The organism is Flavobacterium defluvii, from assembly GCF_900129555.1.
GTDB lineage: Bacteria > Bacteroidota > Bacteroidia > Flavobacteriales > Flavobacteriaceae > Flavobacterium > Flavobacterium defluvii.
Genome location: NZ_FQWC01000011.1, coordinates 1 through 57,671, shown reverse-complemented (window position 1 = coordinate 57,671; position 57,671 = coordinate 1). Strand labels below are relative to the sequence as shown.

The 57,671-nt window shown below is 33.4% G+C and carries 50 protein-coding genes and 1 other RNA gene; 16 read left to right on the top strand and 35 right to left on the bottom strand.

Translation table 11 applies throughout. From position 1 onward, the window contains the following. Window positions 1-130 precede the first annotated feature (130 nt). The 3 genes from BUC29_RS19210 to BUC29_RS19200 form a co-directional block, all read right to left on the bottom strand. Window positions 131-943 (bottom strand): class I SAM-dependent methyltransferase, encoded by an 813-nt coding sequence (locus tag BUC29_RS19210; protein WP_073417903.1) that lies wholly within the window; start codon window positions 941-943, stop codon window positions 131-133. A gap of 288 nt (window positions 944-1,231) precedes the next feature. Beyond that, complete coding sequence (gene ygiD / locus BUC29_RS19205) at window positions 1,232-2,062, bottom strand: 4,5-DOPA-extradiol-dioxygenase (RefSeq protein ID WP_073417901.1); 831 nt, start codon at window positions 2,060-2,062, stop codon at window positions 1,232-1,234. A gap of 112 nt (window positions 2,063-2,174) precedes the next feature. After that, window positions 2,175-3,584: an ATP-dependent DNA helicase gene (locus BUC29_RS19200; RefSeq protein WP_073417899.1), complete on the bottom strand. Its 1,410-nt coding sequence runs from the start codon at window positions 3,582-3,584 to the stop codon at window positions 2,175-2,177. A 289-nt stretch (window positions 3,585-3,873) separates the two neighbouring features. Between BUC29_RS19200 and BUC29_RS19195 the strand changes: the two genes are divergently transcribed. The 3 genes from BUC29_RS19195 (at window position 3,874) to BUC29_RS19185 (ending at window position 5,604) form a co-directional block, all read left to right on the top strand. Then, on the top strand, window positions 3,874-4,695 hold the full coding sequence (locus BUC29_RS19195) for a DUF3822 family protein (RefSeq protein ID WP_073417897.1): 822 nt from the start codon (window positions 3,874-3,876) through the stop codon (window positions 4,693-4,695). Further along, entirely contained in the window at window positions 4,692-5,300 is a 609-nt protein-coding gene (locus tag BUC29_RS19190; RefSeq protein ID WP_073417895.1) for an RsmD family RNA methyltransferase, read from the top strand. The genes BUC29_RS19195 and BUC29_RS19190 overlap by 4 nt, the downstream gene beginning before the upstream one ends. A gap of 109 nt (window positions 5,301-5,409) precedes the next feature. After that, window positions 5,410-5,604: a hypothetical protein gene (locus BUC29_RS19185; RefSeq protein ID WP_008467912.1), complete on the top strand. Its 195-nt coding sequence runs from the start codon at window positions 5,410-5,412 to the stop codon at window positions 5,602-5,604. 4 nt (window positions 5,605-5,608) lie between these two features. On the opposite strand, the gene BUC29_RS19180 is transcribed toward BUC29_RS19185, so the two are convergent. From BUC29_RS19180 to BUC29_RS19170, 3 genes are all read right to left on the bottom strand, one after another. Next, complete coding sequence (locus tag BUC29_RS19180; RefSeq protein ID WP_073417893.1) at window positions 5,609-6,529, bottom strand: ketopantoate reductase family protein; 921 nt, start codon at window positions 6,527-6,529, stop codon at window positions 5,609-5,611. Between the two features lie 36 nt (window positions 6,530-6,565). Then, window positions 6,566-7,468, bottom strand: a complete 903-nt coding sequence (locus tag BUC29_RS19175) for a carbohydrate kinase family protein (protein ID WP_073417891.1) — start codon at window positions 7,466-7,468, stop codon at window positions 6,566-6,568. A 209-nt stretch (window positions 7,469-7,677) separates the two neighbouring features. Next, on the bottom strand, window positions 7,678-8,859 hold the full coding sequence (locus tag BUC29_RS19170; protein WP_073417889.1) for a serine hydrolase domain-containing protein: 1,182 nt from the start codon (window positions 8,857-8,859) through the stop codon (window positions 7,678-7,680). Window positions 8,860-9,068: 209 nt separating this feature from the next. Here BUC29_RS19170 and BUC29_RS19165 point away from each other — a divergent pair, with 209 nt between their 5' ends. Next, window positions 9,069-9,824: a response regulator transcription factor gene (locus BUC29_RS19165; RefSeq protein WP_073417877.1), complete on the top strand. Its 756-nt coding sequence runs from the start codon at window positions 9,069-9,071 to the stop codon at window positions 9,822-9,824. 121 nt (window positions 9,825-9,945) lie between these two features. On the opposite strand, the gene BUC29_RS19160 is transcribed toward BUC29_RS19165, so the two are convergent. From BUC29_RS19160 to BUC29_RS19120, 9 genes are all read right to left on the bottom strand, one after another. Further along, the gene (locus BUC29_RS19160; RefSeq protein WP_012026201.1) at window positions 9,946-10,122 is read right to left on the bottom strand and encodes a histone H1; all 177 of its coding nucleotides are present in this window, start codon (window positions 10,120-10,122) and stop codon (window positions 9,946-9,948) included. A gap of 532 nt (window positions 10,123-10,654) precedes the next feature. Then, entirely contained in the window at window positions 10,655-11,605 is a 951-nt protein-coding gene (locus BUC29_RS19155; protein WP_073417875.1) for a hypothetical protein, read from the bottom strand. 408 nt (window positions 11,606-12,013) lie between these two features. Beyond that, window positions 12,014-12,757 carry a rhamnogalacturonan acetylesterase gene (locus tag BUC29_RS19150; RefSeq protein ID WP_073417873.1) on the bottom strand — a complete coding sequence of 248 codons (744 nt, stop codon included), beginning with the start codon at window positions 12,755-12,757 and terminating at the stop codon, window positions 12,014-12,016. A 22-nt stretch (window positions 12,758-12,779) separates the two neighbouring features. Beyond that, window positions 12,780-14,795, bottom strand: coding sequence for a pectate lyase (gene pelA / locus BUC29_RS19145; protein WP_073417871.1), 2,016 nt, complete (start codon window positions 14,793-14,795; stop codon window positions 12,780-12,782). A 258-nt stretch (window positions 14,796-15,053) separates the two neighbouring features. Continuing rightward, a complete protein-coding gene (locus BUC29_RS19140) occupies window positions 15,054-16,652 on the bottom strand; it encodes a glycoside hydrolase family 43 protein (RefSeq protein WP_073417869.1) in 1,599 nt (532 codons plus the stop codon). Window positions 16,653-16,817: 165 nt separating this feature from the next. Continuing rightward, window positions 16,818-18,038 carry a glycoside hydrolase family 88/105 protein gene (locus BUC29_RS19135; RefSeq protein WP_073417867.1) on the bottom strand — a complete coding sequence of 407 codons (1,221 nt, stop codon included), beginning with the start codon at window positions 18,036-18,038 and terminating at the stop codon, window positions 16,818-16,820. Between the two features lie 169 nt (window positions 18,039-18,207). Then, window positions 18,208-19,173: a DUF4861 family protein gene (locus BUC29_RS19130; protein ID WP_073417864.1), complete on the bottom strand. Its 966-nt coding sequence runs from the start codon at window positions 19,171-19,173 to the stop codon at window positions 18,208-18,210. Between the two features lie 10 nt (window positions 19,174-19,183). Continuing rightward, window positions 19,184-20,119, bottom strand: coding sequence for an alpha/beta hydrolase (locus BUC29_RS19125; protein ID WP_073417862.1), 936 nt, complete (start codon window positions 20,117-20,119; stop codon window positions 19,184-19,186). A gap of 120 nt (window positions 20,120-20,239) precedes the next feature. Beyond that, window positions 20,240-21,679, bottom strand: coding sequence for a glycoside hydrolase family 28 protein (locus tag BUC29_RS19120; RefSeq protein WP_073417860.1), 1,440 nt, complete (start codon window positions 21,677-21,679; stop codon window positions 20,240-20,242). A gap of 290 nt (window positions 21,680-21,969) precedes the next feature. Between BUC29_RS19120 and BUC29_RS19115 the strand changes: the two genes are divergently transcribed. Further along, window positions 21,970-22,998 carry a LacI family DNA-binding transcriptional regulator gene (locus tag BUC29_RS19115; RefSeq protein WP_073417858.1) on the top strand — a complete coding sequence of 343 codons (1,029 nt, stop codon included), beginning with the start codon at window positions 21,970-21,972 and terminating at the stop codon, window positions 22,996-22,998. A 221-nt stretch (window positions 22,999-23,219) separates the two neighbouring features. Here BUC29_RS19115 and BUC29_RS19110 read toward each other — a convergent pair whose 3' ends face one another. From BUC29_RS19110 to BUC29_RS19075, 8 genes are all read right to left on the bottom strand, one after another. After that, the gene (locus tag BUC29_RS19110) at window positions 23,220-24,842 is read right to left on the bottom strand and encodes a UxaA family hydrolase (protein ID WP_208610056.1); all 1,623 of its coding nucleotides are present in this window, start codon (window positions 24,840-24,842) and stop codon (window positions 23,220-23,222) included. Window positions 24,843-24,876: 34 nt separating this feature from the next. Next, the gene (locus tag BUC29_RS19105) at window positions 24,877-26,325 is read right to left on the bottom strand and encodes a tagaturonate reductase (RefSeq protein ID WP_073417856.1); all 1,449 of its coding nucleotides are present in this window, start codon (window positions 26,323-26,325) and stop codon (window positions 24,877-24,879) included. A gap of 211 nt (window positions 26,326-26,536) precedes the next feature. After that, the gene (locus BUC29_RS19100) at window positions 26,537-27,205 is read right to left on the bottom strand and encodes a bifunctional 4-hydroxy-2-oxoglutarate aldolase/2-dehydro-3-deoxy-phosphogluconate aldolase (RefSeq protein WP_073417854.1); all 669 of its coding nucleotides are present in this window, start codon (window positions 27,203-27,205) and stop codon (window positions 26,537-26,539) included. 12 nt (window positions 27,206-27,217) lie between these two features. After that, window positions 27,218-28,240 carry a sugar kinase gene (locus BUC29_RS19095; protein ID WP_073417852.1) on the bottom strand — a complete coding sequence of 341 codons (1,023 nt, stop codon included), beginning with the start codon at window positions 28,238-28,240 and terminating at the stop codon, window positions 27,218-27,220. Between the two features lie 170 nt (window positions 28,241-28,410). Next, window positions 28,411-29,817, bottom strand: coding sequence for a glucuronate isomerase (gene uxaC, locus BUC29_RS19090; protein WP_073417850.1), 1,407 nt, complete (start codon window positions 29,815-29,817; stop codon window positions 28,411-28,413). A 24-nt stretch (window positions 29,818-29,841) separates the two neighbouring features. After that, window positions 29,842-30,633, bottom strand: a complete 792-nt coding sequence (locus BUC29_RS19085; protein WP_073417848.1) for a gluconate 5-dehydrogenase — start codon at window positions 30,631-30,633, stop codon at window positions 29,842-29,844. Window positions 30,634-30,637: 4 nt separating this feature from the next. Beyond that, entirely contained in the window at window positions 30,638-31,477 is an 840-nt protein-coding gene (gene kduI, locus BUC29_RS19080; RefSeq protein ID WP_084538685.1) for a 5-dehydro-4-deoxy-D-glucuronate isomerase, read from the bottom strand. Window positions 31,478-31,567: 90 nt separating this feature from the next. Continuing rightward, window positions 31,568-33,154 carry an MFS transporter gene (locus BUC29_RS19075; RefSeq protein WP_073417844.1) on the bottom strand — a complete coding sequence of 529 codons (1,587 nt, stop codon included), beginning with the start codon at window positions 33,152-33,154 and terminating at the stop codon, window positions 31,568-31,570. A gap of 395 nt (window positions 33,155-33,549) precedes the next feature. Between BUC29_RS19075 and BUC29_RS19070 the strand changes: the two genes are divergently transcribed. The 6 genes from BUC29_RS19070 (at window position 33,550) to BUC29_RS19045 (ending at window position 40,413) form a co-directional block, all read left to right on the top strand. Beyond that, complete coding sequence (locus BUC29_RS19070) at window positions 33,550-34,491, top strand: alpha/beta hydrolase (RefSeq protein ID WP_073417842.1); 942 nt, start codon at window positions 33,550-33,552, stop codon at window positions 34,489-34,491. A 775-nt stretch (window positions 34,492-35,266) separates the two neighbouring features. Next, window positions 35,267-35,581: a hypothetical protein gene (locus BUC29_RS19065; protein ID WP_073417840.1), complete on the top strand. Its 315-nt coding sequence runs from the start codon at window positions 35,267-35,269 to the stop codon at window positions 35,579-35,581. A 228-nt stretch (window positions 35,582-35,809) separates the two neighbouring features. Continuing rightward, window positions 35,810-36,499 (top strand): hydrolase, encoded by a 690-nt coding sequence (locus BUC29_RS19060; protein ID WP_073417837.1) that lies wholly within the window; start codon window positions 35,810-35,812, stop codon window positions 36,497-36,499. A gap of 174 nt (window positions 36,500-36,673) precedes the next feature. Continuing rightward, entirely contained in the window at window positions 36,674-38,458 is a 1,785-nt protein-coding gene (locus BUC29_RS19055; protein WP_073417835.1) for an amidohydrolase, read from the top strand. Between the two features lies 1 nt (window position 38,459). Further along, the gene (locus tag BUC29_RS19050; RefSeq protein ID WP_073417833.1) at window positions 38,460-39,827 is read left to right on the top strand and encodes an alginate export family protein; all 1,368 of its coding nucleotides are present in this window, start codon (window positions 38,460-38,462) and stop codon (window positions 39,825-39,827) included. Window positions 39,828-39,852: 25 nt separating this feature from the next. Next, window positions 39,853-40,413, top strand: coding sequence for a 2'-5' RNA ligase family protein (locus BUC29_RS19045; protein ID WP_073417831.1), 561 nt, complete (start codon window positions 39,853-39,855; stop codon window positions 40,411-40,413). Between the two features lie 58 nt (window positions 40,414-40,471). Here BUC29_RS19045 and BUC29_RS19040 read toward each other — a convergent pair whose 3' ends face one another. Beyond that, a complete protein-coding gene (locus BUC29_RS19040; protein WP_073417829.1) occupies window positions 40,472-41,722 on the bottom strand; it encodes a cation:dicarboxylate symporter family transporter in 1,251 nt (416 codons plus the stop codon). 31 nt (window positions 41,723-41,753) lie between these two features. After that, an RNA gene (gene rnpB / locus BUC29_RS19035) (RNase P RNA component class A) lies at window positions 41,754-42,080 on the bottom strand. 125 nt (window positions 42,081-42,205) lie between these two features. Here rnpB and BUC29_RS19030 point away from each other — a divergent pair. Beyond that, complete coding sequence (locus tag BUC29_RS19030; protein ID WP_057120656.1) at window positions 42,206-42,499, top strand: SH3 domain-containing protein; 294 nt, start codon at window positions 42,206-42,208, stop codon at window positions 42,497-42,499. Between the two features lie 173 nt (window positions 42,500-42,672). Here BUC29_RS19030 and BUC29_RS19025 read toward each other — a convergent pair whose 3' ends face one another. The 7 genes from BUC29_RS19025 to BUC29_RS18995 all read right to left on the bottom strand — a co-directional run bounded on the left by BUC29_RS19025 (window position 42,673) and on the right by BUC29_RS18995 (window position 46,012). After that, on the bottom strand, window positions 42,673-42,966 hold the full coding sequence (locus BUC29_RS19025; protein ID WP_073417827.1) for a type II toxin-antitoxin system RelE/ParE family toxin: 294 nt from the start codon (window positions 42,964-42,966) through the stop codon (window positions 42,673-42,675). Further along, window positions 42,959-43,207 (bottom strand): type II toxin-antitoxin system ParD family antitoxin, encoded by a 249-nt coding sequence (locus BUC29_RS19020; RefSeq protein WP_073417825.1) that lies wholly within the window; start codon window positions 43,205-43,207, stop codon window positions 42,959-42,961. The genes BUC29_RS19025 and BUC29_RS19020 overlap by 8 nt, the downstream gene beginning before the upstream one ends. A gap of 189 nt (window positions 43,208-43,396) precedes the next feature. Then, a complete protein-coding gene (locus BUC29_RS19015) occupies window positions 43,397-43,768 on the bottom strand; it encodes a LysM peptidoglycan-binding domain-containing protein (RefSeq protein WP_073417823.1) in 372 nt (123 codons plus the stop codon). Window positions 43,769-43,774: 6 nt separating this feature from the next. Further along, window positions 43,775-44,254: a BON domain-containing protein gene (locus tag BUC29_RS19010; RefSeq protein WP_073417821.1), complete on the bottom strand. Its 480-nt coding sequence runs from the start codon at window positions 44,252-44,254 to the stop codon at window positions 43,775-43,777. Window positions 44,255-44,366: 112 nt separating this feature from the next. After that, window positions 44,367-44,783, bottom strand: coding sequence for a hypothetical protein (locus tag BUC29_RS19005; RefSeq protein ID WP_139260558.1), 417 nt, complete (start codon window positions 44,781-44,783; stop codon window positions 44,367-44,369). 92 nt (window positions 44,784-44,875) lie between these two features. Beyond that, window positions 44,876-45,385, bottom strand: coding sequence for a hypothetical protein (locus BUC29_RS19000; RefSeq protein WP_073417817.1), 510 nt, complete (start codon window positions 45,383-45,385; stop codon window positions 44,876-44,878). 51 nt (window positions 45,386-45,436) lie between these two features. Next, a complete protein-coding gene (locus BUC29_RS18995; protein ID WP_073417815.1) occupies window positions 45,437-46,012 on the bottom strand; it encodes a hypothetical protein in 576 nt (191 codons plus the stop codon). A gap of 206 nt (window positions 46,013-46,218) precedes the next feature. Between BUC29_RS18995 and dnaX the strand changes: the two genes are divergently transcribed. Together dnaX and BUC29_RS18985 are read left to right on the top strand one after the other, a co-directional pair. Next, entirely contained in the window at window positions 46,219-47,304 is a 1,086-nt protein-coding gene (gene dnaX / locus BUC29_RS18990) for a DNA polymerase III subunit gamma/tau (RefSeq protein WP_073417813.1), read from the top strand. A gap of 263 nt (window positions 47,305-47,567) precedes the next feature. Then, on the top strand, window positions 47,568-47,984 hold the full coding sequence (locus BUC29_RS18985) for a DNA polymerase III subunit gamma/tau (RefSeq protein WP_073417811.1): 417 nt from the start codon (window positions 47,568-47,570) through the stop codon (window positions 47,982-47,984). A 141-nt stretch (window positions 47,985-48,125) separates the two neighbouring features. Here BUC29_RS18985 and BUC29_RS18980 read toward each other — a convergent pair whose 3' ends face one another. From BUC29_RS18980 to BUC29_RS18970, 3 genes are read right to left on the bottom strand one after another with little or no spacing between them, the layout of a single operon-like run. Next, window positions 48,126-49,016 carry a Ppx/GppA phosphatase family protein gene (locus BUC29_RS18980; protein ID WP_073417809.1) on the bottom strand — a complete coding sequence of 297 codons (891 nt, stop codon included), beginning with the start codon at window positions 49,014-49,016 and terminating at the stop codon, window positions 48,126-48,128. A 34-nt stretch (window positions 49,017-49,050) separates the two neighbouring features. Then, entirely contained in the window at window positions 49,051-51,129 is a 2,079-nt protein-coding gene (ppk1, locus tag BUC29_RS18975) for a polyphosphate kinase 1 (RefSeq protein ID WP_073417807.1), read from the bottom strand. 5 nt (window positions 51,130-51,134) lie between these two features. After that, window positions 51,135-51,620 (bottom strand): SixA phosphatase family protein, encoded by a 486-nt coding sequence (locus BUC29_RS18970; protein ID WP_073418027.1) that lies wholly within the window; start codon window positions 51,618-51,620, stop codon window positions 51,135-51,137. Between the two features lie 498 nt (window positions 51,621-52,118). Here BUC29_RS18970 and BUC29_RS18965 point away from each other — a divergent pair, with 498 nt between their 5' ends. After that, window positions 52,119-52,670, top strand: a complete 552-nt coding sequence (locus BUC29_RS18965; RefSeq protein ID WP_073417805.1) for a hypothetical protein — start codon at window positions 52,119-52,121, stop codon at window positions 52,668-52,670. Between the two features lie 46 nt (window positions 52,671-52,716). Continuing rightward, window positions 52,717-57,671: VWA domain-containing protein (locus tag BUC29_RS18960; RefSeq protein WP_139260556.1), on the top strand; the 4,955-nt coding region annotated here is incomplete at its 3' end.

The window sequence follows — 57,671 nt, the reverse complement described above, 5'->3', positions numbered from 1 at the left end:
TTTGCAAATATGCAAAAATTACTTTTAAATTTTCTGTTTTTCTATTTCTGTAAAGGACGGAAATCGTATTCAGGAATTTTCTATTTACCATCAATTACCAACTTTCTTATTTTATTATTAAGACAAAAAATTAAACCAAAACTGTAACACGAAGGTAAGTTGCGGGAATTAATGTAGAATTTGCGTCATTACTTTTGTTTTGACTATTAACTAACTCTTCAAGTTTAGCATACAAATCCGAAGTTTTCCCATTTTGTTCAGCAGCTTCAAAAGCATTCATAGTTGGGCCATAGTATGTTTTTAATCGATGTAGCCACTCAGAAGGAGGGAATGCTGCTTTAAATGTAAAGGTATCTCTCTCAAAAGAAATCTTTTCTTTAGGAACACCCGCATTTGTGAATCTTTCGATTACGTTAACCTCAATACCCCAAAGCATCGGGCTTACAAAACCCTCAGGAGGCGGTGGTGTAAATTCAGCACTAATCTTCAAGATTTGTGCAATCAATGTTGGATCTCCCGGTATCCAATTACCCATAATAATTTTACCTCCAGGCTTAGTGACACGAACCATTTCTTTAGCTACATCAAAAGGTTTTGGAGCAAACATTGCTCCAAAAATGCTCATCGTAACATCGTAAGATTGATCTTTTAACTCATTTAAATCGGTTGCGTCACCTTCTTGAAATACAATATTATCCAATCCTTCCTTTTTTGCCCGAAGATTACCCGCTTCAACTAAATTTCTTGCTATATCAACACCTAGAACATTGGCTCCTAATTTTGCCGAAGGTATTGCGGTAGTACCATCGCCACAGCCTAGATCTAAAACGTTATTATTTTGTTTAATTCCAATTTTAGCAACCAATTCCGCACCACTTTCTCTCATAGATTCTGCAACGCGCGTAAAATCGCCTTTTTCCCATAATGCTTTGTTTGGATTCATCTTAGTTTTATCAGTGATTATAGTGCTGATGCCGCACTCTTACTTAATTTGTAAACACCTTCTATCGTTTTTAAATTATCACCAGTTAATCACAAAAGGCATTTAAAAACTACTTAAAAGAAGACACAAACAAAATAATCAACTGACAAACAATTACTTATGTAAAAATAAACAAATTTACATGAAACATTTTACTATCTCAATAATTTATTTTTTTAACAAATTGTGCAGATTATAAACTTTTAGACCATTATCACAAAAATGGAAAACGATTGGAAACAAATACTATTATACTATTTTTACAGAAGTCATACTCAATGAACCAGCCAAAAGCTTATCATTAAATAAACTCAATTCTTCTGATTTTTCTTTTAAACCTAAAGTGTACAATAAGGGCAGATAATGATCTGGAGTTGGAATTGCAATTTGAACTGCTTTATTCATTTTTTCGAAATCAATTAAAGGCTGAAAATTTCCATCCAGTAAATAATTATTTACGGTTTCCCGGGCTTCAATTGCCCAATCGTAACCGTAATTATCTTTATCAAAATTTCTAAAATCTACCAAACGAAGATTATGCACAATATTCCCGCTTCCGATGATTAAAACGCCTTTATGACGCAATGATTGTAACTTTTGCGCAAGCTCAAAATGATATTGTCCGGATTTTGTATAATCAATACTTAACTGAATTACGGGAACATTTGCATCGGGATATAAATGTTTAATTACGCTCCACGCACCGTGATCTAAACCCCAGTGTTCATCTAACTCAACCTCAACAGGGTTTAATATTTTTTTGGTTTCAACAGCTAATTCAGGACTTCCTTTTGCAGGATACTGAACATCAAAAAGTGCTTGCGGAAAGCCTCCAAAATCATGAATCGTTCTAGGCATTTCCATAGAAGTTACTTTTGTGCCTTTTGTATACCAATGCGCCGAAACACACAAAATTGCATTGGGCTGAGGCAGTGTTTTTGCCAGGTTACGAAAACCTTCTACAAATTGATTTTCTTCAATGGCATTCATTGGGCTGCCATGTCCTAAAAACAGAACCGGCATTTTATCTGTATTCGAAAACGTTGATGAAATCGAATGTAAATCGTTTAGTGTTGTCATTTTTTCGTATTTAAAACAGCAAAATTTTCCGCCACGAATCCACGAATTTTATTTTTTAAAATCTATACGCAAAGTATTTAAATTAATTTGTGGATTCGTGGCTATCAAAAAACTAATCCTCAAAACTTTCGTCTTTAAATCCTATCAAATATAGCTTATTTTTAGCACGCGTCATAGCCGTATAAAGCCAGCGGATATAATCATGATCGATTCCGTTTGGCAGATAAGGCTGTTCGATAAAAACCGTATTCCACTGCCCTCCCTGCGATTTATGACACGTAATAGCGTATGAAAATTTTACCTGCAGTCCGTTAAAATATTCGTTTTCTTTTACTTTCTGGAATCTCTTATACTTTGTTGGTTCATCTTCATAATCTTTCATTACTTCTTCATACAAACGATTTGATTCTTCATACGTTAACGACGGTGATTCGCTTTTTATAGTATCCAAAATCAAAACCGTTTCAAAAGGTTTTTGATTAGGATAATCGACCATTCTTATTTTTACTTTCGCAAATTTAAAACCGTATAATTCTTTGATACCGAAAAGTTCCAAAACTTCAATAATATCACCATTGGCAATGAATCCAGCTTCGTCACTTTCTTTCAGCCAGAAATAATTATTCTTTACGACCATCAAAAAATCACCTACAGAAAGTTCACTTTCTTTAAATAAAATCCGGGTTCTGATTTGTTCGTTATATTGATTTGCTCGTTTATTCGAACGAACGATAAAAGCAGTATCTTCAATACTATAATTACTATAAGCTGTATTTATGGCATCCTGAATATCATAACCGTCGACCAGACGAACAATATCTTTGAATTTTTTGACATTGAATTTAAAATCTGTAATAAAACTTTCTTTTAAAAGTTCGCGTAATTCGGTTGCGTTGTATAAAATCCCCGAACTCTCTTCCTGACGCATTACTTCATCAAGTTCAATATGTTCAATTTCTTTATCATAATGAACACCCAAAGTATGTATATCTAAAGCCGGGCTGATATCTAAATTTACCGGAGGAAGCTGTGCCGTATCCCCTAAAAGAATCATTTTGCAGTTTGTTCCCGAATATACATAATTAATCAAATCGTCGAGAAGCGAACCACTGTCAAGAGTACTATCTGAAATCATCGAAGCCTCGTCGACGATAAAAATGGTGTTTTTATGTTTATTGACCTGCTTGGTAAAAGCCACACCTCCACCCGATGATTTTTTCGGAAAATAGATTTTTTTATGAATTGTAAATGCCGCTGTATTTGAATAGTTTGCTATTACTTTTGCGGCGCGTCCTGTTGGTGCCAGCAAAACAAACTTTTTATTAATATCTCCAAGATTATTTACGATAGTCGAAATCACAGTGGTTTTACCCGTTCCGGCGTATCCTTTCAAAACAAAAATTGTGTCGTTTACCGGTTCGGTTAAAAAAATGGCAATTTTTTGAAAAAATATATCCTGTTTGTAAGTTGGTGCAAATGGAAATCTTTTCTGTAAAATGCCGTAAAACAATGCTGAATTCATAAAGTAAATTTGAAATACAAAGTTCGTTCTTTTTAATGGCAATAACAATGACAAAAATCAACAGCATATTTCCTGTTATTTATAAAATCAAATCTAAAATCGATAATTTCAAATTATTTTCTTAACTTATATCTTTAGAAAAAAATAATAAAATTATAACGTAGTGCTAACCTTCTTGTAATATTGTTTTTTAAAATTGCAATTATATTAGTTGCTTTTTAATTTGTAAGTTTGCGCTCACCTTAAATTCTTTATTGAAACAAAACAGGTAACGAATTGTAAATCAATTATGTCAATACACAATACTAATATTACATCAAAAAATTATAAAAAACTTTCGATTCAGGTTTCGCTGAACGGATTTTCATTTTGCTGCTTTGATACTTTAAACAATACGATTACAGCTTTTAACGAAGTACAGTTTGATTCCTCCCAAAAACAAAATAAAATTGAGGAATCGTATGCGGCTGCTTTTAAAAATCATCCCGAACTAAAGGAAACGTATGATGATATTTTGGTCATTCACAATAACAATCTTTCGACTTTTGTGCCAACACCATTATTTGATGAAGATTATTTAGGAAGTTATCTGCAGTATACAACAAAAGTATTTGAGACAGATTTTTTTACTTTTGATCAAATTTCAAATTACGATATGCATTCAGTTTATATTCCCTATATAAACATCAATAATTTTTTAATTGATAATGTGGGTTCATTTGATTACAAACATGTAAACAGTATTTTGGTAGAAAAAATCCTGGAAGCTTCAAAAAACAACGACGAAAAGAAAATGGTTGTAAATTTTAACCCTGATCATTTTGAAATTATCGTTGTACAAAATCAAAAACTATTGTTATTCAACTCTTTTGAATATCAAACTCCAGAAGATTTTATTTATTACATTCTTTTTACAGCCGAGCAATTAAATTTAAATCCCGAAATTTTTCAGTTGGAATTACTTGGAACCATCAATCCAAACGATCCATTTTACGACATAGCTTACAAATACATTCGCAATATTTCTTTTCTTGACGTAAGCGCTTTAAAAGAAAGAAACAATTACACAACTGCTCAGAATCAAAAACATTATATCTTATTTCAATCATGAGAATCATTTCAGGAAAATACAAAGGACGTCGGATATTTCCACCAAAAAACCTTCCTGTAAGACCTACGACTGATATGAGTAAAGAAGCATTATTTAATGTTTTGAATAATCATTTTAGTTTTGACGGCTTAAAGGTTTTAGATTTGTTTTCGGGAACCGGCAATATAAGTTATGAATTTGCTTCGCGCGGAAGTGCACCCATTACTTCAATCGATGGTGATTTTGGATGCGTAAAATTTATCAAGCAAGTATCGTCAGAATATGATTTTGATATTGCTGCTACTAAAAGTGATGTTTATAAATTTTTAGATAATTGTAAAACTTCTTACGATATAATTTTTGCCGATCCGCCTTACGGATTTGATCAGGCAGCATTTGAAAAAATCGTTCTTACGGTTTTTGAAAAAGAATTACTTTCTGAAGACGGAATGATGATTATTGAACATTCTAAGTACACAAAAATGGAGCATTTAAGTAATTTTTCTTTTCAAAAAAGTTATGGCGGTTCTTATTTTAGTTTCTTCGAATTAAACTCAACAGATGATGATGAAGAACTTGAAGGTGATTTACCCATAAAAACTGCTGAAGAAGAAGATGAGGGGTAATCATTTTTTTACTAGTTTCTGCAAATCATATAAGTTTAGTAAACAATTGTATAACAACTATTAGCGATTGAGATTTTAAATTTGATTAGAAATTTTAAATCTAATAATCATGAACCTAAAAAGATTTTTCGGAGGCTTATTGACAATCCTCGGAATTGTAGGACTTATTTATACTGCGGTTATTTTTGCCGGTACATCGGGAGAAACCAGAGATATTAAATCATTAATTATTTACGGAATTTTAGGAATTGTGTTTTTTATGTCAGGAATCAGTTTGGTTCGAACTACAAAAGACGAATCTTAGAAAACTATTTTATCAAAACGGCGGCAATCTTTTCGTAAAGAGGAGTTTTAACGCCGTATTTTTTTCCTTCATTAACCACAAACTGAGTTAATGAAACAGCTTCGGTATTTTTTCCGGCCAATAAATCTCTATGCATTGATGATGTTGCTTCTTTTGGAGACTTTTCTAGTTTTTGAATACTCTGATTTACAATATCATGTGGCAGTTTTAAACCTTTTGCCTGTGCAACATCTTCAATTTCATGAAGCAGTTCGATATACGTTACTTTAGATTCTGTATTGCTTAAAATCTCTCCAATATTTTGATTCAAATAGGAAGTTGCAGAAGCCAACGCTGAAATAAAAATAAATTTTTCCCAAACGGTTTCTTCAATATTCTCGACTAAGTAACTTTCGATTTTTGCTTTTTGAAGAATGTTTTGTAATTCTTCTAATTTTAAAAATGAAGCAGTTTTAGACCCGAAAAACAGCTTTTCATAGAATCCAATTTTTCGGATCGTTCCAGGTGAAAAGATCATCGAAACAATATAAACACAACCTTGAAGAACTTCATTTTCAGGAAATAGCTTTTGAATTCTTTCCTGTGCATCAACACCATTATATAATGGAAGAATTACCGTTTCTTTCTTAATAGATTTTTGCAAAGACGTTAAACTCTCTTCAATATCATATGTTTTGGTTGCACAAATTAAATAATCCAACTGACCAATTTCTAAAGCGTCATTCGAAACCAGATTCGGATAAACTATAGTTTCATAATCATCAGTTACAATTTTTAATCCATTTTCGGCAATGGCTTTTTGAGTTTCACCACGTGCTATAAAAATAATTTCAAAGTCATCTGATTTTTGATAGGCTTTCGCCAAAAGTCCGCCAAAATAACCGCCTACTCCTCCTAATCCTAAAATTCCAATTTTTGTTTTCATGCTAATAATTTTGCTTCAGGTTTCACAAATTCTAAATTAAACATTTTTAATTATAAATTCTTCAATTTCAGATGCAGAAATTTTCGGGTTTGCGCCTGGTGAAGCTGCAACTAAAGCTCCCATTGCACAAGCAAAATTTAAAGCTTCCTGAGGCTTTGTACTCGTAAGTAAATAAGTAATTAAAGCTGCCAAAAAGGAATCTCCTGCACCAACCGTATCAGCAACGACAATTGGATAACCGTTATTTTCATAAAAAACACCTTCCCACAACAATAAAGCACCATGTTTTCCTCTTGTAACACATATTCCTTTTACATCTGTAAAGGCAGAAATAAAATTCATATTTTCTTTTAAATCGGTATGCGGAAAATTTAAAGCTGATGCTATTTCTAATATTTCTTCATCATTAAATTTTACAAAATCAGCAGATTTCATTAATTTTTCGAGAATTTCATAGGTGTAATGAGGTTTTCTTAAATTGACATCAAACACTTTGTAAATATTCTTTTTTAAAAGTTCTTCCAGTGATTTCCTTGAAACCTCGTCCCGGCAAACCAAACTTCCAAAAATTAAAACATCGGCTTCATCTGCTAATTTTATCGCTTCATTGTTTAAAACGATTTTATCCCATGCTGATGGATATTTAATTTCATAAGTAGCAGATCCTGAATTATCTAAAATTACGTTTACTAATCCCGTTGGGAAATTTTCTGAGGTAATTATGGATGCCGTTTTGAGTCCTAAATCTTTTACCGTATTTATTATAGTTTTTCCATCTTCGTCATTTCCTACGCAGCTTATCATTGCTACATCGCTGCCTAATGATTTCATTCTTAAAGCTACATTTAACGGTGCGCCGCCTATCTTTTTTTCATTATCAAAAACATCCCATAATACTTCGCCATAAGCGATCGCTTTAAGTTTTTTTTCGTTATTCATTCCTAAATTTGTTTTTAATCTTAAAACATAAAGTTAGACTTTTAATTATTGCTGACCTAAAAATTCAGATTTGTATAATAAAAAAAGAGGATTAAAATCCTCTTTTTTTGTTATTGTCGATCACATACATGTGCGCGTGAAGTTTACGATGAATATAATTCTTAAAAAACTTAAGACAAATACTATTGGGGTAAACCTTTTTAATCAAATTATTTCATATCATAAGGAATATATTGATCCCATTCCCATGGTGTATAGGTATCTTTAATACCTGTTTCGAGGAGATATTTTATTATTTTTCCCGTGCTGTAACTATTAGACATTATAAGCATACCAATTCCTTTATCCGGAAAAACAATACTATAATTTTGAAAACCTGAACCCTGTCCTTCTTTAAAAGCTCCAATTCCGTAAGGCGATTTTACCAATCCCCATCCTAAACCATATGAAAGTTCGGTTTTGTCATTCCAGTTTCCGTCTTCTAATGCGCCTGGGCCAAATTGATTTTTAGAACGAATACGAATCTGCGGACTAAACAATTCTTTATATGATTTTGTACTTAGAATTTTTTTATTCAAAACTGCCGAAAGAAACTTGCTGTAATCTTCTATAGTAGTTTCAAGTGTTCCTGCCCCTCTTGGCGCATTGTCCTTATCTTTTTCTTGTTTTTTTCCTTCTTCGTCATATCCGTATGCATAATCTTTTTCGAATTTTTCCTGCCATTTGTAACTTGAAGCCGTCATTGCGAGCGGTTTGAAGATTTTTTCCTGAGCCAGTTCTTCCAAAGGTTTTCCTGTGAGTTTTTCTAAAACTACCTGAAGATATGTTAATCCTTCGCCAGAATAACTATATCTGGTTCCAGGTTCAAATTTAACTTTCAACTTTTCATCAGATTCAAACCAGCGCCAGTTTGGCAAACCAGAAGTATGATCGAGACACATTCTGGCGGTTATTTTTTTATATTCAGGATAATCTTTTAATTCTTTAAAATCCTCATGCCAAACTTTAGGTTCGTATTCATAAATAGGTTTCGGCAGATAATCCTGAAGCGGTTTGTCTAAAGTAATTACACCTTCGTCAACAATTTTCATAACCAAAACTGCAAATACTGCTTTACTTAAAGAAGCCGCGTAAAGATTAGTCTGCAATTCTAATTTCTTTTGGGTTTCTGCGTCGCTAAATCCAAAAGTTTTTGTATAAATAGGTTTTTTAGAATTAAAAACCGATATAGCGAGACCTTTCACATCTGCCTTACGCATAAGGTTCTCAATAGATTTTGTTAAACTATCGGCAGAAATAGTACTTCCGTCAAGGCGTTTAATTGAAGAAGAATTTTGTGCTTTAACAGAAAAAATACCTGCAAAAAAAATAATCAAAAGAAAATGTTTCATGTTTCTGGTTTATTACATTATTATTTGTTCTTCCTTATTTCTATCAAGCAGTAATTTAAGTAAAATAGCTTGATAATAAGTCAAATAAAAAAATCAAGAATTTTATAATTAATTTAAATCTCATTTTTTATTATATTTCAATCCTGAATCCATGCAAATATATCCCCCGTAAAAGCATAAGACAATACTTATAAATAACCATTTTTTTTATGAAAAACATAAAAGATGATTTGAATAAACAGCTATTGCAGCAAAAAAAACCGGGAAAACTGAATAACACAAAAGAATTAAAAGCGTTTCAGGAAACTGCTCAAAAATTTGCCGACTTAGAAAACGGTATTGCCGTTTTAAGCGACTTATACAACAATAAGAGCTATATATACTCAGGTAAAATTGCCGATGAACTCGGTATTTTTAAGAAAAATCAATTGCATGAAATTGAAAGTATCTGGGAAGATGAACTTTTTGGTAAACTCAATGCCGAAGATGTATTACAAAAATACCTTCTTGAACTTCATTTTTTTCAGTTTATAAAAACAATTCCTGTCGTGGAGCGTAAAGATTTTTGTGTTATTAGTAAATTAAGAATGAAGGATAAAACTGCTGGTAAATCGTTATTACACAAAATGTTTTATTTTTCAAATCAATATGAAGATGTAGAACTTGCACTTTGTCTTTATAATTTTGATTTTACTCAGGCTTTTCAATATGAAGGTGCAATAATAAATACAGCAACAGGAAATATCATTAAACAAAACGAAACAGAAAACGCTTCTTTTCTTTCAACAAGAGAGAAAGAAATTCTTAAAATGCTTCAAAAAGGAAAACAGAGTAAAGAAATTGCTTCACTTCTTTTTATAAGTATTAATACCGTTAGTCGTCACCGACAAAATATTCTGGAGAAAATGAAAGTAAATAATACTGCTGAAGCCTGTACACTTGCAATGAAACTAAAGTGGATATGATTCTTTTAAGGTTCTGAGGTACTAAGTTTCTGAGATGCTAAGTTGTTTCATTTAATTTTTAATTTTCATTTCCCACTCAGCCATAAAAAAACCTCGTCGATTGACGAGGTTTTTAATTGTATTATTTTTTTGATTCTTCGATAGAAACTTTTCTGAACTCTTTTAAAAGTTTTTCAATTTCTAAAGTAGCTTTACGTGCTCTCGGACCTGCAGCTTTGATACCTTTTTCAGTTAAAGATTCAGCTTCTGCTTTGAATGTTTCAATTTCGGCGTTGATTTTTACTAATAGATCTTTCATGCTTATAATTATTAAATTAAGGCGCAAAAATAGAAGTTTGATTGGTAGTTACAACATATTTGCTGTTAAAATTATCATTGTTTTTTGTAGTTTAAATTAACCTAAAATTTACTTATGACATTTTTTAAAATCAGCTTTTCACAACAAACTATTAATCAGACAATTATTATCAAAATAAAAAATTACAGCTTCTGTACAAGCTTTGAAAAAAAGATGTTTAAAAAATTGAAACGAAATTAAAATGCATAAGATTTTGGCTTAAAATTATATTTAGGCATTGAGGATTTGAGTAAAATTTCCCCAAATAACTATCTTTTTAATTATCGATATTCAAAATAAAAGTCGTGAATTGAGATTTTATCAATATCGTTTTAAATAATACCCCTTGATTTCGATCTTCATTTTAGTCGAAAATTGCTTTTATATAGTTTTCCCTTTAGCTGTTAATTTATCGTGCTTTATAAAACAAAAAAATCCCAGTGCTTACACAGCCGGGAATATTTTTTATTTTATGATAATTAGATTTTCTTAGTTACATCATAAAGAATAAAGCCTTTTGAAAATTTTCAAACTGATTTTGGTAAACGCCGGATGTTGAAAATTTAGTATCAGGTATTTTCGTGATAAAATCTGATGTGTTTTTAAAATATGAATTTAAATCGTTTAATAATTCAGTTCTTGATTTTGAAGCATCTATCAGTTTTAAGTTTTTAATTTCATCAAAATAAATCAGGCTGTTATGCAATTGCTGGTTAAAAAAACACACCATTACATTTTTTCCTTTTTTATCCAGTTTTAAAAATTCGATCAGCTCATTTTTATCATATATAACATATATTGAGCGATCAAAATCCGTAGATTTACTTTCATTTTTTAATAAAAATGAATCTTCAGAAAATTCAAATTCATCTTTAAACTTTCTTTTAAACATTTTTAAAAAGAATTTTTTATTGTCTCGAACCAACACTGTACCAGGAGCACCAGTACCACCCACCATACCATCTTTTCCATCTTTCCCATTAATTGGAGTCCAAGTTCCATCTGATTTTTGAACATACACAATTCCAGATGCAGTATTCGTATAAATATTAATATCATCTCCCGGGTATGTAGATGTTCCTTTTGCTCCCGGAGGCACAACACCTTCAGCAACACCTACTTTTCCATCTTTTCCTGTTCCTGAACCTGCTTCTCCGGAAATTGCTAATCTGTTCCATTTATGATCAAACCAATAGTAGTAACCTGGCTTAATATCGCCGATTTCATCGGTAGCAAATACTAATAAGCTATTAGTCTCAGCTCCTACAATGGGTGAATAAACAGTAGTACTTGTTAATTTGACATTGGGTATTAATATACCTTTATCGGCAGCTACTACATGTAGTTCGGTTGATGGATTAGGATTTTTTATTCCAATACCAACCTGCGAACGAGCCGAAAAAGAAGCCAAAACAACAAATAAAGGGAGTAATCTATTTTTCATAACCTTTAATCTTATGCATTAATTATTTTCTTAAGTCTTTAAAATTCAAATACCTAGATTTGAAGTTGCAAAGTTCCTCTGAAAATAGATTTATTTCTGCCCGTAAAAGTTTTTAAACTTATAGATTAAGGTATATATGAAAAATCTTATAATAAAAGAAAAAATAAAAACTGTCCTGTAATTTTTTAAATAAAAAAAATGGCTTTGAATAGTAGAAAAAAAAAGCTAAAAAACTAAAAGGCAATGAATTAGTAGTTAAAATTACAGAAAAAAATAAAGTAAACGTTTTCTTTTTCTTACAATTTAAAAATATACACTATGAGATGTTACAAAATTGGCAAATAACCAAAATATAATTATTTTATATGGACTTTTATTCTTACCTGTAATAATAAATTATTTTATCCGTTACTTGATTTCATATTTTAATTTATTAAGTGAAGGATTTTCTACAAGTTTTAATTGTCTGATAAAAATTTCCGCTATTTCCGTTGCTCCTTTTAATGATAAATGGGTATCATCTGCTTTGTCTTTATCATAATAAAGGTTTTCGCCTGCTTTAAAGTGCAAATGCAGCTGCTTTGACTTTTCAGGGCCATAAGATTGTTCCAGTAATTCTGTATAATATTCTAAATCGATAAAAGGTACTTTGTATTCTTGTGCCACTAAGCGGGTTTCTAAAGTATAATCGCCATGCGTTGAAACTAAAACACCTTTATTATTAAAATTACGTCTGGCAATTGAAGTCAATAAAACCGGTACTGCTCCTTTTTCCCTGCTTTCTTTTACAAACCTAATTAAGTTATACCTATAAGTAGTATGCGGATTTGTATAACGTATAGAATCTTCTATTTTTTCGTCGTTGTGACCAAACTGAATAAAAACATAATCACCTTTTTTTAATTTGCTGTAAATAGAATCCCAGCGTTTTTCGTTTATGAAGCTTTTTGTACTTCTCCCATTTACTGCTTTATTAACTACGATAATATTATCAGTAAAAAAAGGCTGTAAAACCTGTGCCCAGCCATGCTCCGGATTACGATCCGGATCCTTTTTATCTGCCATTGTAGAGTCACCTATAGTATATAAGGTTGTTTTTTGTGCAAAGCAAACTGAAGAAAATAATAAAAACAGAAAAAGTTTTGTATTCATACCCCTATCTTTGTAACTATTTTTATTTTGAATACCAATTGATTACAGTATCATTTAGAATATTTTCTATAGAATATTTATCAGCTTCCGTTTTTGTTAACTGATGTGACCATACTACTCTTTTTTCAGGCTGAAATCCTTCTCCTTTATTATTATATTCTGCATAAAACGAATTTTTCTCAGCATCGGGTTTTGACCAATTTTCCCATCCTTCGGGTTTAATATGTTTTCCTAATTCGCAATTTATAAAAACAGTTTTGGCATAAATACGCCATGGTCTTCCTAAATATACTGCTGTCGCAGAAGGCTCTGCGGTAAGTTTGCAATTTTTAAAAACAAACCCAAATTCAATACCTTCAGGAGTGGATGCCGCTGTAATATATGAGTTTTTAATACTGTGAATTATACAATTTTCAAATAAAGCTGTTGATCCTCCAAAAATAAAATCGGTTGTTCCTTCAATATAACAGTCTTTAAAATATTGTCTGGCATTATTTCCAGATAAATACAAAGTATCCTGATTTCCTAAAATATTACAGTTTGTAATTTTTGCACGACTTGCGACAACTGACAAAGCAATTGCTTGTCCGTTATCGCCGGATGCATTTTTGATTGTTAAATTTGATGCCGAAAAATCATCTGCTTCGACTAAAAGAGTTGATGTGTAGAAAGTGCTGTTTCGGCCTAAATTGATTTTCGAAAAATTATCATCAAAAGTAATAATCGTCTGCTCTTTACTTTCTCCCAACAAAATCAAATTAGTGTTCCATTCCGGGATTCTAACTTTTTCATTGTAAGTTCCGTTTTTTATATGGATTGTTACTTTTTCATAAGGAAAAGACAGGCTTGCATAAACAGCATCTTGTATTTTGGTATAATCACCAGAACCATCCTGAGCAACAGTTAAAAAATTAATTTTTTTTTTATCTGATGCAGTTTCTGTTTCCGAAACTTTTACTCCGTTTTTTACTGCCCAAGAATTATATTTTTTTAATACTTCCTTTGGTTCATCCGTGTACCATGCATAGCCATTTCTACGTTCTGAACCTATTTCATCCAATGATTTCTTCTTAATTCCGTCACGGTCGCAAAAGAAAGACTCATTTGTATCCAGTTCCATAAATCTTGCCCAAATTGGTGCAGCATTTTGTACCGCAATCATTTTTTTATCAATGATTTTTCCGTTTTCATCTAAGATACGTTTTTCTTCAAGATTAGTAATTTTAGTTTTTTCAAACCATTCAGAAGCACTTTTTACTGCTGTAGTAATCTCTGGCGAAGGATTTTTAATCGACATTAAAAGCAAAACGATTTTTGCCGATTCTTTACCGCTAAGCGAAGGAAGTTCATAAGCTCTCGCTTTTGCCGGAAGCAAAGTTACTTCATCATGCTGTGCACACCAGGCCGTTAAAATTCCGTTTTGTTTGTATTGCGTTTTTAAGATACAATCAATTCCTTTATCAAAAGCTTTTTTACATTTTTCAACAATCCCTTTTGAGGGTTTAATGCTGTAATAATCTGTTTGATCTGCAATAGCTTTTATTACATTCATAATATTAACCATCGAATCATCATTGTAAGTAATATGTGTGTAATATCCTTTTTTTAAAGGATAAAACTGCGGCCATCCGCCATTTCCATATTGTGCTTCCAGCAAATAATTTAAGCCTTTTAAAAAAGATTCTTTATAACGCTCGTCTTTAACCTGAGCATACATTTTAGACATAAAAAGCATTTCCTGAGTAGTTGCTCCGTTGTCTGTAGTGGTTTCTTTAGTTGTTTTTTTTATTTCAAGTAAATCTTTTTTTTGAACAGTAGTCAGTTCATCCTGCATTTGAATGTTTTTTGGCCAGCCGCCAATATCTCTTTGATATAATAATACATTTTCGGCAATCTTTTTAGCTTCTTCTGTACCAAACCATGCTGTATTATTCTTGCGAATAATATCAGACCAGTTTTTATAAGTTTTCTGTGCTTTTGCTGCAAAACCGAAACCAACAACAAAAAGTAATAAGACTATTTTTTTTAATGATATCATTTTAACCCGTTTTTGAAATTCTATTTGTTTTTTAATGATCCTTTTCAGTTTTTACCCGACATCGATCTTTTAAATTTTTTTCCCTGAAAAATTTTTTTTTCAAACCAAAATTGTAAGAAAAATCATTTAAACAATTTCTAAGCAATTAATGTTTGAGTAAATGTATCCTAATATTAATTTTTTAAATTCTTTCGGCTAAAGTGATTTATAAAAGCCGTTTTTTCACATTTTATTTTTTTTTGATTTTTTTGACAATTTTTACTTCGTAATCCTAAACCAATCAACCGCTGCATTTCCTGAATCGTTGGTGATTTTTTCGCTTAAGGCAAAAAGCCCGATTTTGGCTCCAATCCATTTTCCTTCCTTGGAAACAAACTCTGCTCCTATTGGCTGATAATTTTTATCGTCTGTACTATAGAAAAAACTGCATATACCCTCTTTCTTAATTTTAACTCTTAAGTAAATTGTATTATTTAGAATCAAAACTGGTTTTGTTTCTGTTTCTAAAACTGTTTTGTTAAAAGTTCCTGTTTTTTGATTTAGATATAATTTACCATTTTCATTTTTTAAACACAAACAACTATAATCTAATCCCATAACAATTAATCCTGTCGATTCGCCATTTAATCTTGCATTAAAAGTTAATTTGGCTGTCGCCGAAAATTCTTCGGCAGGAAACTTTTGCAGTAAGAGGTTTGGAGCTTCAAAAATGCTTTTACTGTCTTTAATCGTATTTACACAATATAAATTTATATATCCTAAACTTGTTGGAAATCCCCAATTAATCTGGGAATTTGCCTGCCACTGCCATTGCAGACCCAGTTTTGGTTCATTAAATTCATCTGATGTCTGAAGATTTTGAATTGTATATTTTTTGCCAACATTTGGTTTTTTATAAGTTGTAACCGGCTCTCCTATTCCGTTTTTATCAAAATCCTGTCCCATAACCGGCCAGTCATTTTCCCACTTCATAGGCTGCAAATGCACGATTCTACCGTAAGCACCTTTATCCTGAAAATGAATAAACCAATCTTCGCCAGTTTGTGTCTGTATCCAGGCTCCCTGATGCGGGCCATTAATTTTAGTTGATCCCTGTTCTAAAACCTTTTTCTTTTCATAAGGACCAAAAACGTTTTTTGATCTTAAAATAGTCTGCCAGCCTGTTGGAACACCGCCAGCCGGAGCAAAAATGTAATAGTAGCCATTTCGTTTATAAAACTTTGGTCCTTCGATTGTTTCCTCACTTTCGTGTCCGTCAATTACCATCACTTCATCATTATTGACAATTGTGCCCTCAAAATTCATTGTACAAACTACTAAGATACTTTTTATCTGCGCGCGGCTTCCTGCAAACGCATGTACCAAATAGGCTTTTCCGTTGTCATCCCAAAGCGGACTAGGATCTATTAACCCTTTTCCGGCTTTTATTAAAAGTGGTTCAGACCATGGCCCTTCAGCTTTTTTTGATTTTATAACATAAATTCCAAAATCAGGATCTGGATAATAAATATAAAATTCGTTGTTGTGATATGTAATGCATGGTGCCCAAACGCCGTTTCCGTGCTGAACTTTATTGTAAGTTTCAAACGGAGGCTGTTTTGTCAAAGCGTAACTTATAATTTTCCAGTTTACCAAATCCTTAGAATGTAGAATCGGCAGTCCCGGAATACAGTTAAAAGACGATGCTGTCATGTAAAAATCATCTCCAACCCTAACTACATCCGGATCTGAATAATCGGCGTGAATTATTGGGTTTGTATACGTTCCATCTCCATTATCCGGTATCCATAGCTGCGCTGTATTTTTCTCAAAAGAAAAAATAGAAAGAAGAAGAAAGATGATTTTTATATTTTTCATTTTAATGATTAACTTTTAGAGAAATCCTACAGGTTCTATCCCGATTTATATTGTGGATTTAAGATTGGAGTTTCTTTCCGTTTCTTCGACTTCGCTCAGGGTGACAAAACTGACTTCATGTATAACTCACAATTCACAATTCATAACTCATAATTAAAAATCACTTTATCTGTTTAATTCTAAAGCGGCCAAAATAAAAGGTCCGGTAGCTTTTGGGTCGTTGTCTTTTTTTCTTTCGTTTACGTAATATTCATAAGAACCGTCACGATACGGATTTCCACCTAAACCTGCAACCTGGCAGCAATTTGTCAATGTAATTCCGCCATCTTCGTCCACTTTTTTTATCAGGACTTTAGTTAATCCGTCAAAAGCCTTATCTGACAGTTTTTTATATTTTGAAGGCAGATATCCTTTGTTTGCTCCTTTTGCAAATGCATACGCAAACATTGCTGATCCTGAAGCTTCTAAATAATTTCCTTTTTTGCCTCCTTTGTCTGTAACCTGATACCATAATCCCGATTTATCCTGATATTTTACCAAAGCCTGAGAAATATTATTTAAATATTTAATTAATTCGTTTCTTTTCGGATGCTCTTTCGGCATATAATCCAGAACGTCAACCAAAGCCATTACATACCAGCCCAAAGCTCTTGACCAGAAATTTGGTGAATTTCCTGTTTCTTTATTTGCCCAAGGCATTTCTTTGCTTTCGTCCCAGCCGTGGTATAATAATCCAGTTTTTGGATCAACGGCATGGAATTGAATTAACTCAAATTGTTTTGCGATATCATCAAAACTTTTTCCGTTTTCAAATGTTGCTGTATATTGTGCATAAAAGGGTTCTCCCATGTATAAACCATCCAGCCACATTTGATTTGGATAAATTTGTTTGTGCCAAAATCCGCCGCTTGGAGTACGGGGCTGTTCTGCCAGTTGTTTGCGAAGTAACTGCATTGCTTTTAAATATTTATCCTGCTTTGTTTCGGCATAAATATCAAAAAGTAAGCGCCCTGGAACGACTAAATCAATATTGAATTTATCAAATTCATATGTTTTAATATTTCCGTCTTCCTGAACTAATTCATCCACGTAATTTCTTACATAAGCTTTGTAACGCGGATCTGGATTTTTTTTATATAGTTCTTCTATCGAATGCAGAACCAAAGCGTGAACATAATCCCATTTTGGTTTTTTAGAATCATCGAGCATATAGCTTTCTGAATGACGTTTCATTAATGTCAAAGCCATTTTATCAGACCATTTCATGTCTTTAGAAATTACAATGTTTTTTTTTGCGGGTTCCTGAGAAATTACTTTACAGTTTGTAAAAGCCAGTGCGCAAACTAATAAAACCGGCATAAAACTTTGCTTTCTGATTTTCTTCATTTTAAAATGTATTTTTAATTCTATTATTTTGTAATTCAAGCCATTAAAAATGTCCCTAAACCTAATCTTGGATTTTCTTTTATGCTAAATATTTTTCAAGCCGATTTAGCAGATCTTGCAGATTTTTAATCTTAAATTTTTAGTTGACATACGAAGCGGCAAAAACAACTTACATTTTCCCTTTTTTATTCAAAATATCCAATTGCGCATCAAGATATTTCACGAAATCTTCCTGAGATTTTATTCCGTTTTGTTCTTGTTCCCAAGCTCCCAGAAGATAGAAAGAATTTTCTTTTATAGTTGGCTTAAAAACTAATAAATAATCCAAATCTGTATCAGCAATATTTTCAACCGTATTAATTTCATAAAAAATAGCCATTCCTAATTTATCAGGAACCAGAGACTGTACGCCATAAGTTGCCAGATAAGCCCATTTTTTGTTTTTACTTTCTTTTTTAAGTAATTCGGTATTTTTTTGTTTGACAATTCCGGTGCAGATTCCTTTAATTTCTTTTGATGCCTTGATAGTATGTTTGGTATAAAGCTGATTTGGTTTTATGGTCAATACGGAAGTAAAATCGATTTTATCAGAGGCTGTTTTCCATCCATAATAATTGATTTTTACGCCCGATTCGTTTTCTTTATTTACAACTGAAGCAATTGTAGAATCGACTTCGCGGAAATGCAGCTTTTCATTGTTTAAATAGCGGTCGATTGAACCAATTCCGATTCCTTTTCCGGCTTTTAAAATATCGGCTCCCCAATCGCTCATTTCATGATAAGAATCAAAATTATCCTGACCCACAATTGGCAGAATCATTTGAGAAGTTTTCTTCCCGAAAATATCAATCGCGTTTCTCCAGTCTAAATATAAACGATATCCAATCCTATTATTTTCCCAGCCAGGACCTTCGTAACGAATATCAAAAGAATGATCCGTATGTTCAGGAGCCAGTTTTAGCCGATTAACGTTATTAAAAGTTGTTCCGCCAATGTATTTTCGCCCTTCCCAATGTCCATCTGTTTTTACAGATATTTCAGCGTAGGTTTTAGCCGTTTTAATATCATATTTTTGAGCTTTAACCGATGTAAAACCAATTAAAAATAAAGCAGCGACTGTAATTTTTGTTTTCATTTTACGATATTTATTTGAAAATCTTATTTAGAAAATTTGTTGTATAAAATATGGTTTGGTCAAACCAGGGCTGAAAAAACCAAAATGAATGAGGTGAGTTTTCGATTGTATGTACCTCATTATAAATTTTATATTGATTTAGAATTTTTATCATATCATCCCGGCCTGCATGAAACCTGTCGATACTGCTGTTTATAAACAATATGGGCGGTGTATTTTTGTTTGTATGGCTCAAGGCCGAAGCATTTTTCCAGTTTTCTGTTTTTTGTTCATAAGAACCTCCAAGCCAAAAAGAAGCCATTTCTCCTTCTGAAGATTCCGGATGTCTGAAGGCTAAAACACCATCAATATTTATTATTGCATTTACTTTTGATGAAGATTTGCTTTTATTCAAAGGATCGTCAAAAGCCGGATTTTCATTTGTTGTTCCAATTAAAGATGCCATTTGCCCTCCTGATGAACAACCTAAAACTGTTATTTTATCAGTATCTACTTTAAATTTCTTTGCATTATCTTTTATAAATCGGATAGCATTTTTTACATCATAAACCCCATTTGGATATTTTGCTTCAGGAGATAATCTGTATTCTATTGTAAAACAGGAATAACCTTTATCGGCAATTTCTTCTGCAAAAACATTCATTTGATTTTTATTGCCAGATCGCCAGCCGCCGCCATGTATTATGATAACCGCAGGATTTTGTTTTTTTGTGTTGTATACAAAAGCATCGAAATGTAATGCTCTTCCGTTTTCATTAAAATAGACAACATTGGTATTTTCAATTAGGTTTTTACTTTTTTTTTGAGCTGGAATTGTAATTGACGGATATTTTTTTATCAATTTAGTATACGTGCTTTTTATTGTGTACGAGGTATCTACACTAAAAGTCTGCTGAGCATTTATCAAAGAAGAAAGCAGGAATAAAATCAATACAATTTTTCGCATTAGAATCTTTATTTTTAGTTAGAAAGGAGTTTGTGTACTAGTCAGACTCCTTTTTAACTTCTTCAAAAAAACAAATAGTTTAAAAATTATCAAATTACCAATAATCAATATATTGTAGAGCTATTTAATGTTTTGATCTGCTTTTTCTCCGTTAATATAAGTATTAACAAAATGGATATTCTTGATATTTTTTAATAAATACACAGAATCAACTTTTTCGATTTTTACGTTTTTAAGCGTAATATTTTCTACCGGAGATTCTTTATAGCCTTCTGCCCAAACGCTGTATTTTCCACCGTTTTTTACTGTTATATTTTCAAGGCTTATGTTTCTTACTGTTGGTATAAAATTTCCTGTTTGAGCACCATACACATTATAAAACATGGTAACCAGCAAAACGCATTCTTTTACGGTCCCAACCTCAAGATTTCTAACAAAAACATTTTCAATAACGCCTCCCCTTTTTGAATTGGTTTTTATGCGAATGGCACGATCAAGATTTGGACTGTCCATTTTACAATTTTCCACAAAAACATTATTTACTCCGGCAGAAACCTCGCTGCCTATTACAACACCGCCATGACCGTCGATCATTTTGCAATTTTGAACAATAATATTTTTACTTGGTATTGCAACTCTTCTTCCTTCGGCATCGCGGCCGGATTTGATTGCAATGCAATCATCGCCGGTGTTAAAAGTGCAGTTTTTGATTATTACATTTTGCGAATATTCGGGATCACAGCCGTCATTGTTTGGGCCGTGGCTGTTTACCGTTACGCCATCAATAATGATGTTGTTTGTTTTTATGGGATGTAGAATCCAAAAAGGAGAATTAATAACCGTAATATCTTTAACCAAGACGGTATTGCATTCAAAAAATTCAATAAAATTAGGGCGGAGATATCTTCCGTCACCAAAAACTCTTTCCGAAACGGGAATTCCTTTTTCTGCCATTTCCACTAAAACATCACGATTTGCAGGATCATTTTGAGATGGAATACCTTTTTTCCAACCGTAATTTTTTCCTCCAGACCAAATCCACCAGTTTGTGCTGTCTGCCTGCCCGTTTAAAATTCCTTTTCCTGTTACGGCAACATTGGTTTTATTTTTGGCGTAAATAAGTGGAGAATAATTCATTACTTCGGTTCCTTCCCAGGAAGTATGAACAATTGGATAATCTTTTGGATTTAGGCTAAAAAGGATTTCTGCATTATCGTCTAAATGTAAATTTACATTACTTTCCAGATGAATTGCTCCAGTCAGGTATTTTCCATTGGGAACTAAAACTTTACCTCCGCCATTTTCAGCGCAGGCTTTAATTGCTTTTTCGAATGCTGAAGTGTTTAAAGTTTTTCCATCTGCGATAGCTCCAAAATCATTTATATTATATATTTTATCCTGAAATTTGGTTTGAGGAATATTTTTTATGGTTAATTCGATTCTTTTCCACGGATCAGATTCGGACAAAGTATTTATCTTTTTTGAACAAGATAAAGCCGTAATGATTGTTACACTAAATAAAACAATTGATCTAAAAGTTGTACCGCAATTTGTAGTCATTTCTATGGATTCTTTGATTCAACAAAACAAAAACACGAATAATCATGTAATCGATTACACGAAAATAGAAAATATGTTTCAGTCCGCCAAATTTATTTAGAAATAAATTGTGTTTTTAATTTCTATTAATAATTATAATTACATTTAATGCAAAAATTATTATAATTTATTATCATTGTAGAATATAAAACGTTATAGTAATTCGTTATGGTAATCGATAACATTAAATATTAGATTATATAAAAAAAATGTATTTTTGTCATAGAATTTAACTTGTAAACCCCTTTTTAATGAGCGAAAAAGTAACCATTTATGATATTGCCGAAAAACTAAATATCACTGCAGCTACTGTTTCCAGAGCGTTGAATAACAACCCGAAGATAAAAGAAAGTACTCGTGAGTTGGTTATAAAAACTGCTGCCTCAATGAACTACAAGCAAAACAAACTTGCTTTAGCCTTAAAAAGTGGTCGTAGTAATAATATTGGAGTAATTGTTCCGCGTATCGACAGTAACTTTTTCGCCTCTGTCATCAGAGGAATTGAAGAAGAACTGCATCCTCATGGTTATCAAGTAATTATTTGTCAGACACATGAGAGTAAAAAAAGAGAAAATGAAAATCTATATACTTTAATTGATGCTCAGGTTGACGGAATTTTAATGTCTGTAACTGATGTAACCGACGAAAATGACGGCGCTTTTCAATATGTACTGCAAAAGAATGTTCCGCTGATATTTTTTGACAGAAGCAAACATATTGAAGGTGTGAGTTCTGTAACCATAAATGATTTTAGGGGCGGATATATTACTACCAAACATTTAATTAATGAAGGCTGTAGAAAGATTGCACATTTTTCCGGAGACCAGTCTCTTGAAATATTCAAAAACAGGTTTTTAGGCTATAAACAGGCTTTGCTGGATCACGGAATTGATTTTAATGAAGAATATGTTATTTATACTAAAAGTAGTGTCGAAGCCGGAAAAGAAGCTGTAGACAAACTTCTGCAGCTAGAAACGCCGCCTGATGCCCTATTTTCTGCAAGTGATTTTGCTGCATTAGGAGCCATTCAGGAATTAAAAGAAAGAAACATCAGTATTCCCAATGAGTTTTGTGTGGCTGGTTTTAGTAACGAACCATTTACGAAATTTATGGAATTATCGATTACTTCTGTAGATCAGTCTCCGCTTGAAATGGGCAAAATGTCAGCTCGTGTTTTCTTAGAACAAGTAGATAAAACAGATACCATCAAAATAGAAAAAAAGGTTGTTCTTGCTCCAGAATTACATATTCGTAAATCATCATCGAGAACCAATTTCTAGATAAAAAATAAACCATATAAATTATGTAAGTAAATTTAAGTTTGCTTTATCTAACAAAAACACAGCTCAATAAAAGCTGCATTTTTTTGTTGTATGCATATAATCAAAAATGAACTTATATCACTTATATGGTTTAAAAATAAAAAAAAAGACGCACTACTGTGCGTCTCTAAATATAAACCTTTGTCACTTTGTATCTCTGCAACTTTGTACCTAAAAAATTAAAGCGATACTCCTCTTTTCCAAGGAATAAAGTCATTTTGATTCAATAATGCTGCTTTGGTTTTGATTGTTCCGCTGGCTACATCAATAATAAATTCTAACATTTCATCTGCCATTTCATCAATTGTTTTTTCTCCGGTAATGATTCCTCCTGTATCAATATCGATGATATCCGACATTTTGTTTGCTAACTGCGTGTTAGAAGAAATTTTAACAACCGGCGCAATTGGGTTTCCTGTTGGTGTTCCTAAACCTGTTGTAAATAATACCATATTTGCTCCGGAACCTACCATTGCTGTTGTACATTCTACATCATTTCCCGGAGTACAAAGTAAAGTTAAACCTGGTTTTGTGATATATTCTCCATAATCAAAAACTCCTGTAATTGGCGAAGTTCCGCCTTTTTTAGCTGCTCCGGCAGATTTCATTGCATCGGTAATTAAACCGTCTTTAATATTACCCGGAGATGGATTCATATCAAATCCTGAACCAGCATCTACAACTGTTTTTTCGTACCATTGCATTAAGTCTAAGAAACGTTTTCCGCTTTCGTCTTCAACACATCTGTTTACTAATTCCTGCTCAACACCACATAATTCAGGGAATTCAGAAAGAATGGTTGTTCCGCCTAAAGCAGCCAATAAATCTGAAGTTACACCTAAAGTCGGATTTGCAGAAATTCCAGAGAATCCGTCAGAACCACCACATTCTAAGCCAATTTTAAGTTTAGATAATGGTGCAGGCTCTCTTTTTATTTCGTTTGCTTTTTTAATCGCTTCAAAAGTATCTTTTACAACACTATTCAGCATTGTTTCAATTGTTCCTATTGACTGTTGATCGTAAATCAAAACCGGTTTTTTACTATTTGGATTTATAGCATCTAAAGCCTCTTTAAAAATCGAAATTTGAAGATTCTGGCATCCTAAACTTAAAACTGTTGCTCCTGCAACGTTGGGATTGTTTACATAACCCGCCAAAAGTTTAGCCAGACTATGAGAATCCTGACGAATTCCGCCGCAGCCGCCTTGGTGAGTAATAAATTTTACCTGAATATTATTGAATAAATTAGCATTGTTTGAAGCTTCCTGATTTCCTGCTCCGCCAGTTTCTGATTTTACCAAAGAACGTAATAACAATTGATAATCGTTTTCTTTTGGTTTCATCAATTCTTTTTCAAAAATATCTTTTAAGATTTCGATATTTCTGTTTTCACAAAATACTAACGGAAAGAATAACCAAACGTTTTCAGTTCCAACCTGTCCATCTTCTCTGTGATAACCCTGCCATGTTCTGTCTTTCCATTTATCGATATTAGGAGCTGTCCAGCCAATTGTTTCTGTTTTGCCTGTAACTTTATCACTTTCGTGTTTCACATTGGCAGTAGAAAGCAATCCTCCTCTTTCGATTCTTGCACTTGCTTTACCCACCAAAACTCCGTACATCATGATTCGGTCTCCTGCATTAAAAGGAATCATTGCAATCTTATGTTTCATTTTTACATCTGTCTCAATTGTAACTGATTCTCTTTCGAAATCAATCACTTCACCAGCTGTAAGATCCACCAAAGCAACCGCAACATTGTCTGTTGGATGAACTTTTATTAATTTTTTCTGCACTGCCATAATCCGTGTTCTTTTTGCTCTTTTTGTTTTCTTTTTATTTTATTCTTTCCTGAAATTTTGCAAAACCTGCTTCAATGCCATTTGCATCGATTTCTTCCAAAGCAATTGCAATTGCATTTGTTAATGAAGGAATTTCTGTTAAATCTTCATCCCAAAAACTTTTGTTCTGCAGAGTAAGTCTTGCTATTTTTTCAAAATCATCTGATGTCCATAAACCATCAAAAAATGCAACGATATCTTCACTGTCGTTTACCGGAAGATTCTGTCCGTTCCAGGTTCCTTTGTAAAAACGAATTAGTGCCGCAAAAGCAAAAGTTAAATGAACCGGAAGTTTTTGGTGAATTTTTACATATCCTGTTAAACTTGGTAAAACACGAACTTTAAATTTTGAAATAGAGTTTAAAGCAATTGATGACAATAAGTGTTTAATAAAAGGGTTTCTGAAACGGTCTAAAATTTCTTCAGAGAAACTTGCGAGTTCCTCTTTATCCATATTTAAGGTTTCATTGATTTCTTCAAAAATGGCTTTGTTAATAAATTCTCCCGTAAATGGATTGTCAACGGTTTCTTTTACGGTTTCGTTTCCGTATAGTAATGAGAATGGCACCATTGCAGTATGTGCTCCATTTAAAATTCTAACCTTAAGTGTTCTGTAAGGCTGCATATCGTCTACGATTTTTACATCAAGATCCGTTTTTTCAAACGGAAGTTTTGCTTTCAGTTCGTCATCACCTTCAATAACCCATAAAAAGAAAGTTTCGGCACTTACAATCAAATCATCTTTATAATCTAGCTGACTATTATATTCTTCGATTTGATCTTTTGGATATCCTGGTACAATTCTGTCAACTAGTGTATTATGGAATGAACAGCTGTTTAGAACCCATGAAACGAATTCCTGATCTAATTTCCAGTCTGTACAATATTTTAAAATAACTTCTTTTAAAGTATCTGAATTATAATTAATTAACTCACAAGGAATAATCGTTAATCCTTTTTCAGCTGCACCATTAAAATGTTTAAATCTTTCATGTAAAAGTACCGTTAACTTTGCAGGAAAAGATACAGGAGGCTGCATGGTAGGAAGGTCTGAAGCAATGTATTCAATTCCGGCTTCAGTTGTATTTGATATAATAAAAGCCAGTTCATCTTCTTTTGCTAAAGATAAATATTCCTGAAAAGAAGCATAAGGATCAACTGCTTTTACAATATTGGTAATCAATTCTTTTTCCTGAATTTCTTCACCTTTTTTTACACCTTTCATAAACAAAGTGTACAATCCGTCCTGTGCATTGATCATATTCACCAGCCCTTTATCAATAGGCTGAACAACAGCAATTCCGGCATTAAAATCTGCTTTTTGGTTTAATTTCTGAATTGCATATTCTACAAAAGCTCTTAAGAAATTACCTTCTCCAAATTGAATAATTTTAATTGGCAGTCTGTTTGAAAACTCTGAATTTGATCTGTTAATTTTTTCCATTTTAATTTTTAACTTAAAGTGTTTATAAATAACCACTTAACACCTTATTGATCAACTTTATAACATTGTAAAAGAAACATTACACCCATGATTAAACAGATCTTGCTGTGAGGAGTCACAAGATGTATTTTTCCAAGCGTAATGCTCAATTACAATCTCTAAAATCTAAAAAAAACGCATCTAAATAAGGATTGGCATGATTACTCCTTATTTATTTTCTTATATTTTTTATAATATCAAGAACCTGACGAACTTTAGCAGTTAAACCGTCGAAATCTTTCTTTTCTAATATATCTTTTGAAATTAATTGCGATCCTAAACCAACACAAGTTGCTCCGGCGTTAAGCCATGAACTTAAACTTTCTTCAGTTGGATAAACACCGCCTGTAGGCATAATGTTTGTCCACGGACAAGGACCTTTTATGGCTTTTATAAATTCTGGGCCGTAAATGTCTGCTGGAAATAATTTTACGATTTCACAGCCTAATTCTTCTGCTCTTGCAATTTCTGTAAGCGTTCCGCAGCCCGGCGACCAAAGGACTTTTCGACGATTGCAGGCAATTGCTATATCTTCTCTAAAAACCGGAGTTACAATAAAATTTGCTCCTAAACTCATGTATAATGAAGCCGAAGCGGCGTCGGTTACAGAACCAACTCCTAAGATCATTCCCGGAAGTTCTGCTAAAGCATATTTGTTTAAAGCTCCGAAGACTTCATGTGCAAAGTCACCTCTGCTTGTAAATTCCATTAATCTGGAACCGCCATCGTAACAAGCTTTTAAAACTTTTTTACTCAATTCAATATCCGAATGAAAAAATAACGGCACCATCCCGTTATCTTTCATCGTCTCTGCAACTTCTATTCTTGAATATTTTGCCATATTTATATTTAATTATCTTGATACTAATGCAGAACCATCACCATCAATCATATTTTCAACTTCTTTTAATGTAACCAGATTGTAATCGCCAGCAATTGTATGTTTTAAACAGCAGGCTGCCACTGCAAAGTCTAATGCTCTCTGGTAGTTGTATTGATATTCTAATAGTCCGTAAATTAATCCGCCCATAAAGGCATCTCCGCTCCCTACTCTGTCTACAACCGGTGTAACTTCTTTTAGCGCAGCACTGTGAATGGCTTTTCCATCAAATAGAACGCCTCCTATTCTTTGATGTGAAGCACTAACAGAATAGCGAAGTGTTGTTGCAGCAATTTTTAAATTAGGAATTAATTCAAACAACTTTGTATATAAAGCCGGAAGTGATTTCTGATCCTGATAATTAGGATTTTCCTTTGGAATTCCTAACATGAAATAAGCGGTATCAATGTCTCCTAAAATAACATTGCAATATTGCAGCATTTCGGGCATTACCTGGCTTGGCGTTTTTCCGTACTGCCAAAGTTTTGATCTGTAATTTAAATCGCATGAAATTTTAATCCCAAGTTTATGAGCCGTTTTAATAGCTTCTAAACAAGCCTCTGCGGCAGTTTGAGAAATAGCAGGCGTAATTCCGCTCCAGTGAAACCATTCAGCTCCTTCCAGAACTTTTTCCCAATCTATTTGTCCTTTTTCAATAGCTGCCATTGCGCTGTGTGCACGATCGTAAACTACATTACTTCCGCGGGTTCCAGCCCCGGTTTCCAAAAAATAGATTCCTAAACGTTCTCCTCCGTAAATTATATTTTTAGACTCAACATTCATTTTTCGGATTTCTTTTAATGCCGATAAACCAATTTCGTTTTGAGGTAATCTTGTTACAAATTTAGCATTTACGCCATAATTGGCCAACGAAACACATACATTAAATTCTCCGCCTCCGTACGTAGCACCAAATGCCGTAGACTGCGAAAAACGTAAATGTCTTTCTGTTGATAAACGCAACATGATTTCTCCAAATGCAACTACTCTACTCATTTCTTATATTTTTAATTTTAAGGCGTTAAGAAAATTAAGCCTTACTTTATGTTCTCTTTGCTATTAAAGGTTAAGTTTATTAAGCCTACTAGCTTAATTATATTTTTATTATTAAGTAACTATTCAAACCCAAAACTTAATTTTCTTAATACCTTAATGGTTAAAAAAAATTAAAATTTAAAATATTCTTTAGCGTTGTTATATGAAATGTCGGCAACTAACTTTCCTATCCATTCCATATCATTTGGAAGTTCTCCTCGTTTGATTTCGTCTCCCAAAAGATTACATAAAATACGTCTGAAATATTCGTGTCTTGGGAATGAAAGAAAACTTCTTGAATCTGTCAGCATTCCAACAAAACAGCTGATTAATCCCATATTTGAAAGCGCGTTTAACTGCTTTGTCATTCCGTCTTTTTGATCTAAAAACCACCAGCCAGATCCCAATTGCACTTTACCACGAACGCTGCCATCGTTAAAATTTCCAATCATCGTTGCCATAACTTCGTTATCAGCCGGATTTAAATTGTAAATAATGGTTTTTGTCAATTTATCTTTGCTGTCTAAAGCATTTAAAAATCCTGACAATTTTTGGGCCTGAGGATAATCTCCAATAGAATCCCATCCTGTATCTGGCCCTAAGATTCTGTGCATACGGGCATTATTGTTACGTAATGCTCCTAAATGGAATTGCTGCACCCATCCAAATTCATGATAAGTTTCTGACAAGAATAATAAAACGGCACTTTGGAATTTTAAAACCTCATCTGATGTTATAACTCTGTTTTCTCTTTTCTTTTTAAAAATTGCGTTTATTTCAGATTCTGTAAATTCTTCAAAATAAATTTGATCTAACCCGTGATCACTTAGTTTACAACCATTTATATTAAAGAATTCAATCCTGTCTCTTAATGCAGAAAGTAAATCTGCATAGGTATTAATTGCAATTCCGGACACATCCCCTAATGTGTCCAGATATGCATTATAACCATCATTAGAAATCAAGATGGCTTTATCAGGTCTGAAAGCCGTACTCATTTTAAATCCAATTGGATTTTTATTCACTTTGTGGTGAAATTCTAAAGAATCGATCGGATCTTCGGTAGTACAAACCAATTCAGCGTTTACTTTTTTAAGAAGGTTTTGTGTGCTATAAGCCTGGGAATTTATTTTTTCTGAAGTTTCAATGTAAATTTTCTCAGCATTTTTTTCATTCAGCAGATCATAAATATCAAAATAGCGCGCTAACTCTAAATGTGTCCAGTGATACAGAGGATTACGCATTGTATACGGAACTGTTTTTGCCCAGTTTAAAAATTTATCCTTGTCCGAACCATTTCCGGTTACAAACTGTTCGTTGATTCCTAATGTACGCATGGCACGCCATTTATAGTGGTCTCCTTTAATCCATACATTTGTAATGTTATCAAAAATCTTATCTTCGGCAATAAACTGCGGATTTAAGTGATTATGATAATCAATAATGGGCTGATTTTTAGAATAGGTATGATACAATTCTTCAGCATATTTATTTTCCAACAGAAAATTATCGTGTATGAATGTCTGATTCGCGCTCATGTCTTTTTTTATATTTTTTGAGAATTACTCTTCATTTGAAGGTTTTCCAATTGTGGCAAGAATTCCACCGTCGACATATAAAATGTGACCGTTTACAAAATCACTTGCTTTGGATGATAAAAATATTGCCGCTCCGGCCAAATCACTTGGATCTCCCCATTTTGCAGCTGGAGTTCTGCTTATGATAAAATCATTAAACGGATGTCCGTCAACTCTAATGGGTTTTGTTTGTTCCGTAGCAAAATAGCCAGGACCGATTCCGTTAATCTGAACATTGTATTTTGCCCATTCTGTTGCCATATTTTTAGTCAGCATTTTTAAACCTCCTTTTGCAGCAGCGTATGCCGAAACTGTATTTCTTCCTAATTCACTCATCATAGAGCAAATGTTTATTATTTTTCCTTGTCTTCTTTCTATCATTCCCTTGGCTACATGTTTAGAAACGATAAACGGACTAACCAAATCTATATCAACAACTTCTCTGAAATCGGAAACTTCCATATCCAGAAGCGGAATTCTTTTAATAATTCCAGCATTGTTGATCAAGATATCGATTGGCCCAACTTCGCTTTCAATTTTTTGAACAGCTGTTTTTACTTCTTGTTCTTCTGTTACATTAAATTTATAACCAACCGCATTAATTCCTTCGCTTTTTAACTCCGCTACAGCATTGTCAATTTTTTCCTGAGACGAATTTCCGTTTACTACAATAGTTGCTCCTGCTTGTCCAAGTCCTTTTGCCATTGCCATTCCAAGTCCGTGTGTACTTCCTGTGATAAGGGCTACTTTTCCTTTTATATCAAATAAGTTTGTCATTTTCTTATCTTAAATCAGTGATTTTACAAACATCCATATCTCCGTAATCCAGATTTTCACCCGCCATTCCCCAGATAAAAGTATAATTGCTGGTTCCTGAACCTGAGTGAATTGACCAAGGCGGAGAAATTACTGCCTGATGATTGTTCATCCAGATATGTCTTGTTTCCTGAGGCTGTCCCATAAAATGACAAACTGCCTGATTTTCCGGAATATCTAAATAAAAATACACTTCCATTCTGCGGTCGTGTACGTGAGCCGGCATAGTATTCCAAACGCTTCCCGGTTTCAATTCCGTCATTCCCATCTGCAATTGGCAGGTTGTAACCACACTTCCAATAATCATTTGGTTTACTGTACGATGATTTGCCGTTTCCATTGTTCCCAATTGTAATTTATTAGCTTCAGCTAAACTTACTTTTACGGTTGGGTAAGATTTGTGAGCCGGTGCAGAATTTATGTAGAATTTAGCCGGATTTTTACTGTCGGCACTTTTAAAGATTACTTCTTTATTTCCTGCTCCAATGTATAAAGCATCTTTAAAACCTAATTCATAAGTTGTTCCTTCTACTACTACAGAACCGCTTCCTCCAACATTTATAACACCTAATTCTCTTCTTTCTAAAAAATAAGGTGCTTTTAGCAGATCAATTGTTTCAAGAGTTAAATCTCCTTTTACCGGAACTGCAGATCCTGCAATGTATCTGTCGTAGTGAGAATAAACCAATACAATTTCATCCTCCTGCATTAAATCATCAATTAAGAATTCGTCTCTCAATTGCTGTGTATCATATTTTTTTACGGCTTCTGGGCTTGATGCGTATCTTGAACTATACTTTGTCATAATTTTATTTTAATGTAATCGATTGCACAAAATTAATTTTTTATATGGAAAAACCATAATTCCAATGAAATTATTTCAAAATAAAGTTAATTATAGATTTGTAATTGGGCGATATTTTGGCACTAAAGTTTTCATTACAACCCAGCCTATTAAATAACAAACGGCACAGATGGAGAAAATAATCATATACCCTGAATTTATACCGTTTACAACCGTATCTCCTGATGTAGACAAATGTTTTAAGAAATCTCCAAGATTACCCACTCCCTGCTCTTTTAAAAATACTTTAGCAGTTTCCGGATCTAAAAATTGAGGATATTTTTCTAATAATGGCTCACCGTTTATCAAACTCCAGTTTTTCTGTGTATAATCAAATAAAACTCCTGAGCCTTTATTAATTAAAGTTGATCCTAAACCTCCTGCTAAACCTCCAATTCCTGTAATGGTTGCAATTGCTTTTTTAGGAAACATATCTCCAACTGTTGTAAAAATATTAGCTGACCAGGACTGGTGTGCCGCACCAGCAATTCCGATAATAATAACCGGAATCCAGTAACTGATATACCCTAAAGGTTGAGCAATCAAAGCTAATAACGGAAAAAAGGCAAAAATTAACATAGCTTTCATTCTTCCTTCGTATGCATTCATCCCTTTTTTATCTACAAAATAGGTTGGAAGCCATCCGCCAATAATTGACAATAACGTAATAGAATAAAGAACAAATAGCGGAAATTCCGATTGCTCAGAATCCATTCCGTAAACAGAACTTAAATAGGCTGGCGTCCAGAATAAGAAAAACCACCAAACACCGTCTGTCATAAATTTTCCAAAAGCAAATGCCCAGGTTTGTTTGTATTTCAAACAATCCTTAATAGATACTTTTGAACTGTTTTCTTCTATAATTTTATTATCAGTAATATCATCCTGCTGAATATAAGCTAATTCTTCTGCGCTTACTTTAGCGTGTTTTTCCGGTTTATCATACAGGAAAATCCAAAATCCCATCCATAAAAACCCTAAAGCTCCAATGATAATAAATGACATTTCCCATCCAAAAGTTCTTGCAATAAACGGAATAGAAATTGGTGCCGCTAATGCTCCTACTGTTGCTCCTGCATTGAAAATACTGGTTGCAAAAGCCCTGTCTTTTTTAGGAAAATATTCTGCTGTAGTTTTAATGGCCGCCGGAAAATTTCCTGCTTCTCCAATTGCTAAAATAAGGCGGGCAAAAATAAACAATGTAACACTTACATTAATCACTCTGCTTGTATCACTTAGAGTACCAATTATTTCTTTTGAACCTTCAAAACCAACCAGCCAGTTACCTGTTATAACTCCGGAAGTTGCGATTCCGCAAAAAGCATGCAGACAAGCTCCTACAGACCAAATTCCGATTGCCCAAAGAAATCCTTTTTTGGTATCCATCCAATCCACAAATCTCCCTGCTAATATTAAGGATACAGCATAAAAAATCGAAAACAAAGCTGTAATGTCACCATAATTTGTATTTGTCCAATGAAATTCAGGCGCAATAAATTCACTCCATGTTAAGGAAAGAACCTGTCTGTCCAGATAATTGATTGTAGTTGCAAAGAATAATAATGCGCAGATAATCCAGCGATATTTTCCAGCAGATTTAACAGGTTGGTTTACTTGAACAGCATCGGTTTGATTCATAATTGTGTGGTTATTTTAGTTAGATATTTTAAAATCAATACAAAAAATGCATAATTTAAATTCATTAGAATCAACTGACTAAATTATAGAATTGCAACAATGTAATCGATTGCACAAATATAGTTTTTAATCTTTATAATCCAAATAAATTATATATAAAATTATTTTGAGTATCAAATTTAATGCATTACTTAAAAAAAAGAACTCAAAATTAAACATTAAACAATATATTTGTTAAAAGCCAATAGGCTAAATTTATCCTTATTTAGGGGTAAAATTGTCCTGAAACTTACCATTTTAAAATGCTTTTTATTTATCTTCAAAAATTAAAAATTTGAATTAAAAATAGGCATATTAAAAGATTAACACACTACAAACCAAACAATTAAAACAAATTGAAAAATACTAAAAATCAATATTCAAAAGGAACAGTATTAAGTTTTGTACTTTTTTCTGCAGTAATATTTTGTACAAATGCACAAAAACAGGTAATTCAGCTTTGGAATAAAATTCCGGATGAAATTAAAGCTCCGGATTATAACGAGAAAGAAGTTATAAATGATGGAAAAGTAGAAAGTACAAGTTTTGTTACCATCCCTACTCTTACCGCTTTTTTTCCGAATGTAACAAAACCAAATCAAACGGCGGTAATTATTCTTCCCGGCGGTGGATATCAGCATTTAGCAATTGACAAAGAAGGAACAAAAGTTGCACAATGGTTTAATAGTTTAGGAATTCCGGCCTTTGTGCTTAAATACCGTCTTCCGAGTGATTTAATTATGAAAAACAAAAATGTCGGCCCATTGCAAGATGCGCAGGAAGCCGTTCGTTATGTTAGACAAAATGCCGCAAAATGGAATATTGATCCTAATAAAATTGGAATTTTAGGTTTCTCAGCCGGAGGACATTTAGCTTCGACTTTGTCAACTCATTATGATGATACAGTTTACGAATCTGCATATAAAGTAAGTGCCCGTCCTGATTTTTCTCTATTAATTTATCCTGTAATTTCAATGCAAAATGAAATTACTCACAAGGGTTCTCAAATTAATTTACTGGGAAACAATCCTTCGCAGGATTTAATAGATTTTTTCTCAAACGAAAAGAAAGTTACTACAAGAACACCGCCAGCATTCTTAATACATGCAACAGACGATACAGTTGTTATACCTGAAAATAGCATTAATTATTATTTAGCCCTTAAAAAAAATGGTGTTACAGCCGAGTTACATTTATATGAAAAAGGTGGTCATGGTTTTGGACTTGGCGTAAATGACACGAGTAAATATTGGACCAAAGATTGCGAAGAATGGTTAAAAGCAAATAGGCTAAATTAATTATCAATTGTTTATTACCATAAAAAAAGGTTTTTAGAAAAGGATAACTAACTTAATAACCCAATCTAAAAACCTATAAAAAATTAGACATTTTTGTATTGTTTGCAAATTTCTACAAGTTACCCACTATAAAAAATGAATATGTCTTATTTTTAAAAAAATTAAAAAAATTGTTTCTCCAAAAACAGTTTAACATTAAGACTTGCTGCAAGAATAATTTAAAAGGTAAATAAATCATTATCCTCAAATCTCAACGAGACAAATCTAATTGAGGATTTTTAAATTCCGTTACGGGTTTTCCGTAATTTTTTTAGTTCTGATATTCTGAAACATAATCCCGACAATTATCAGGAATAAACTCTATTCGATACCTACAAAATCTTTTCTTATCCTAGATTAAGCCGAAGCCAAAATGAAACAAATAAATTTGCATAGTAAATTACAAGTTCTGTCAAAAACTGAAATCAAAATAAAAAAGAAAACCTTAGCTTCTCAGCATCTTAGAACCTCAGAATCTTTCTTATTCTAGATTAAGTGGAAACAAAATCGGAACTAATAAATTTGCATAGTAGATTACAAGTTCTGTCAAAAACTGAAATCAAAATAAAAAAGAAAATCTCAGAATCTTAGAATCTTTCTTATTCTAGATTAAGTTGAAGCAAAAATGAAAACAATAAATTTGTAAAGTAAATTAGAAGTTCTGTCAAAACTAATTTTCGAAGTGAGTAAAAGCCTAGAACCTTAGCACCTCAGAACCTCAAAAACTAAAAAGAAAATGAAAACACTTGAATTCTTATTACTCGGAAAAAACGAAGAAATCCTGGCCATTTTACTTCGCCTTGTAAATGCTTATGAAGACTGGAATGCAGTCGCATTTAGCAGCGAAACAGAAGCTCAGGAATATTTTCAAAATCACAAAATCGATGTTGTTCTTTTAAGTTCCGGAATCGAAGATCATGTCGAAAAAGAGTTTACTTTATTTTGCTTAAACCAGCAGCCAGACGTAGAAGTAATTGAACATTTTGGCGGAGGAAGCGGATTATTAAAATCAGAAATTCTCCACAGATTACATCTAAAAGGAAAAATCTAGGTACCAACATATTTCTCTTTTAAAATTCATTAAAAGCTTAACGAAAATCATTTAACGAATATCCAACTTTCAGTAACGATATATCGCTAGGATTACTATTGCCTTTTCTGAAAATCCTTTAAAAATCAACACATTACAAACAAGGCATTCTATTTGGATGCAAAACATTGAAAATCAATTACAAAATATTTTTTAAACCTTTTTAATTAACAACAAAATCAATTTATCATGAAAAAATTAATCCTAACAACAGCTTTATTATTAGTAACATTTATCGGTTTTGCTCAAAAACCTAGTCCGGCATTATTAGACCCAACAAATCATGCTTTAGTACTAATTGATTACGAAAGCCAAATGGCGTTTGCAGTAAGCAATATTCCAATCGATCAGCTTAGAAACAACACTGCCTTAGTTGCCGGAGCATCTAAAATATTCAAAGTTCCAACTGTAGTAACAACCGTAGCAGAAAAATCATTCAGCGGACCTGTTTTTAGAGAAATTGAAGAATTCTATCCGCAAAAATCTTCAAACTATATTGACCGTACCACAATGAATACCTGGGAAGATGTTCCAGCCCGTAAAGCCATTATTGCTACAGGAAAAAAGAAAATCGTTTTTGGAGGTTTATGGACAAGTGTTTGTATTGTTGGACCCGTTTTATCTGCAATCAACGAAGGTTATGATGTTTATGTAATTACAGATGCAAGCGGAGACGTTTCTAAAGAAGCTCACGAAATGGCTGTAACACGCATGGTTCAGGCTGGTGCGCACCCTATAACTTCATTACAGTATTTATTAGAATTACAACGCGACTGGGCACGTCAGGAAACTTATGTACCTGTTACTGATTTAGTTAAAAAATACGGTGGTGCTTACGGTGTAGGTGTTCAATACGCTCACGAAATGTTGAAACACTAATTTAATTTTAGAAATTGAGAATTAAAAATTAAAAAAATCTCCTAGATCCGCTAAATCTGCGTGAAAAACTAAAAAGATTGAATCTGTTTTTAATGACAGCTTTTTTTTGCCTTTTAATTTTTAATTCTCAAATTTTAATTACATCTCTCCAAACCAACTAAAAATACCACAATTATGAAACTCTCTTTCAAAATATTAGTTTTTCTTTTTCTTCTTTCTTTATCTGTTTTCCCTCAGGGCAAAAAGGCCGTACTTATCGTTCATCATGCTGTAATTCACACTTTAGACGATAAAAATACAATTGCCGAAGCTATGGCTGTTGCCGATGGAAAAATCCTGAAAACAGGAAAAAACAGCGAAATTCTTAAATTAAAAGACAAAAAAACAACCATAATCGATGCCAAAGGAAAAACCATTATTCCAGGTATATTCGATTCACACATGCACATTATCCGCGGCGGAAGATTCTTTAATACAGAATTACGCTGGGATGGCGTTCGTTCTCTTAAAAAAGCTTTAGCAATGCTAAGAGAACAAGCACAAAGAACACCAAAAGGGCAATGGGTTCGTGTTGTAGGCGGATGGAACGCTTATCAGTTTGAAGAAAAAAGACTGCCGACTTTGGCAGAAATTAATGAAGCAACAGGCGATGTTCCAACTTTTATTCTTCATTTATACGGACATGCTTATTTAAACAAAGCAGGTTTAGAAGCTTTAAAAATTGATGCTGCTACACCAAATCCAATCGCAGGTTTAATTGAAAAAGATCCAAACGGAAACCCAACCGGGTTATTAGTTGCCGAGCCAAATGCTTTTATTTTATATTCAACACTTTCCAAGCTTCCTGAATTATCTCCTGAAGAAAAAATAAACTCTACAAAACAATTTATGACCGAAATGAATCGTCTTGGCGTAACGGCCATTATGGATGCCGGAGGCGGATTTCAAAACTTTCCGGACGATTATGGCGTAACGAACGGTTTGTGTAAGGACAACGATTTAACTATTAGAATGCCATATTACTTATTTGCCCAAAAAGCAGGAAGCGAACTAAACGATTATACCAAATGGATTAATTCGGTTGAAATTGGCGAAGGCTGTGACGACCATGATTCAGATAAAGTAGAATATCATATTCAGGGTGCCGGAGAAAATTTGGTAATGAGTGCCGGAGATTTTGAAAACTTCGATAAACCAAGACCAGAATTAAGCCCGGCAATGGAAGGACAATTAAAAGAAGTTTTGTCTCTTTTAATTAAAAACAGATGGCCTTTTAGAATTCATGCTACTTATAATGAAAGCATTATACGATTTTTAAATGTAATTGAAGACATTAATAAAGAAACGCCTTTAAACGGACTTTTATGGTTTTTCGATCACGCCGAAACGGTTTCTACAGAGAACTTAAAACGTATAAAAGCTTTAAATGGAGGAATCGCAATTCAGCATAGAATGGCGTATCAGGGCGAAAGTTTCATAAAAAGATATGGAAAAACCGCTGCTGCAAGTACTGTCCCCCTAAAGAAAATTTTCGAATTAGGAATTAAAGTAGGAATGGGAACTGATGGAACCCGCGTGGCAAGTTATAATCCCTGGGTTGGCTTGTATTGGTTAACAACCGGAAAAACTTTGGGCGGTTTAAAATATATGAATGACGAAAATATCGTTGACAGAACAACCGCTTTAAAATTATTTACTTATGGAAGCGCACAATTAATTAACATTGAAAAAGACAGAGGAATGCTTACTGCAAATAAACTGGCCGATTTCTCTATTCTTTCTGATGATTATTTTTCAACTTCTGAAGAAAAAATCCTTAACATCGAATCAAAATTAACTGTAGTAAACGGAAAAGTAGTTTACGCCGACAATGACTTTAGAACTTTTGCGAACGAAAAACCAAAAGCAATTCCAGACTGGAGTCCGGTAAATTACTTTGGAGGTTATCAAAAAAATTAATATGAAAAATACATTCAGATTATTGCTGCTTTTGGGAATCATTTTTTCTGCAAATGCACAGCAAAAACCAGTTTTCCAAAAGCTGCGATATGAAGATGATTTCACATATCTAAAAGCCGATTCTACGAAAACCTGGTACGAGAAAATCAAATATATTCCTTTATCTGAAAATGATAAATTCTACGCATCAATTGGCGGAGAAGCCAGACTACAATATACCTATACCGTTAACAACAAATGGGGAGACGAATCTGACGACGATGGTTATTTACTTTCTCGCTATCTGTTCCATACCAATATACAATTGGGAGCCTTTAGAACTTTTATTGAATTGCAAAGCAGTTTGGCAAATGGTAAAACAGATCCAAGTCCTGTTGATGAAAATCAGTTAGACATTCATCAGGCATTTTTAGACATTGACTTTATTCGAAAAGAAAATCAGCAATTAACATTGCGTTCAGGAAGACAAGAAATGCTGTACGGTTCACAGCGTTTAATTGCTGTACGCGAAGGACCAAACAGCCGGCTTGCTTTTGACGGGCTGAAATTCTTTTATAAAAAAAACAAGTGGCAGTCAGATGCCTTTTTTACACATCCAATGGCCAATAAACAAGGAACTTTTAACGATAATTTTAATGAAAATGCCAAATTCTGGGGAAGTTATACGGTAATACATAAAGTGCCTTTTATTGAGAATATCGATTTATATTATTTAGGTTTATGGAAAAACCGCGCTGTTTTTGATGATGCTGCAGGAGAAGAAAACAGACAATCTATTGGAACAAGAATCTGGAAAAACAAAGGAAACTGGAAATATGATTTTGAAGGTGTTTATCAATTTGGAAAGATCAATCAAAAGACAATCTCAGCATGGACACTTTCTTCTTTTGCTTGTTATACTTTTAAAAACATAAAATACACTCCCGAAATTGGACTAAAAACCGAAATTATTTCCGGAGATAAAAACTCTGGAGATACACATTTGCAAACATTTAATCCGTTGTATCCAAGAGGCGCTTATTTTGGATTAGTGGCATTAATTGGACCATCGAATTTAATTGATGTCCATCCTTCAATTAACTTCAGTTTATCCGAAAAATGGGAACTTGGAATAGATTATGATATTTTCTGGAGACAAACACTAAGTGATGGTTTGTACGCACCAAATATGCAGCTTTTGTATTCCGGAAAAGATACAACCGAACGTTTTATAGGTTCGCAGTTAATTTCGAATCTAAACTATGACATGAATAATTATTTAGGTTTTACATTAGAAACCGGCTGGTTTAATGCAGGCAGTTTTTTAAAAGAGGTCGGTTCGGGAAAAGATTATTTTTATGCAGCGTTAACAGCACAATTTAAATTTTAAATTTGTGTGATTCAAAGCCTCAAAAATGGAAAAAACATATTCGGTTGTATTTTATTCTACAACATTGGTTGAGCCTGTTAAAAAAATGAAAGACTTTTTAAGAAGCAAAATCAAATGGTATAACAGCTGTAATTCTGAAGCGCATATTACGATTTGCGAATTTACGATTGAAGATTCACAGCTGGATGCAATCAAACAAAAGCTTTCTAAAATTTCAGATACTTTTACGCCTTTTCAGGTATTTTTAAATCATTTTGATTCTTTCCCTAATAGCGGTGCTTTTTTTATTGGTGTAAACGAAGATTCAGAAAAAAATCTTATTCCAATAATGAAAAAGATTCACGACACTTTAAAGTTTTTAAAACTAAAAAAAAGTGATAATCCGCACATGTCAATCGGAAGAAGATTAACACCTGAAAATCTTAAAATTGCTTCAGAACTTTTTACCACAATAGACCTCAACTTTGTATGCAATGAAATTGTTTTAAGAGAATTTGATACAATAAACAAGCAGTTTTTTGTAATTGACACTTTCCCATTTGGAAGTAATCCTGAACCGGAATTTGTTCAGGGAAGTTTGTTTTAACACAACGTATGCTCTTTCGCTTTCGCAAAAGTTAATCCGTTTATTCCGCGTGCTATTATTACTCTTCCAAAACAGGATTTAAATCCAATTCCGTAAAATCATGTTCTGTTTTCGAAATTATTATTGTTGCGACTGTGTTTCCAATTAAGTTTGTAATGGCTCTCGCTTCGCTCATAAATTTATCAACTCCTAACAAAAAAGCCAGGCCCTCTACAGGAATTTTATGCAGCGCCGTTAAAGTTGATGCGAGGACAATAAATCCGCTTCCTGTAACACCCGCAGCACCTTTGGAAGTGATCATCAAAATTCCAATTACTGTTAAAATTTCGAAAAAACTCAAATGCACATCATATAATTGCGCCAGAAATATAACCGACATTGACAAATAAATTGAAGTTCCGTCGAGATTAAACGAATACCCTGTCGGAATTACCAATCCTACTACCGATTTACTACAGCCCATTCTTTCGAGTTTTACCATAATACTTGGTAGAGCGGCCTCTGAAGATGAAGTTCCTAAAACCAGCAAAAGTTCTTCTTTTATATATTTTAAAATGGAAAGAATACTTATTTTATAATATCGAAGAATTGTTCCTAAAATTAAAAAAACAAACAATGCCATTGTGAGGTAAACACAAAGCATTAATTTACCCAGTGGAATTAAAGTTGCTAATCCAAACTTTCCTATTGTATAAGCCATTCCGCCAAAAGCCCCAATTGGTGCGAGATACATAACGTATTTTAAACAAGTAAAAACAACTTTTGAAATTCGTTCTAAAACTAAAATAGTCTGTTCTCTTTTTTGATAAAAATTCAAAGCGATTCCGCAGATAATTGCTGCCAGTAAAACCTGCAGTGTAAAATTGGAAAAGAAAAACTGAAGCCATGAAAAATCCTTAGCGCTTCCGTTTGTATACTGGCTTGCATCCCCAAGAGTTAATCCTGATTTGTCAATTTTTCCTGGTTGAAATAAATATGCAACTGCTACACCTATTGCTAATGCAACTGTCGAAACTACTTCAAAATATGCTAAAGCTTTTACGCCAATTCGGCCTACTTTTTTAAGATTACCCATTCCCGAAATTCCCAAAACAATCGTCAGGAAAATAATTGGCCCAATAAATAATTTTATAATATCAACAAATCTTTCGCCTACAATTTTCATTTTCACTCCATTATCCGGGGAAAAATGTCCAAGTAAAACACCGGCAATAATGGCAATCAAAACCCAAAAAGTAAGATTGGTAATTACGGCGTGAAAAATACTTTTTTTTGTTTTTGAAGAAGGATTTGGAGTTGAAATATTCATGAAATGGTTTTAGTTAGTTTCACAAATATATAAAAAAAGCAGACCTATAAGCCGGATTCTGTCCCCGATAAATCGAGGCCTTATCATTTATCTAGATTCCGAATTACTCCGGAACTCAAGCTACCTACCCTTCAACAACGGACGAGAAGCCCTTAAATGCTGATATACTTGGTATTTCACCGCATAGAGTTTACCTGGTTTCACTACAGCCTTACCTGTACATACTTTCTGCTGCACTTGTCCTAATCCTCTCGTTCCAAAAAACGAGAGAACCGACGGGCGTTACCCGCTATGCTTCTCTGTGGTGTCCGGACTTTCCTCCCTCCCTAATTGGAACGGCGATAAGGCGGTCTGCGCTGCAAAAGTAACACTTTATCGACTAAGAATAATAATTTTAAATTTCTGTTTTTCGTTTAGTTTTCGTAACTTTTTAATTTTAAAATAGTTATCTTTAAAATTCCATAATTTTTAAATTAGTCTATCATGAAAAGAATGTATCATTACGCAACTGTTTCAAAGGCTTTAGATCAATTGAATGAGAAAGGATTTACATGTGATTTTAATCGAAATGCTGACATGATTAAAAAAAATCCTGAGAAATTTGAAATTGTTCATGTGTATCGATACGAAGGGGAATCTGACCCTGGCGATGAGGCAGTTGTATACGGAATTAAGTCCGTAAACGGTAAAAAAGGAGTTTATGTAGCAGGTTTTTCCGCCGACTCAGATCAGGAAACTGCCAAATTTTTATTTGATTTAAGTATTAGGGGAAGGTAATTAATAATGATTACATCCAATTTTGTCATTTCGACGGAATAGAAATGTAACACAGCTGTCGTCAATCTTTGTCGAATTACGCGTGCGATTTCTCCTTCGTCGAAATGACATAAAATGTGGTAAATCTTTATCGAATCTCTAGCTGAGATTGCTTCGTTCCTCGCAATGATTAATTAAAACTTACTTTTCAAATCCATTCTTCTGTGAAGGATTCTAATTATCTCTATTTCATCTTTTGAAATAATCTGATAAAAGAGAATATGTTCATTAGATTTATATCCTAATAGCTTCTCTGTTATATTATCATATTTTTTTCCAAGATTGGGATTTTCGGCAGCTTCCTGGCAAGAACTTAAAAGTAAAAGATAATATTTGTCTGCCTGATTTTCTGACCATTCATCAAATGTATAATTCCAAATATCTGCTAAATCTTCAACTGCTTTATTGGTCAAATGATATTTAGCCATTTTTTCTCTTTGCTTTTAAAAATTCAAGCTGTTTTTTAGGATCGAAGTTTTCAGCTCGGCCACTATTCAATCCATCCTGAACTGCTTTTTTTAAAACAAGCAATTTATTTTCCTCTTCTTCCAAAAGACGCAATCCTGCTCTTACCACTTCGCTAGCATTCTTGTATCTTCCTTCAGAAAGACTACTTTCAATGAAATTTTCAAAGTGATTTCCTAATGATATAGAAGTATTTCTTCCCATAACTTTTGTTTAAGAATACAAAGTTACCAAAAATTGGTAATATTTATAAAAATCTTTGTTGAATTTCTACGGAAGATTGCTTCGTTCCTCGCAATGACTTTGTGAACCTTGCGTAAAACTTTGCTCCCGATAGCTATCGGAATTGCGGTTAAAAAATAAAAAAGCTCGTCATAGACGAACTTTTTATAATTATACTGTTGGTATTTTTAATTTCCAACCAGGCTGAATTAGATCCGGGTTTGTAATTATATCTTTATTGGCTTCGTATATATCCTGCCACGAAACTCCATAAGCCTTTCCTATTTTCGAAAGAGAATCGCCTATTTCAACTGTATATTCTCTTGAAACACCTTCTTCAACTTCTATATTCATCACAACATCTGCAGATCTAAAATCGGGGTCAATTTTGTTGTAAGCGTTCCAAAGTTTTTCTTTGTCTGCTGCAGATTTTGCTGTTCCGTCAATGTATAAAACATTATTTTGCTCTCTAACCCGCAAATCAGCTATTTGTAAATCACTGGCTAAGTCAGTTACTTCTCTATATTTATCCTCTAAACTCATGACAATTTATTTAATAGTTAATTTGTTATCGACTTTTTTAGGTTTTAATTCCTGTATTCTTTGAATTAAAGACTGAAGCTGATCTCTTTTAATTTCTCCCGAAAGTGTGACCACACCTCCTACTACAGTTGCACTAACACCATCATAAGCTTTAACTACTTTGCTTACAGATTTATCCAAATCGGCATCTGAATTAATTATAACTGCCGCCGCAGCTGGTTCAACATTTGGCTGAGGGATTTGGCAGTTGTTTACAACAGTTTTCACTCCTTTAACTGATTTTACTGATTTCTCAATATTTTTCTTGAAAGCTTCGTCGTCACAAGTTCCCACAATAGTTGCAACACCTTCATGCACCGTAACTGTAACTCCTGCCGTATCGCTTAATTTTTCACTAATTGCTTTTTCGATATCTGCATCTTTAGGAGTACAAGCCAGTAAAGAAAAGGCAAGCCCCGTTCCTAATAAAATCGATTGAATTTTCATAATATAATACTTTTAATAATTAACTATTTAAAATTAAACAGATTAACTACCAAAAGATTATAGGATGTTCTTGTGGGTTTTATATTTTTCCCAGTAAAAAAATAGAAAGTACTTAATTTATTTCTTTTAGAGATTTCAGGTAATCTAATAACAAACCGGATATATTATCACACTCTTTTTGATAAATATCAATGAAATATATTTCATTTTCCTTCATTCCGTTTTGAATGCCTTTTTTTGAAGAGTTTATATCACCTTTTCTAACGATTAGTATCTTAAAATAATGATTATCATCTTTTATCGTTAATTCATTAAAATCAGATAATTTTGGATCATTGTAGATGTTTTGCTGTCCGATATCGGCACCTAAATATGTTTCAAATTTTCCAAAATCATAATATGGATTATTGTTATCGAAGTTTCGATAGGTTTTTCTATTTCCTTTTCCTAAAATAAATTTCTTGACTTTTTCAAAATCTTCTACCGAAAATTGATTTGTAATTTTCAAGAAATTGGTTTGATTTGTCATGGTTTGAGATATAGATTTGACCGTACTTAAGAATATTAAGAGAAAAACAATAGATTTTGAAACACTTAAAGATTTCATGATTACTTAAAATATTATAAAACAACAGTTTCTAAACCAACTGACATTTTACTGTTTTGTAAAATCAAAATTAACTCCTCAATCTGAGCTAATGGCATTTTTACAGCCGTTTCTATTTCAGCATTTTCACAAGTTATAATTAAAACGGCTTCATTATCTTCTTCATAACCAACAGATTTATGCGAATACTGAGGATGAATTAATTCTATTTCTTTTTTAGCATCTTTAAACCAACCATAATTGGCTTCATAAATAATTTTATTCGATAAAAAATCAATAGTTTCCTCTCCATAAGTATTCCATAATGAAACTCGAAGAAGATAAAATCCTACAACTCCAAACAAACCAATTGCTAAAAAATATCCAATCTGCATTCCTGCTCCGTTTGCAACACTAAAAATAACTCCTAGTAAAGGAAAAGTAAAAAAGGAAAAAGCAAGAAGAAACATTATAAATCTGATTATAAGTGGAGATTTTTTTACTTTTAAATTTAAAGTATTAAATTCTAAAGTGTATTGTTTCATAAGGGTTTCGAGTTAAAATTTAAAATCTGGATTCATTAACAAAAATTAATACTACTTTAAAATCAAATCAAAAATAGTCTTTTGCTTTAACAATTTGGCTTGCAAAAACGGAATTCCAATAGGAAAACACCAGGCAGCAGCGAAATAAAAAAACTCTGAAATACGATCATCATTTTGCAATAATTTGACTTTTTTACCAACAAAGAAACTCACACAAATGTAGCTAGCAAATACAATTAACATATAGAGACTCCCAATAATCTCAAGAATTGTCCAGGTTGTGTTTTCTAATAAAATTGGATTTTTGGTTATGTCCATTTCTAAGCCTAATATGAATCTGATTAAAGCATAAGAGATCAATATCCAATACGAAATTTTAAAATATTTATAACCTAAGACTTCTTTTTCTTCTTCAATATGATATACTCCCCAAACCCAAATAAAATAAATTAATCCGGTTATGGTAAGCGTAATTAAAATTAATGGAAATATAAATTCAAAATTGGCAAAAATACCAATGAAGGTTATTATTCCTGTAACCAGGAATGAAACAAAAGGAAGAATAATAAAAAAAAGAATTAAAGTGATTGGTTTTAAATTAAGAACTTTTGAGGTTATTTTTTTCATTTCAAAATGTAATTTTGGTTATAAATGTGTTTTTGGTTATTGCTAAAATAATGTTTTTTTAATTTGAAAAACTTTAATTAAAATTTTAAAACTCAAATAAATAATTTCCTCAAAATAGCGCTATTCAACCACTTAAAAATCTTTCATTTTTTAAATTTTTAAATCATTAAATTATACTCTATATTTGCTATCGAATAAAAAAGAATATGGAGCAATTTGTAGTATCGGCGCGTAAATATCGTCCGCAGACATTTAAGGATGTTGTGGGGCAAAAAGCCATTACAAATACTTTACTGAATGCCATAGACAGCAATCACCTTGCTTCTGCCCTATTGTTTACAGGACCTCGTGGAGTTGGTAAAACAACCTGCGCCCGTATTTTGGCCCGAAAAATAAATCAGCCCGGGTATGACGATCCAAATGAAGATTTTGCATTTAACGTTTTTGAGCTGGATGCTGCTTCAAACAACTCGGTTGATGATATTCGTAACCTAATCGATCAGGTTCGTATACCGCCGCAAACCGGACAATACAAAGTATATATTATTGACGAGGTTCATATGTTGTCTTCGGCCGCTTTTAATGCTTTCCTTAAAACATTAGAAGAACCGCCAAAACATGCTATTTTTATTTTAGCTACGACAGAAAAACATAAAATCATTCCAACGATTTTATCTCGCTGTCAGATATTTGATTTCAAAAGAATTACGGTAAAAGATGCCAAAGAACATTTGGCTGATGTTGCTAAAAGTCAGGGAATCAATTTTGAAGATGATGCTCTGCACATTATTGCCCAAAAAGCAGATGGTGCAATGCGTGATGCATTGTCTATTTTTGACCGTGTAGTTTCATATTGCGGAACAAATTTAACACGTCAGGCCGTAACAGAAAATCTAAATGTTTTAGATTACGAAACCTACATTAACATTACAGATTTAATTCTCGAAAATAAAATTCCGGAGCTTTTAATTGCATACAACGATATTCTTTCTAAAGGTTTTGACGGACATCATTTTATTGCCGGACTTGCTTCTCATTTTAGAGATTTGTTAGTAAGCAAAACGCCTTCGACTATTGCTTTACTCGAAGTTGGAGAACAAGCGCAGCAAATGTATGGCGTTCAATCGCAAAAATGTTCTCAGGAATTTTTATTGAAAGGAATTGACATTGCTAACGACTGTGATTTAAAATACAAACTGAGTCAAAACCAACGCCTTTTAGTCGAGTTATGTCTGATGCAGTTAGCCTCTATCAATTTTGATGGAGAAAAAAAAAAGTTGAGCAATTCATAATTCCGCCTACTTATTATAAAAATGGAAGCTTCTCAATTGTTGAAGTTCCTAATTTAAAATCCCAAATTCCAAATACAACAGAAAATGTTCATGTCAATCAAAATGGCAATGATAACAATAATACTGTTGTTATAAATACTGTTTCTGAAACCCCTAAGACAGAAGTTCCAAAGGCCGAAATACCTGTAATTCCAAGAGCTGAAATAGGCGGCGAACCAAAAGTTTCTGCGTTTTCTTTAGCGAGTATCCGCAAAAAGAAAGAAATGGAAGAAAGCAGTAAAACGTATGTTAAACCAACATCTGTTTTACCTACAGAGGAATTTAACGAAACAGACATGCTCTTATATTGGAATAAATATGCGGAGCGTTTAGGCCAAAAAGGGCTTAAGATCATGGAATCTATATTGCTTATTAATGATCCGGTTTTAGACGGAACAAAAATTACTTATGAACTGCCAAATGAAGGTTCTAAATTAGATTTTGAAAGTCAGGTTAATGGATTATTAGGATATCTAAAAGGTCATTTGCATAATCATGACATTACAATTGAAGTAATTGTAAACGAAGAAGTACAAATGAAAAGAAGCTACAACGATCAGGATCGCTATAATCGTCTTCTGGAAATCAATCCAAACATTGAACTTTTGCGTTCTACATTTGGTTTGGATTTACATACTTAATATTTTTTTCGCCACGAATTCACGAATTATTTTTCTTTGCGAAAATATAAGTTTGCGAATTCGTGACAAAACAAAAAATCTTATTTATTTTTCAAGCCGAAATTGTAGATTTTTTCCGGATTGACTGAAAAATATATTTCATTAAATTTTACCGTAATACATTGCTTTTACAATTCCATCAGAAAGTCCAATTTTTGGAACAAAAATCTGGCGCGCTCCACTCCACTTCATTGCATTTAGGTAAATACGTGTTGCATGGATAATTACGTCGGCACGATCTGAGTTTAAACCTAATTCGGCAATTCTTTGTTCGTATGTTAATGAATTCAAAAAAGCATATTGTGAATTGATATAAATGTATGAAAGTGGCTTTTCCTGCTGTTTTCCAGACATTTTAAACAATTTATTGATGTTCCCTCCAGAACCAATTAATGTCACTTCTTCATAATCTGCCGTGTTGGTTTTAATCCATTTTTCGATTTCATCCCAAACAACATCATGAACCATATTATTTAGTAAACGAACGGTTCCTGCCTTAAATGATCTTGAGTTAATCATTTTTCCGTCGGAGAATAAAGTAAATTCAGTACTTCCGCCTCCAACATCTACAAAAAGATACGTTTCGTCTGTTTTTAATAAATGATGTAAATCTGTAGAAGCAATAATTGCGGCTTCTTTTTTACCATCAATAATTTCGATTTTTATATCGGCTTTTTTCTTAATTAAAGCTACAACTTCTTTGGCGTTATACGCTTCACGCATTGCCGATGTTGCAAACGCCATATAGCGTTCTACTTTATGTACTTTCATCAAAAGGTTGAATGCTTTCATGGCATCGACCATTCGATCTATATTTTCAGGTGAAATTTCGCCTACTGTAAAGGCGTCTTGTCCCAAACGAATTGGTACACGAACAAGCGAACTTTTGTTAAACTGCGGTTCTTTTCCATCTTGTTCTACAACATTTGATATCAGCAGCCTCATGGCATTTGATCCGATATCTATTGCTGCAAATTTCCTAATATTAATCATGCTCACTTTATGATTTGAAATTGAATTTAATTATTTAGTTTACTTTTTGAGGAGCCTCTTCCAGTACTGCAATTTTGTTTTGATAATACTTATAGGTTTCAAATTGTGCTCTAAATGGGGCATGATGATTTCGAGGTTTATATTTATTATCCAGCTTATACGAATGGAATCTTACTTTTACATTTCCTTTCCAGGCAAGGTTGAAATTGTCTATTAGTTCTTTTTTAATTTCATGATCATAAATCGGACAGGTTACTTCTACTCTTCCGTCAAGATTTCGCGTCATAAAATCGGCCGACGAAATGTATACTTCATTTAAACCTGCATTTCCAAAAATATAAACTCTTGAATGTTCCAGATAGTTATCGACGATACTTATGGCTTCGATATTTTCGCTCATTCCCGGAATTCCCGGAATCAAAGAACAAATTCCTCTTACCTGAAGCTGAATTTTTACTCCGGCATTGCTTGCTTCATATAGTTTATCGATCATTTTAAAATCTGATAAACTATTCATTTTTAACTTTATAAATGTTTTTCTTCCTGCTAAGGCATGAAGGATTTCACGATCTATAAGTTTTACAAATTTTGTTCTTGTATAGTGCGGTGAAACAATTAAATGCTTGTATCGATGTACTCTATAGTTAATATCGAAGAATTCGAATATTTTAGAAACGTCTTTTAAAATACCCTGATTGCATGTAAACAGCGTAACATCTGTGTAAATTTTTGCTGTCGATTCGTTAAAATTTCCTGTTGAAATAAATCCATAGCGGCGTGTTTTTCCTTCTTCGGCTCTTTCTATAACGCAAATTTTACTGTGAACTTTCAGACCTTTAATTCCAAATATAAGTTCGATTCCTTCTGTCTGCATTTGTTCGGCATAGGAAATATTCGAAGCTTCGTCAAAACGTGCCTGAAGTTCGATTTGAACTACAACTTTTTTACCGTTTTTCGCCGCATTAATCAACGAACTAATGATTTGCGAATTCTTTGCCAAACGGTATAAAGTAATTTTGATACTTGTAACTTTTGGATCTAAAGCGGCTTCGCGTAAAAATTTTGTCAAATATGAAAATGACTGATACGGTGTATGGATCAGATAATCTTTTTTGCTTATTTTTTCCAAAATGCTGCCATCAAGGCTTAGCCCCGGAACTGGCAGTGGTTCATTTGGTTTGTATAATAAATCGTAACGTCCCAGATTTGGAAAATCCATATAATCACGGCGGTTATGATATCTTCCTCCGGGAATAATACTGTCTGTTTCAACGATTTTCATTTTATCTAAGAAGAAACGCAGCGTATCTTCTTCGATTAAACTGTCATAAATAAAACGAACAGGTTCTCCAATTCGGCGGTCTTTTACAGAAGAAGCAATTTTTTCGAGCATACTTTTACTCAAATCACTGTCGATATCAAGCTGTGCATCGCGGGTAATTTTAATCATGTGTGCCGAAACACTCTTATAATCAAATATATTGAAGATATTTTTTAGTTTAAGACGAATTACGTCATCAATTAAAATTACATATTGTTTATCATCTTCTGAAGGAAGAACAACAAATCGGTTTATGGTTTTAGGAATTTCAATAAGTGCGTAGCGAACCTCATCATTATTTAATTCTAAACGCACTGCTAAATAACCTGCAGTATCTTTTAAAACCGGAAAAACCGCCAAATCATTCAGGATAATGGTAACCAGTTCGGGACTTAATTTCTGCATAAAAAAGTCCTTTAAATAACATTCCTGTTTTGGTGTTACCTGATCTTCGTTTATAATAAAGATATTTTCAGATTCTAATTCGCTTTCGATATTACCTAAAATACGCAGACTTTCAGATTGTTGTTGAATTACGATTTCGGTAATATCTTTAATTAACTGATGAGCAGAAACTCCTCCAAGATATTTTTCACCGGAAATCCCGGAAAGGCTTAATCTTCGAATGGCGGCATATCGAACTCTAAAAAACTCATCTAAATTGTTTGAAAAAATTCCAACAAATCGCAGTCTGTCTAAAAGAGGAACGGTATTATCTGCCGCTTCCTGAAGTACTCTTGCATTAAACGCTAACCAGCTTTTTTCTCTATCGATATATTTCTGTTCGTACACTTGATTTATTTTAGGTCTTTGGGGAATAGGGTTTTATTGGTTTTGCCTTTATTAATTGAGTCCCAGCTTTCTGCATCAAACTGCAAGGAAACAAAGCCGGAAGTTGGGACATTATCGATAAAAACATCCCCAAATTTATTAACAAAATTTGTAATAGCCTCGTTATGTCCAAAAAGAATAACGCTTTCTAAACTATTATCACATGATTTGATAACCTTTTCGAGTTGTCTTTCATCAAAAGTATATAAATCATCTCTATATACTATACTGTCTATAGGATACGAAATGTTTTGCGCAAAAATTACTGCAGTTTCTGAAGCACGTGCAGCTGTACTGCTCCAAACTATATACGTTTTTGGAAGATATTTTGAAATATGGGTAGAAACTTCATGCGCATCGAGAATACCTCTTTTTTGTAAAGGCCTGTCAAAATCCTTTAAAGGTGCTTCCCAGCTTGATTTTGCATGACGTATTAAGATTAAATTTTTCATAAACAAATGGTTTAAAAACCGCAGAAAAATTACTGCCATTTTATTGAAGTTCTAATTTACAAAAGATATTCTAATACTTCTCTTTTTTTTATTTCTGTTAACAATTATACTCAAATTTTAACAAGTATAAATTATCCGGAAAATTTTAACAAGGGTGCAAAATTGATTTTCCTTTTTTAGAAAAATTGTACTTCATCCGTAAAACATGCAGTTTGTCGATATTTTCAAATTAGCAATAAATTAACCAAATATTTGATTATTAACAACTTACACTCGACCAACTAACACTATTTTTATCAAAAAAGAAAGAAAAATCAGTAATATTTTATTCTTGATTTAGTTAAAAATATAACTTTTTTAGTCGTTTTTTAATAAAAAAAGAGCATTTGAACGAGTTTTTAGGTTAGTTACAGATAAAAAAAATCAATTCGAAAAACTCTCATATAACTTTGATTATGTTAAAATTTCACGAATATCATAAACTAAATACCTTAAGTTATGAAAAGTAAATCTACTCTTAAAAAAGCTGTAAAATTTGTGAATAATTGTAAGTATATTTTTTTTCTGCCTAAGAATATCTTTCAAAAAAACATTTTTTCATTTACTCTCTTTCTCATCTCTTCTGTCTCATTTGCACAGTCAGGTTTATGCAAAACAACTTTAGAAGTTGAGAAAAACAGGAATTATAGTAACGCCGGCCAAGATGGTGCATATTTCACACTTGTTTTAACTAATGAAGGTAATTCGACGGATATTTATAATTTGAACGCCTTTAATGTAAATTCAGCCTGCTCAAATAACGATGGAAGCAGTTCATCAGACAATGTTAATCTAAATAGTGTTTTTTTGGATGATAGCTCTTCTCAGATAACTTCTATTACTGTTCCATCTCATCAAACTGCTACTTTTTCAATTCATCTGACAGTGCCGCAAGGAACGACATATAACAGATGGAACTGCACGCAAATAAATGCTGTGTCTACAAACTGCTCTAATTACACAGTAAACACTGTTGTACATACGATTGTAAATAATCCTTCTGAAAATTAAATATTCTGAAAAAATATTTAGTCGTTTCAATTTAAACTTGCGTAAAATGAAAAAAACTTTACACTCTTTTAAGTCTGTAAAAAAGATTAACATAACATTTTATCTGTTGTTTTTTTTACTTTTTTCTACATTAGGCTTTGCACAAACTATTACACCAACAAAAACGGTTACTGTAGCTCCGGGAGTTTGTGGTGCATTAGACGTTGAATTAAAAATTCAGGGATCAAATCCGGTAACAAGACCTTTAGAAGTTGTTTTGGTTATTGATGTATCTGGCAGTATGGGAGATGGCAATAATCCTAAACCTTTATCGCGGGCACAGGACGCAGCTATTGATTTTATAAACAAAATGTTTGCACCTGCAAATAATCCAACTAATAAAAACAGGGTTGCTATTGTAACTTACAGTACTACTGCATCAATACGAAGAAACTTAACACTTTCTTCAGGGCAATCGGATTTAATATCCGTTATAAACGGACTTTCTGCAAATGGCAGTACCAATATTCAGGATGGTCTTGTAAAAGCAAAAACGGTTTTAGATGGTGCTACTTATGATTGCGCTACAGCCAGAAGTATTGTTTTATTAACTGATGGTGTTGCAAATGTAACAGGAACAAATGGTGCCAGCTGTACCAGCGGACAGCAGGGAAGTTGTATTCAGAGTGCTATAACTGCTGCCAACAATGTAAAAACGGTAACCGTTTCTGGTATGCCTTATAATAATCAAATTTTTTCTGTTGGATTGTTTGGCGCTATTTCGGGCAGTGAACAGACAAATGCTGAATATACTTTAAATCAAATTCAGTCCGGAGGCTCTTTCTTTACTGAAAATGGAGCTGATCTAACTGGAATTTACGGTCAGATTTTCACCCAGTTATCCTGGGTTGCTAAACAAGTACCTGCAACAGCTTTTGAAAAAGAAACCGTTGATAATAATTTTATTATTGGAACAGTAACACCTTCAAAAGGTACGGTAACAATTACTGGACAGCAAATCGCCTGGAATATTGATTTTTTGAATGTTGAAACTATTACTTTAAAATACCGATTAACTCCAAAACCAAATACATGCGGAAATCAGTTAGTAAGTACTTCCAGACTGGATTTTCAAAATGCCGCTTGTCTTACCACATTTCAGGATATAGCTTCGCCAACAACTAACGTTCCTTGTCCTATTATAACATTGGCATCGCAGACAAATGTAACTTGTTTTGGCGGAAGCAATGGCGTTATCAATTTAAATACTCCCACAGGCGGACAAGCTCCATATACTTATAAATGGACAAAAAATAATGTTGATTTTGCAACAACAAAAGATTTAACAGGCTTAAGTTTTGGAACTTATAAAGTTACCGCTACCGATAGCAATGGATGTGCTACCGGAATTTTGACAGTTGAAATTACACAGCCAGCAGCCTTAACTCTTGCGGGTTCAACTAAAACTGATGTAACCTGTTTTGGGAAAAATACAGGTTCTGTAACTGCAGGAACTGTTACCAATGCCGTAGGAACTGTAAATTATTCATGGAAAAATGCTTCGAATATTTCTGTTGGAACAACCGCTTCGGTATCCAATCTTCCGGCAGGAACGTATACTTTGACTGTTTCTGATAATTGTTCTTCACAATCAAATTCGGTGACCATTTCTCAGCCGGGTGCTGCTTTGGCTTTGGGAGTTTCATCTAAAACAGATGTTTCCTGTTTTGGCGAAAGCACCGGAACTGTAACTGCAGGAACTGTCAGCAATTCTGTGGGAACTGTAAATTATTCATGGAAAAATGCTTCGGATATTTCTGTTGGAACAACTGCTTCGGTAGCGAATCTTCCGGCAGGAACGTATACTTTGACTGTTTCTGATAATTGTTCTTCACAATCAAATTCGGTGACCATTTCTCAGCCTGTGGCTGCTTTGGCTTTGGGAGTTTCATCTAAAACAGATGTTTCCTGTTTTGGCGAAAGCACCGGAACTGTAACTGCAGGAACTGTCAGCAATTCTGTGGGAACTGTAAATTATTCATGGAAAAATGCTTCGGATATTTCTGTTGGAACAACTGCTTCGGTAGCGAATCTTCCGGCAGGAACGTATACTTTGACTGTTTCTGATAATTGTTCTTCACAATCAAATTCGGTGACCATTTCTCAGCCTGTGGCTGCTTTGGCTTTGGGAGTTTCATCTAAAACAGATGTTTCCTGTTTTGGCGAAAGCACAGGAACTGTAACTGCAGGAACTGTTACCAATGCTGTGGGAACTGTAAATTATTCATGGAAAAATGCTTCGAATATTTCTGTTGGAACAACTGCTTTGGTATCCAATCTTCCGGCAGGAACGTATACTTTGACCGTTTCTGATAATTGTTCTTCACAATCAAATTCGGTTACCATTTCTCAGCCTGTGGCTGCTTTGGCTTTGGGAGTTTCATCTAAAACAGATGTTTCCTGTTTTGGCGAAAGCACAGGAACTGTAACTGCGGGAACTGTTACCAATGCCGTAGGAAATGTAAATTATTCATGGAAAAATGCTTCGAATATTTCTGTTGGAACAACTGCTTCGGTAGCGAATCTTCCGGCAGGAACGTATACTTTGACTGTTTCTGATAATTGTTCTTCACAATCAAATTCGGTGACCATTTCTCAGCCAGGTGCTGCTTTGGCTTTGGGAGTTTCATCTAAAACAGATGTTTCCTGTTTTGGCGAAAGCACAGGAACTGTAACTGCGGGAACTGTTACCAATGCCGTAGGAAATGTAAATTATTCATGGAAAAATGCTTCGAATATTTCTGTTGGAACAACCGCTTCGGTAGCGAATCTTCCGGCAGGAACGTATACTTTGACCGTTTCTGATAATTGTTCTTCACAATCAAATTCGGTTACCATTTCTCAGCCTGTGGCTGCTTTGGCTTTGGGAGTTTCATCTAAAACAGATGTTTCCTGTTTTGGCGAAAGCACAGGAACTGTAACTGCGGGAACTGTTACCAATGCCGTAGGAAATGTAAATTATTCATGGAAAAATGCTTCGAATATTTCTGTTGGAACAACCGCTTCGGTAGCGAATCTTCCGGCAGGAACGTATACTTTGACCGTTTCTGATAATTGTTCTTCACAATCAAATTCGGTTACCATTTCTCAGCCTGTGGCTGCTTTGGCTTTGGGAGTTTCATCTAAAACAGATGTTTCCTGTTTTGGCGAAAGCACCGGAACTGTAACTGCGGGAACTGTCAGCAATGCTGTGGGAACTGTAAATTATTCATGGAAAAATGCTTCGAATATTACTGTTGGAACAACTGCTTCGGTATCCAATCTTCCGGCAGGAACGTATACTTTGACTGTTTCTGATAATTGTTCTTCACAATCAAATTCGGTTACTATTTCTCAGCCTGTGGCTGCTTTGGCTTTGGGAGCTTCTTCTAAAACAGATGTTTCCTGTTTTGGCGAAAGCACCGGAACTGCAACTGCGGGAACTGTCAGCAATGCTGTGGGAACTGTAAATTATTCATGGAAAAATGCTTCGGATATTACTGTTGGAACAACTGCTTCGGTAGCGAATCTTCCGGCAGGAACGTATACTTTGACTGTTTCTGATAATTGTTCTTCACAATCAAATTCGGTTACTATTTCTCAGCCTGTGGCTGCTTTGGCTTTGGGAGCTTCTTCTAAAACAGATGTTTCCTGTTTTGGCGAAAGCACCGGAACTGCAACTGCGGGAACTGTCAGCAATGCTGTGGGAACTGTAAATTATTCATGGAAAAATGCTTCGGATATTACTGTTGGAACAACTGCTTCGGTAGCGAATCTTCCGGCAGGAACGTATACTTTGACTGTTTCTGATAATTGTTCTTCACAATCAAATTCGGTGACCATTTCTCAGCCAGGTGCTGCTTTGGCTTGTTCAATTACACAAAATAAAGCGGTAACTGCAAATGGTTTAAGTAATGGAGAAGCTACTGTAACTCCAATTGGTGGAAATGGAAATTATACTTATTTATGGGATAATAACGAAATAACACAAAAAGCTGTTGGTCTTAATGCCGGACTTCATTTTGTGACAGTATCTGATGAAAAAGGATGTACAACAACTTGCAGTATAACTATTACAGAGCCTGATGTGTTATCTTGCAGTATTACTCAAGATAATGCTGTAAAATGTTTTGGAGAAAGTAACGGCCATGCAACAGTGAATGCGATTGGAGGAAACGGAGATTATGCCTATTTATGGGACAATAATGAGACAACTGCCCAGGCTATTGCTTTAAATGCAGGAATTCATTTTGTTACTGTTACCGACAAACTTGGTTATATTACTACTTGCAGTGTTACAATTACGCAGCCTCAAGAAGTTCTTAGCGCTTCTACATCGCAAATTGATGTTGTATGTGGCGGGGGAAATACAGGATCTGCAACAGTTTTAGCTTCTGGAGGAACAAGCCCATATACATATTTGTGGAATACAATTCCTGCACAGACTTCGGTTACCGCCAATACTCTTTCTACAGGTACTTATTCTGTAATTGTAACCGATGCCAATTTATGTACAATAACAAAATCTGTAACAATTCTCGACGGAGATTCAATTAAACCTGTAATTAATCCTTTACCAGAAACCTCAATTATTAATTGTCCAGAAGAACCTGTTTTTGTGCAAGCAACCGCTACAGACAATAATGGAAATATTGCATCGCTAACCTATGAAGATATTATTACTCCGGGAAATTGTAAAGGTTCATATACTAAAACAAGAACGTGGACAGCAACAGATTCTTGTGGAAATATTTCTCTTCCGGTAGGCCAAACTATTATTGTTCAGGACACAACCGCTCCAGTTTGGACAACAACCTCAAATTCATTAAATGTAACTTTAGAATGCAGTGATGCAGCAGGGCTTGCAAATGCTCAGGCATTATTCCCTACGGCTTTAGATTCCTGCGATAGTGATGTTTCCAATATTGTAAAAGTAAGCGGAGGGTTTACAGCTTCTGAAGGATGTTCAAATTCAGGAACTTA

Bases quoted from the DNA above. Each gene is read 5' to 3' on its own strand.
- BUC29_RS19210 (WP_073417903.1), bottom strand. From the start codon at position 943: ATGAATCCAAACAAAGCATTATGGGAAAAAGGCGATTTTACGCGCGTT.
- ygiD (WP_073417901.1), bottom strand. From the start codon at position 2,062: ATGACAACACTAAACGATTTACATTCGATTTCATCAACGTTTTCGAAT.
- BUC29_RS19200 (WP_073417899.1), bottom strand. From the start codon at position 3,584: ATGAATTCAGCATTGTTTTACGGCATTTTACAGAAAAGATTTCCATTT.
- BUC29_RS19195 (WP_073417897.1), top strand. From the start codon at position 3,874: ATGTCAATACACAATACTAATATTACATCAAAAAATTATAAAAAACTT.
- BUC29_RS19190 (WP_073417895.1), top strand. From the start codon at position 4,692: ATGAGAATCATTTCAGGAAAATACAAAGGACGTCGGATATTTCCACCA.
- BUC29_RS19185 (WP_008467912.1), top strand. From the start codon at position 5,410: ATGAACCTAAAAAGATTTTTCGGAGGCTTATTGACAATCCTCGGAATT.
- BUC29_RS19180 (WP_073417893.1), bottom strand. From the start codon at position 6,529: ATGAAAACAAAAATTGGAATTTTAGGATTAGGAGGAGTAGGCGGTTAT.
- BUC29_RS19175 (WP_073417891.1), bottom strand. From the start codon at position 7,468: ATGAATAACGAAAAAAAACTTAAAGCGATCGCTTATGGCGAAGTATTA.
- BUC29_RS19170 (WP_073417889.1), bottom strand. From the start codon at position 8,859: ATGAAACATTTTCTTTTGATTATTTTTTTTGCAGGTATTTTTTCTGTT.
- BUC29_RS19165 (WP_073417877.1), top strand. From the start codon at position 9,069: ATGAAAAACATAAAAGATGATTTGAATAAACAGCTATTGCAGCAAAAA.
- BUC29_RS19160 (WP_012026201.1), bottom strand. From the start codon at position 10,122: ATGAAAGATCTATTAGTAAAAATCAACGCCGAAATTGAAACATTCAAA.
- BUC29_RS19155 (WP_073417875.1), bottom strand. From the start codon at position 11,605: ATGAAAAATAGATTACTCCCTTTATTTGTTGTTTTGGCTTCTTTTTCG.
- BUC29_RS19150 (WP_073417873.1), bottom strand. From the start codon at position 12,757: ATGAATACAAAACTTTTTCTGTTTTTATTATTTTCTTCAGTTTGCTTT.
- pelA (WP_073417871.1), bottom strand. From the start codon at position 14,795: ATGATATCATTAAAAAAAATAGTCTTATTACTTTTTGTTGTTGGTTTC.
- BUC29_RS19140 (WP_073417869.1), bottom strand. From the start codon at position 16,652: ATGAAAAATATAAAAATCATCTTTCTTCTTCTTTCTATTTTTTCTTTT.
- BUC29_RS19135 (WP_073417867.1), bottom strand. From the start codon at position 18,038: ATGAAGAAAATCAGAAAGCAAAGTTTTATGCCGGTTTTATTAGTTTGC.
- BUC29_RS19130 (WP_073417864.1), bottom strand. From the start codon at position 19,173: ATGAAAACAAAAATTACAGTCGCTGCTTTATTTTTAATTGGTTTTACA.
- BUC29_RS19125 (WP_073417862.1), bottom strand. From the start codon at position 20,119: ATGCGAAAAATTGTATTGATTTTATTCCTGCTTTCTTCTTTGATAAAT.
- BUC29_RS19120 (WP_073417860.1), bottom strand. From the start codon at position 21,679: ATGACTACAAATTGCGGTACAACTTTTAGATCAATTGTTTTATTTAGT.
- BUC29_RS19115 (WP_073417858.1), top strand. From the start codon at position 21,970: ATGAGCGAAAAAGTAACCATTTATGATATTGCCGAAAAACTAAATATC.
- BUC29_RS19110 (WP_208610056.1), bottom strand. From the start codon at position 24,842: ATGGCAGTGCAGAAAAAATTAATAAAAGTTCATCCAACAGACAATGTT.
- BUC29_RS19105 (WP_073417856.1), bottom strand. From the start codon at position 26,325: ATGGAAAAAATTAACAGATCAAATTCAGAGTTTTCAAACAGACTGCCA.
- BUC29_RS19100 (WP_073417854.1), bottom strand. From the start codon at position 27,205: ATGGCAAAATATTCAAGAATAGAAGTTGCAGAGACGATGAAAGATAAC.
- BUC29_RS19095 (WP_073417852.1), bottom strand. From the start codon at position 28,240: ATGAGTAGAGTAGTTGCATTTGGAGAAATCATGTTGCGTTTATCAACA.
- uxaC (WP_073417850.1), bottom strand. From the start codon at position 29,817: ATGAGCGCGAATCAGACATTCATACACGATAATTTTCTGTTGGAAAAT.
- BUC29_RS19085 (WP_073417848.1), bottom strand. From the start codon at position 30,633: ATGACAAACTTATTTGATATAAAAGGAAAAGTAGCCCTTATCACAGGA.
- kduI (WP_084538685.1), bottom strand. From the start codon at position 31,477: ATGACAAAGTATAGTTCAAGATACGCATCAAGCCCAGAAGCCGTAAAA.
- BUC29_RS19075 (WP_073417844.1), bottom strand. From the start codon at position 33,154: ATGAATCAAACCGATGCTGTTCAAGTAAACCAACCTGTTAAATCTGCT.
- BUC29_RS19065 (WP_073417840.1), top strand. From the start codon at position 35,267: ATGAAAACACTTGAATTCTTATTACTCGGAAAAAACGAAGAAATCCTG.
- BUC29_RS19060 (WP_073417837.1), top strand. From the start codon at position 35,810: ATGAAAAAATTAATCCTAACAACAGCTTTATTATTAGTAACATTTATC.
- BUC29_RS19055 (WP_073417835.1), top strand. From the start codon at position 36,674: ATGAAACTCTCTTTCAAAATATTAGTTTTTCTTTTTCTTCTTTCTTTA.
- BUC29_RS19050 (WP_073417833.1), top strand. From the start codon at position 38,460: ATGAAAAATACATTCAGATTATTGCTGCTTTTGGGAATCATTTTTTCT.
- BUC29_RS19045 (WP_073417831.1), top strand. From the start codon at position 39,853: ATGGAAAAAACATATTCGGTTGTATTTTATTCTACAACATTGGTTGAG.
- BUC29_RS19040 (WP_073417829.1), bottom strand. From the start codon at position 41,722: ATGAATATTTCAACTCCAAATCCTTCTTCAAAAACAAAAAAAAGTATT.
- BUC29_RS19030 (WP_057120656.1), top strand. From the start codon at position 42,206: ATGAAAAGAATGTATCATTACGCAACTGTTTCAAAGGCTTTAGATCAA.
- BUC29_RS19025 (WP_073417827.1), bottom strand. From the start codon at position 42,966: ATGGCTAAATATCATTTGACCAATAAAGCAGTTGAAGATTTAGCAGAT.
- BUC29_RS19020 (WP_073417825.1), bottom strand. From the start codon at position 43,207: ATGGGAAGAAATACTTCTATATCATTAGGAAATCACTTTGAAAATTTC.
- BUC29_RS19015 (WP_073417823.1), bottom strand. From the start codon at position 43,768: ATGAGTTTAGAGGATAAATATAGAGAAGTAACTGACTTAGCCAGTGAT.
- BUC29_RS19010 (WP_073417821.1), bottom strand. From the start codon at position 44,254: ATGAAAATTCAATCGATTTTATTAGGAACGGGGCTTGCCTTTTCTTTA.
- BUC29_RS19005 (WP_139260558.1), bottom strand. From the start codon at position 44,783: ATGACAAATCAAACCAATTTCTTGAAAATTACAAATCAATTTTCGGTA.
- BUC29_RS19000 (WP_073417817.1), bottom strand. From the start codon at position 45,385: ATGAAACAATACACTTTAGAATTTAATACTTTAAATTTAAAAGTAAAA.
- BUC29_RS18995 (WP_073417815.1), bottom strand. From the start codon at position 46,012: ATGAAAAAAATAACCTCAAAAGTTCTTAATTTAAAACCAATCACTTTA.
- dnaX (WP_073417813.1), top strand. From the start codon at position 46,219: ATGGAGCAATTTGTAGTATCGGCGCGTAAATATCGTCCGCAGACATTT.
- BUC29_RS18985 (WP_073417811.1), top strand. From the start codon at position 47,568: ATGGAAGAAAGCAGTAAAACGTATGTTAAACCAACATCTGTTTTACCT.
- BUC29_RS18980 (WP_073417809.1), bottom strand. From the start codon at position 49,016: ATGATTAATATTAGGAAATTTGCAGCAATAGATATCGGATCAAATGCC.
- BUC29_RS18970 (WP_073418027.1), bottom strand. From the start codon at position 51,620: ATGAAAAATTTAATCTTAATACGTCATGCAAAATCAAGCTGGGAAGCA.
- BUC29_RS18965 (WP_073417805.1), top strand. From the start codon at position 52,119: ATGAAAAGTAAATCTACTCTTAAAAAAGCTGTAAAATTTGTGAATAAT.